The sequence below is a fragment of the Ruegeria atlantica genome (assembly GCF_001458195.1).
GTDB classification, from domain to species: domain Bacteria; phylum Pseudomonadota; class Alphaproteobacteria; order Rhodobacterales; family Rhodobacteraceae; genus Ruegeria; species Ruegeria atlantica.
In genome coordinates this window covers 57,672-114,897 of record NZ_CYPU01000018.1, presented here as the reverse complement: position 1 = coordinate 114,897, position 57,226 = coordinate 57,672, and the positions used below count along the sequence as shown (strand labels likewise).

At 56.2% G+C, this 57,226-nt stretch carries 53 protein-coding genes, 2 pseudogenes and 1 riboswitch (2 of these 56 only partly in view); of the genes and pseudogenes, 21 read left to right on the top strand and 34 right to left on the bottom strand.

Translation table 11 applies throughout. The annotated features are described in order from the left end of the window. Positions 1 to 410, bottom strand: the 5' portion of a protein-coding gene (locus tag RUA4292_RS05405; RefSeq protein WP_058276675.1) for a MarR family winged helix-turn-helix transcriptional regulator. 16 nt of this gene lie to the left of the window's left edge; the window shows 410 of its 426 coding nt (coding positions 1-410); the start codon lies at positions 408 to 410; its stop codon lies beyond the left edge, outside the window. A gap of 344 nt (positions 411 to 754) precedes the next feature. Next, a pseudogene (locus RUA4292_RS05395) lies at positions 755 to 1,665 on the bottom strand (LysR family transcriptional regulator). A gap of 336 nt (positions 1,666 to 2,001) precedes the next feature. Here RUA4292_RS05395 and RUA4292_RS05390 point away from each other — a divergent pair. The 3 genes from RUA4292_RS05390 to RUA4292_RS05380 all read left to right on the top strand — a co-directional run bounded on the left by RUA4292_RS05390 (position 2,002) and on the right by RUA4292_RS05380 (position 5,170). Then, entirely contained in the window at positions 2,002 to 3,153 is a 1,152-nt protein-coding gene (locus RUA4292_RS05390) for an aromatic ring-hydroxylating oxygenase subunit alpha (RefSeq protein WP_058276705.1), read from the top strand. Continuing rightward, positions 3,150 to 4,025, top strand: coding sequence for an ABC transporter six-transmembrane domain-containing protein (locus RUA4292_RS05385; protein ID WP_058276673.1), 876 nt, complete (start codon positions 3,150 to 3,152; stop codon positions 4,023 to 4,025). Before RUA4292_RS05390 ends, RUA4292_RS05385 begins: the two co-directional genes overlap by 4 nt. An 83-nt stretch (positions 4,026 to 4,108) precedes the next feature. Next, the gene (locus RUA4292_RS05380; protein WP_058276672.1) at positions 4,109 to 5,170 is read left to right on the top strand and encodes a ferredoxin--NADP reductase; all 1,062 of its coding nucleotides are present in this window, start codon (positions 4,109 to 4,111) and stop codon (positions 5,168 to 5,170) included. A 26-nt stretch (positions 5,171 to 5,196) separates the two neighbouring features. On the opposite strand, the gene RUA4292_RS05375 is transcribed toward RUA4292_RS05380, so the two are convergent. Further along, a complete protein-coding gene (locus RUA4292_RS05375; RefSeq protein ID WP_058276671.1) occupies positions 5,197 to 5,787 on the bottom strand; it encodes a TetR/AcrR family transcriptional regulator in 591 nt (196 codons plus the stop codon). A 198-nt stretch (positions 5,788 to 5,985) separates the two neighbouring features. Then, entirely contained in the window at positions 5,986 to 6,567 is a 582-nt protein-coding gene (locus RUA4292_RS05370; RefSeq protein WP_267885446.1) for a DUF1501 domain-containing protein, read from the bottom strand. An 11-nt stretch (positions 6,568 to 6,578) separates the two neighbouring features. Here RUA4292_RS05370 and RUA4292_RS05365 point away from each other — a divergent pair, with 11 nt between their 5' ends. Continuing rightward, on the top strand, positions 6,579 to 6,827 hold the full coding sequence (locus RUA4292_RS05365; RefSeq protein WP_058276669.1) for a hypothetical protein: 249 nt from the start codon (positions 6,579 to 6,581) through the stop codon (positions 6,825 to 6,827). Positions 6,828 to 7,201: 374 nt separating this feature from the next. Here the strand turns inward: RUA4292_RS05365 and RUA4292_RS05360 are convergent, their stop codons facing one another. The 13 genes from RUA4292_RS05360 to RUA4292_RS05300 form a co-directional block, all read right to left on the bottom strand. Continuing rightward, a complete protein-coding gene (locus RUA4292_RS05360) occupies positions 7,202 to 9,589 on the bottom strand; it encodes a fatty acid cis/trans isomerase (protein WP_082637007.1) in 2,388 nt (795 codons plus the stop codon). A 193-nt stretch (positions 9,590 to 9,782) separates the two neighbouring features. Beyond that, positions 9,783 to 10,040: a hypothetical protein gene (locus RUA4292_RS05355; RefSeq protein WP_058276668.1), complete on the bottom strand. Its 258-nt coding sequence runs from the start codon at positions 10,038 to 10,040 to the stop codon at positions 9,783 to 9,785. A gap of 13 nt (positions 10,041 to 10,053) precedes the next feature. After that, entirely contained in the window at positions 10,054 to 10,755 is a 702-nt protein-coding gene (locus tag RUA4292_RS05350; protein ID WP_058272027.1) for a NapC/NirT family cytochrome c, read from the bottom strand. A 29-nt stretch (positions 10,756 to 10,784) separates the two neighbouring features. Next, positions 10,785 to 11,222, bottom strand: coding sequence for a nitrate reductase cytochrome c-type subunit (locus RUA4292_RS05345; protein ID WP_058276667.1), 438 nt, complete (start codon positions 11,220 to 11,222; stop codon positions 10,785 to 10,787). Between the two features lie 12 nt (positions 11,223 to 11,234). Continuing rightward, the gene (gene napH, locus RUA4292_RS05340) at positions 11,235 to 12,152 is read right to left on the bottom strand and encodes a quinol dehydrogenase ferredoxin subunit NapH (RefSeq protein ID WP_082637006.1); all 918 of its coding nucleotides are present in this window, start codon (positions 12,150 to 12,152) and stop codon (positions 11,235 to 11,237) included. Continuing rightward, positions 12,149 to 12,967: a ferredoxin-type protein NapG gene (gene napG, locus RUA4292_RS05335; RefSeq protein ID WP_058276665.1), complete on the bottom strand. Its 819-nt coding sequence runs from the start codon at positions 12,965 to 12,967 to the stop codon at positions 12,149 to 12,151. The genes napH and napG overlap by 4 nt, the downstream gene beginning before the upstream one ends. A gap of 27 nt (positions 12,968 to 12,994) precedes the next feature. Further along, entirely contained in the window at positions 12,995 to 15,487 is a 2,493-nt protein-coding gene (gene napA, locus RUA4292_RS05330; RefSeq protein ID WP_058276664.1) for a nitrate reductase catalytic subunit NapA, read from the bottom strand. Next, the gene (locus RUA4292_RS05325) at positions 15,484 to 15,777 is read right to left on the bottom strand and encodes a chaperone NapD (protein ID WP_058276663.1); all 294 of its coding nucleotides are present in this window, start codon (positions 15,775 to 15,777) and stop codon (positions 15,484 to 15,486) included. Before RUA4292_RS05325 ends, napA begins: the two co-directional genes overlap by 4 nt. After that, entirely contained in the window at positions 15,774 to 16,289 is a 516-nt protein-coding gene (locus tag RUA4292_RS25750) for a ferredoxin-type protein NapF (protein WP_058276662.1), read from the bottom strand. The genes RUA4292_RS05325 and RUA4292_RS25750 overlap by 4 nt, the downstream gene beginning before the upstream one ends. 149 nt (positions 16,290 to 16,438) lie before the next feature. After that, positions 16,439 to 17,452, bottom strand: coding sequence for a FecCD family ABC transporter permease (locus RUA4292_RS05315; protein WP_058276661.1), 1,014 nt, complete (start codon positions 17,450 to 17,452; stop codon positions 16,439 to 16,441). A gap of 1 nt (position 17,453) precedes the next feature. After that, positions 17,454 to 18,404 carry an ABC transporter substrate-binding protein gene (locus RUA4292_RS05310; RefSeq protein WP_058276660.1) on the bottom strand — a complete coding sequence of 317 codons (951 nt, stop codon included), beginning with the start codon at positions 18,402 to 18,404 and terminating at the stop codon, positions 17,454 to 17,456. A gap of 9 nt (positions 18,405 to 18,413) precedes the next feature. Beyond that, on the bottom strand, positions 18,414 to 19,199 hold the full coding sequence (locus tag RUA4292_RS05305; protein ID WP_058276659.1) for an ABC transporter ATP-binding protein: 786 nt from the start codon (positions 19,197 to 19,199) through the stop codon (positions 18,414 to 18,416). Next, on the bottom strand, positions 19,196 to 19,552 hold the full coding sequence (locus RUA4292_RS05300) for a DUF1636 family protein (RefSeq protein WP_058276703.1): 357 nt from the start codon (positions 19,550 to 19,552) through the stop codon (positions 19,196 to 19,198). Before RUA4292_RS05300 ends, RUA4292_RS05305 begins: the two co-directional genes overlap by 4 nt. Before the next feature lie 101 nt (positions 19,553 to 19,653). Beyond that, positions 19,654 to 19,861, bottom strand: a riboswitch (cobalamin riboswitch). A 192-nt stretch (positions 19,862 to 20,053) separates the two neighbouring features. Here RUA4292_RS05300 and RUA4292_RS05295 point away from each other — a divergent pair. Both RUA4292_RS05295 and RUA4292_RS05290 read left to right on the top strand, forming a co-directional pair. Continuing rightward, positions 20,054 to 21,448, top strand: a complete 1,395-nt coding sequence (locus RUA4292_RS05295) for a bifunctional enoyl-CoA hydratase/phosphate acetyltransferase (RefSeq protein WP_058276658.1) — start codon at positions 20,054 to 20,056, stop codon at positions 21,446 to 21,448. Beyond that, complete coding sequence (locus tag RUA4292_RS05290) at positions 21,426 to 22,610, top strand: acetate/propionate family kinase (protein WP_233493356.1); 1,185 nt, start codon at positions 21,426 to 21,428, stop codon at positions 22,608 to 22,610. Before RUA4292_RS05295 ends, RUA4292_RS05290 begins: the two co-directional genes overlap by 23 nt. A gap of 6 nt (positions 22,611 to 22,616) precedes the next feature. Here RUA4292_RS05290 and RUA4292_RS05285 read toward each other — a convergent pair whose 3' ends face one another. The 7 genes and pseudogenes from RUA4292_RS05285 to RUA4292_RS05260 form a co-directional block, all read right to left on the bottom strand. Beyond that, positions 22,617 to 23,087 carry a phage holin family protein gene (locus RUA4292_RS05285; protein WP_058276656.1) on the bottom strand — a complete coding sequence of 157 codons (471 nt, stop codon included), beginning with the start codon at positions 23,085 to 23,087 and terminating at the stop codon, positions 22,617 to 22,619. A 10-nt stretch (positions 23,088 to 23,097) separates the two neighbouring features. Further along, entirely contained in the window at positions 23,098 to 23,373 is a 276-nt protein-coding gene (locus tag RUA4292_RS05280; RefSeq protein ID WP_058276655.1) for a hypothetical protein, read from the bottom strand. A 164-nt stretch (positions 23,374 to 23,537) separates the two neighbouring features. Beyond that, positions 23,538 to 24,203, bottom strand: coding sequence for a D-lyxose/D-mannose family sugar isomerase (locus tag RUA4292_RS05275; RefSeq protein WP_058276654.1), 666 nt, complete (start codon positions 24,201 to 24,203; stop codon positions 23,538 to 23,540). A 17-nt stretch (positions 24,204 to 24,220) separates the two neighbouring features. Next, complete coding sequence (locus RUA4292_RS05270) at positions 24,221 to 25,147, bottom strand: carbohydrate kinase family protein (RefSeq protein WP_058276653.1); 927 nt, start codon at positions 25,145 to 25,147, stop codon at positions 24,221 to 24,223. Positions 25,148 to 25,184: 37 nt separating this feature from the next. Next, positions 25,185 to 26,165 (bottom strand): glucokinase, encoded by a 981-nt coding sequence (locus RUA4292_RS25165; RefSeq protein ID WP_233493358.1) that lies wholly within the window; start codon positions 26,163 to 26,165, stop codon positions 25,185 to 25,187. Positions 26,166 to 26,207: 42 nt separating this feature from the next. After that, positions 26,208 to 27,509, bottom strand: a pseudogene (locus tag RUA4292_RS25160) (GH1 family beta-glucosidase); the annotation flags it as partial. Between the two features lie 3 nt (positions 27,510 to 27,512). Then, complete coding sequence (locus tag RUA4292_RS05260; RefSeq protein WP_058276651.1) at positions 27,513 to 28,544, bottom strand: LacI family DNA-binding transcriptional regulator; 1,032 nt, start codon at positions 28,542 to 28,544, stop codon at positions 27,513 to 27,515. A gap of 216 nt (positions 28,545 to 28,760) precedes the next feature. Between RUA4292_RS05260 and RUA4292_RS05255 the strand changes: the two genes are divergently transcribed. The 9 genes from RUA4292_RS05255 (at position 28,761) to RUA4292_RS05215 (ending at position 40,024) form a co-directional block, all read left to right on the top strand. Then, positions 28,761 to 30,029, top strand: coding sequence for an ABC transporter substrate-binding protein (locus RUA4292_RS05255; protein ID WP_058276650.1), 1,269 nt, complete (start codon positions 28,761 to 28,763; stop codon positions 30,027 to 30,029). Positions 30,030 to 30,095: 66 nt separating this feature from the next. After that, entirely contained in the window at positions 30,096 to 31,103 is a 1,008-nt protein-coding gene (locus RUA4292_RS05250) for a carbohydrate ABC transporter permease (protein ID WP_058276649.1), read from the top strand. 4 nt (positions 31,104 to 31,107) lie between these two features. Then, a complete protein-coding gene (locus tag RUA4292_RS05245; RefSeq protein ID WP_058276648.1) occupies positions 31,108 to 32,256 on the top strand; it encodes a carbohydrate ABC transporter permease in 1,149 nt (382 codons plus the stop codon). 9 nt (positions 32,257 to 32,265) lie between these two features. Further along, positions 32,266 to 33,921, top strand: a complete 1,656-nt coding sequence (locus RUA4292_RS05240; protein WP_058276647.1) for an alpha-glucosidase — start codon at positions 32,266 to 32,268, stop codon at positions 33,919 to 33,921. Between the two features lie 3 nt (positions 33,922 to 33,924). Next, positions 33,925 to 35,007: an ABC transporter ATP-binding protein gene (locus RUA4292_RS05235; protein WP_058276646.1), complete on the top strand. Its 1,083-nt coding sequence runs from the start codon at positions 33,925 to 33,927 to the stop codon at positions 35,005 to 35,007. Positions 35,008 to 35,475: 468 nt separating this feature from the next. Further along, positions 35,476 to 36,600, top strand: coding sequence for an extracellular solute-binding protein (locus tag RUA4292_RS05230; RefSeq protein WP_058276645.1), 1,125 nt, complete (start codon positions 35,476 to 35,478; stop codon positions 36,598 to 36,600). Between the two features lie 118 nt (positions 36,601 to 36,718). Then, positions 36,719 to 37,831, top strand: a complete 1,113-nt coding sequence (locus tag RUA4292_RS05225; RefSeq protein WP_058276644.1) for an ABC transporter ATP-binding protein — start codon at positions 36,719 to 36,721, stop codon at positions 37,829 to 37,831. Between the two features lie 10 nt (positions 37,832 to 37,841). Beyond that, on the top strand, positions 37,842 to 38,762 hold the full coding sequence (locus RUA4292_RS05220; protein ID WP_058276643.1) for an ABC transporter permease: 921 nt from the start codon (positions 37,842 to 37,844) through the stop codon (positions 38,760 to 38,762). Next, the gene (locus RUA4292_RS05215) at positions 38,759 to 40,024 is read left to right on the top strand and encodes an ABC transporter permease (protein ID WP_058276642.1); all 1,266 of its coding nucleotides are present in this window, start codon (positions 38,759 to 38,761) and stop codon (positions 40,022 to 40,024) included. Before RUA4292_RS05220 ends, RUA4292_RS05215 begins: the two co-directional genes overlap by 4 nt. Before the next feature lie 40 nt (positions 40,025 to 40,064). Here the strand turns inward: RUA4292_RS05215 and RUA4292_RS05210 are convergent, their stop codons facing one another. The 10 genes from RUA4292_RS05210 to RUA4292_RS05165 form a co-directional block, all read right to left on the bottom strand. After that, complete coding sequence (locus RUA4292_RS05210; RefSeq protein WP_058276641.1) at positions 40,065 to 41,978, bottom strand: beta-galactosidase; 1,914 nt, start codon at positions 41,976 to 41,978, stop codon at positions 40,065 to 40,067. Next, on the bottom strand, positions 41,975 to 42,835 hold the full coding sequence (locus RUA4292_RS05205) for an SMP-30/gluconolactonase/LRE family protein (protein WP_058276640.1): 861 nt from the start codon (positions 42,833 to 42,835) through the stop codon (positions 41,975 to 41,977). Before RUA4292_RS05205 ends, RUA4292_RS05210 begins: the two co-directional genes overlap by 4 nt. Next, the gene (locus tag RUA4292_RS05200) at positions 42,832 to 43,437 is read right to left on the bottom strand and encodes a 2-dehydro-3-deoxy-6-phosphogalactonate aldolase (protein WP_058276639.1); all 606 of its coding nucleotides are present in this window, start codon (positions 43,435 to 43,437) and stop codon (positions 42,832 to 42,834) included. Before RUA4292_RS05200 ends, RUA4292_RS05205 begins: the two co-directional genes overlap by 4 nt. After that, positions 43,434 to 44,327 carry a 2-dehydro-3-deoxygalactonokinase gene (locus RUA4292_RS05195; RefSeq protein ID WP_058276638.1) on the bottom strand — a complete coding sequence of 298 codons (894 nt, stop codon included), beginning with the start codon at positions 44,325 to 44,327 and terminating at the stop codon, positions 43,434 to 43,436. Before RUA4292_RS05195 ends, RUA4292_RS05200 begins: the two co-directional genes overlap by 4 nt. A gap of 4 nt (positions 44,328 to 44,331) precedes the next feature. Then, positions 44,332 to 45,099 (bottom strand): SDR family NAD(P)-dependent oxidoreductase, encoded by a 768-nt coding sequence (locus tag RUA4292_RS05190; protein ID WP_058276637.1) that lies wholly within the window; start codon positions 45,097 to 45,099, stop codon positions 44,332 to 44,334. Beyond that, entirely contained in the window at positions 45,099 to 46,808 is a 1,710-nt protein-coding gene (locus RUA4292_RS05185; RefSeq protein ID WP_058276636.1) for an IlvD/Edd family dehydratase, read from the bottom strand. The genes RUA4292_RS05190 and RUA4292_RS05185 overlap by 1 nt, the downstream gene beginning before the upstream one ends. Positions 46,809 to 46,834: 26 nt before the next feature. Beyond that, positions 46,835 to 48,175, bottom strand: coding sequence for an alpha-glucosidase/alpha-galactosidase (locus RUA4292_RS05180; protein WP_058276635.1), 1,341 nt, complete (start codon positions 48,173 to 48,175; stop codon positions 46,835 to 46,837). Between the two features lie 22 nt (positions 48,176 to 48,197). Further along, a complete protein-coding gene (locus RUA4292_RS05175) occupies positions 48,198 to 49,046 on the bottom strand; it encodes a carbohydrate ABC transporter permease (RefSeq protein ID WP_058271994.1) in 849 nt (282 codons plus the stop codon). 1 nt (position 49,047) lies between these two features. Then, positions 49,048 to 49,971 (bottom strand): carbohydrate ABC transporter permease, encoded by a 924-nt coding sequence (locus RUA4292_RS05170; RefSeq protein ID WP_058271993.1) that lies wholly within the window; start codon positions 49,969 to 49,971, stop codon positions 49,048 to 49,050. A 96-nt stretch (positions 49,972 to 50,067) separates the two neighbouring features. Then, complete coding sequence (locus RUA4292_RS05165; protein ID WP_058276634.1) at positions 50,068 to 51,327, bottom strand: ABC transporter substrate-binding protein; 1,260 nt, start codon at positions 51,325 to 51,327, stop codon at positions 50,068 to 50,070. Positions 51,328 to 51,477: 150 nt separating this feature from the next. Between RUA4292_RS05165 and RUA4292_RS05160 the strand changes: the two genes are divergently transcribed. From RUA4292_RS05160 to RUA4292_RS05135, 6 genes are all read left to right on the top strand, one after another. After that, complete coding sequence (locus RUA4292_RS05160; protein ID WP_058276633.1) at positions 51,478 to 52,284, top strand: IclR family transcriptional regulator; 807 nt, start codon at positions 51,478 to 51,480, stop codon at positions 52,282 to 52,284. Further along, positions 52,281 to 53,339 (top strand): ABC transporter ATP-binding protein, encoded by a 1,059-nt coding sequence (locus RUA4292_RS05155; protein ID WP_058276632.1) that lies wholly within the window; start codon positions 52,281 to 52,283, stop codon positions 53,337 to 53,339. The genes RUA4292_RS05160 and RUA4292_RS05155 overlap by 4 nt, the downstream gene beginning before the upstream one ends. A gap of 135 nt (positions 53,340 to 53,474) precedes the next feature. After that, complete coding sequence (locus RUA4292_RS05150) at positions 53,475 to 54,434, top strand: dihydrodipicolinate synthase family protein (protein ID WP_058276631.1); 960 nt, start codon at positions 53,475 to 53,477, stop codon at positions 54,432 to 54,434. Next, complete coding sequence (locus RUA4292_RS05145; protein WP_058276630.1) at positions 54,425 to 55,357, top strand: 4-hydroxyproline epimerase; 933 nt, start codon at positions 54,425 to 54,427, stop codon at positions 55,355 to 55,357. Before RUA4292_RS05150 ends, RUA4292_RS05145 begins: the two co-directional genes overlap by 10 nt. Continuing rightward, a complete protein-coding gene (locus tag RUA4292_RS05140) occupies positions 55,354 to 56,592 on the top strand; it encodes an NAD(P)/FAD-dependent oxidoreductase (RefSeq protein WP_058276629.1) in 1,239 nt (412 codons plus the stop codon). Before RUA4292_RS05145 ends, RUA4292_RS05140 begins: the two co-directional genes overlap by 4 nt. A gap of 9 nt (positions 56,593 to 56,601) precedes the next feature. Next, positions 56,602 to 57,226: the 5' portion of a trans-3-hydroxy-L-proline dehydratase gene (locus RUA4292_RS05135; protein ID WP_058276628.1), read on the top strand. The gene runs 401 nt beyond the window's last position; the window shows 625 of its 1,026 coding nt (coding positions 1-625); the start codon lies at positions 56,602 to 56,604; its stop codon lies off the right edge, out of view.

Genomic DNA, 57,226 nt, shown 5'->3' with positions numbered 1-57,226 from the left:
AAAATCCGAATCAGGTTGCGCTGTTCGGCGGCTGTCAGTGGCTTAAGCGTTGCGTTGGTGATCTGCTGACCAACATCCTTCATGCGCGCGACCATGGTCTCGCCTTCGGGGGATAGCGAAATCAGCGTGCGTCGCTTGTCGCCCGGATCGGGTTCGACAACCGCAAATCCTTTTTTACGCAGACGATCAACGACTCCTTTTATCGTCGCAACATCCATCGCCGCCAGCCGCCCCAACCGGTTTTGAGAGCACTTGCCCAAATCGGCAATGCGAATCAGTGCCGCAAACTGGGTGGGCGTCAGACCGTCCAGTGTGTGTAACTGGAAAATCGACGCATGGCGCTGATTGGCCAGCCGCAAAAGATAGCCGACTTGCTCGTCAAGCGCATAGCTTTCAATCGATTCTGTCATGACGGCACCTGCCTGATTCAATTGTTCGTACTATAATAATCAAAGCTATGTCCTTCCCGCAAGACCAAGGTATTAGACGGCAAGATAGGTGTCTGAAATTTTTGGGTTTTCGTCGAGGCCAGCAAAGCAGCGTTCAAACCGGATTTCGCTTTTTTTGTGATTTTCGCCCTGTCTGACACGATGCGCGCAAAGTGCAGGTTCTGTTCACTGGTCAACGATCTTCCTGTCCCTTGATTCACTGGCCGCATTTGATGCGCTGTCAAATTGGCGTACCGATTTGAAGCGGGCGGCGTCATTGCTGACGGAAACTTTGTGATTGCCAAGTCGGATCGCATTCGACGCCGTCAGCGGGGCAGGCCCTCTTCGGTTTGGGCCTGCGTGGACAACCAGTGACGAAAGCTGCGCAGCGACGGGTCGTCCGACTTGGTTTTTGGCCAAACAAGATAGTAGGCGCCCGTCATCTCAACCTCGTCCGGGAAGGCTGCGATCAGTTTGCCTGTCGCGAGGTCCTGTTCGATCAAATAGTTGGGCAACAAAGCAACGCCAAGACCGTGAACCGCCGCCTGATTGATCGTTGTGTATTGATCGTAAATCGTTACGTGCAATGCGTCGGGATGGCTGGTCCCCATATGACTGAACCATTCTTGCCAAGCGTGGGGCCGGGTATGGATGCGCAGCAATGGTAGTTTCAGCGGATCTCGCGGTGATAAAGGCGCGCCTTTGGGCAGCAGGGATGGCGCGCAAACTGGCAATACACTTTCCACTCGCACCAGCAGCCGATCCGTGCCGGGCCAATCGGGTTCACCAAAATGCAGCGCCGCGTCGAAGGGTTCAGAGGTGAAGCTGAACGGACGCAGACGGGTCGACATGTTGATGGTTATTTCCGGGTGCATGCGGGCAAATTCCGGCAATCTGGGCACCAGCCACCGCATTCCGAACGTAGGCAAAATCGCAAGGTTCAGGGTGCCGCCTATAGGAGCCACGTGCAGCTTTAACGAGGCCTGAGCGATCTGGTTCAGACCTTGCCGGACCTCGGATACATATTCCTGCGCAACAGGGGTCAGCAGCAGGCGTTTGCGATCCCGCGGATCAGATCGACACCTAGCTGGGCTTCCAATGTTTGCAATTGCCGGCTGACGGCGCTTTGGGTGAGGGCAAGCTCATCAGCGACCGCAGAAGCCGAGCCTAAGCGATCCAGCGCTTCAAGGGCGCGGAGTGATGAGATTGAGGGGAAGAGGCGGCGTTGCGTTACCATCTATTCGGTCTGCTCATGAATTTCCCCGTTTTCTTGCAGTTATATGCGCTTTGCTCAAAAATCTTGTTGGTCGTCCGCCTCAAAGATTATCAGCACGGTATAACTTTGTAACTGCCACACCTGAGCGCAACAAACGCACCTGCCCCTAAGTTGTCCGGCCTAATGCCCGATTTGCAGAAAGGTTGCATAATTTAGATTGTCACAATTGACAGCATCTGATTGTATGCCTATCTCGCTTCGAAGCATCGTAAGATCCAGCATGTGTTTAACACGGTTGCTGAGGTCAAAATGCTCAGCTTGCCAACCGTGAAGACGACGGCCCGAGGAGGGGACAGCATGCCGCAAATGTACCATGAACTGCCCGTAGAAGCGTATACGTCGCAGGACTGGTTCGATCGCGAGCAACGCGAGATATTTTCGAAGACGTGGCGGTTTGCTGGCTTCATGGGGGACTTGCCCGAGCCGGGCCACTACCTTTCGGTTCAGGCAGGACTGAACAACCTGTTTATCGTCATGGGTAGGGATCGCAGGCTGCGGGCCTTCCACAACATCTGCAGACATCGGGGCACCCAATTGATCCGCGCCGTGGGAAAGACCCAAAAAGCGCTGACCTGCCCCTATCATGACTGGACCTATGATCTTGAGGGCAACCTGATCTCGGTCCCGGATGAGCATCGCGAATATAAGTCCGTCGACAAATCCTGCCTTGGCCTGAAGCCTGCTTCGGTCGATATCTGGAAAGGTATGTTGTTTGTGCATCCCGACCCGAACGCAGGGTCGATCATGAAATGGTTCGGCGACGTGGACGATAAGGTCGGACCACACGTGCCAGAAGAGCTGGTGGAACACGAGGACACCTCTAACACCTATGAAATCAAGGCCAATTGGAAGATCGTCGTCGAGAATTACATCGACGTCTACCATCTGAGTCACCTGCATTCGAACACGTTGCAGATGTATGACCACGCCAATGCGCAATATGGTTGGTACGGGCCGCACTACATCTTTTGGGAGCCGCCGGTCGAAGAGTTCGCCAAAGATCAGAACAAAAAGCTTCAGATGCCGCGGGTCGTTCCCGAAGATCAGAATGGTGCATGGGTGCCGATGCTATTTCCAGGGGTCGGAATTGGCGCGTCAGAGGACGTGTGGAACGTCTTTATCATCACCCCGCTTGCTCCGGACAGGACGCGGATTCTGAACCGGACGCGTGTTGCCAATGCCTCGGGTTGGGAGTTTTCGAAACAGGCCACCCGGTCGGCGTCTTTCTGGAACAATTTTGGTATCAAAGGCAAATATGACGGTGATGATGCGTATGATGAAAACGATCCGATGGCCTCGGGCGATTTCACGCAAGAGGACATCTATGCCTGTGAACAGCAACAGAAATCCCTGACATCGCCCTATTTTGAGGTCGGTCCAGCCGCCGTTGGGGAAAGCCCCGTGGTTCAACACCAAAGGGTCGTTCGCGATTGGTTGCAAGAAGAATGATCAACTCCGACGACCGGTTGTCGATTGCGACCTTGCTGCGGGTTTTCCGCACAAAGATCGCAACGACCTGGGGTCTGACCCTGGTTGAAACGGGGTTGTTTACTCTCCTTCCCCTGTTGATCGGCTATTCGATCGACGGTCTGTCGAATGGGGACTACACGTCGTTCATCTATTTCGGTGTTGCGATGGCAGCGCTGCTGGTTGTGTCGACGTTGCGCCGAATTTACGACACCCGGGCCTATGGCACGATCCGCGTCGAATTGGGTAAGGCGCAGGCCAAACGGGATGCGGGACGCGAGGTCTCGGTGCTAAATGCGCAGGTGCTGATGGCCCGCGAACTGGTTGATTTTCTGGAGAATGAGGCCCCTGAATCGATGGGTGCGGTCGTCCAGGTTCTGGTCTCGGTCGGTATTCTGATGTCCTTTCACGGGGCACTTGCCACCGCCGCAGGGGCCGCTGCGGTGATTATCCTGATCATCTTCACCCTGTTTTCGCGTCGCTTCTTCCGCCTGAATGGGCTGTTGAACCACCAGTCAGAAAGACAGGTGACTGCGTTGCAAAGCATGGATTTGAAAAAGATCGACCAACACTTGTTTCGATTGCGCACGCATGAGGTTCGGTTGTCGGATTCCGAGGCGCTTGTCTACGCTGCGATTTTTGCTGTCTTGCTCAGCATGCTGGCCTTCAACCTGTGGTTTGCAGCGACGCAAAGCGGGGCGACGGCAGGGCAGATCTTCTCGGTTGTCACCTATTCGTTCGCGTTTGTGCAATCGGTTGTGGTTTTACCGATGGTCCTGCAAAGCCTCGCGCGCTTGTCTGAGATCACCAAACGGATCAACGCGGCGGCATCGAAACTGGGCGCCAATGCCTAATCCGTTCAATTCAAACACCCGGCCCGTATCGGGTATCATCACACATCCTGCCCATTCGCATGGCACGAATTTCGGAGGCTCAAATGACCAGAGATTTTCACCCGCTTGAGGTGCTTGAAACGCGCAACGAGATCGGCGGGCAGGCCAAATCCGTCATGTTCGACGTGCCGCCACATCTGGCCCAAGACTTTGCCTGGCGTGCCGGTCAGCACCTGACCCTTCGCTTTTGGATTAAAGGTGAAGAGGTGCGCAGAAGTTATTCGATCTCGTCTTCGCCCGTCTCAGGGGATCCGCTGCGTATCACCGTCAAACGGGTGAAAAAGGGGCTCGTCAGCAACCATATCAACGATACGGTTCAAAAGGGTGATGTGATCGACGTCATGCCGCCATTTGGCAGTTTTTGTCTGGATACAGACCCGGAGGAACGGCGCACACACTACTTATTTGGGGCTGGCAGTGGCATCACCCCGTTGCATTCCATGCTTCAGTCCGTGCTTTTGGCCGAACCTTGGTCGGTTGCACATCTGGCTTATGGTAATGCGAACGCAGACAGTATCCTGTTCAAAGATGAGTTTGCCGCATACCAGCAGGCTTTTTCTGAACGCCTGACGGTGCATCACCTTTTGTCCAAACCCTCAATGTGGTCCAGTTTCGCTTATTGGCGCCGGGGTGTCATCGACAAGGATGCGATCGAGGCGCTGATCACAGAAAATCCGCCTTATGCCCAGAATGCCCAGTACTACATCTGTGGTCCCGGCGGGATGAACAAAGCGGTTCGAGACGCGCTTATGTCTTTGGATATACCTGCCAATCGGATTCACATGGAAAGCTACGGCGGCGTGCAAGAGACCGATGACAGTATCAAGGGCGTTGATGCTGTTGTGGACATAACGCTGAACGGTCAGCGACAATCGGTTCAGATGGCATCCGGTCAGACGATCTTACAAGCTGTTCAACAGGCGGGGTTGGAGCCGCCATATTCCTGCCAGTCTGGGGTCTGCGGCGCGTGCCGGTGTCAGGTGAAAAAGGGCGCAGTTCATATGCGGGCGCGAACCGCTTTGGATGATAATGAGATCGCGAAAGGTGCGGTCCTGTCTTGCCAGGCGGTTGCCACGACGGACAAGCTTGCGGTTAGTTATGACTAACCCGGCCGTTGGCCTGGCCGTCGCCGTCAGGTTTTTTCTTCCAATGTTTCAGCCAGTTTCAGCGCGGCGAAGTAGGACGAATAACCCCATGTTTTTGGCGGTTTAAGCGGAACGAAAGCATCCGTGGTGATAAAAAGGTTTATGATTCCGTGTGCGACGATCTCGCAGGCTTGTTTGTCGGCTTTTGGGTGTGAGGCAAGAACAATATCTATCGCGACCTTGTAAAAAGCCTCCATCGATTCCAGCAACGGTTTGCGAAGCTCCGGGTAGATCTCAATCGAGTTGACGAGTGCCTGGTAACAAATGTTTATCCGGGGATCCATCTCACCGTCAGAGTTGAACAGGGCCTCGATCAGATTGCGGACATCGGGATGTTCGTCCAGCGCAACGCGCAATGTTTCGGTCTGTTTGCTGAACGTTTCGACGACATGCTCACCTAGCGCCAGAACCATGGCTTTGCGGTTGCCAAGGTGATGGCGGATCAGTGGGCGCTTCAGCCCGGCTTGTGCCGCGATATGTTCAAGTGTGGCCCCTTCGACGCCGTAGCGAACGACGCACGACATAAAGGCATCGAGGACTTCTTTTTTACGTTGATCTTGTACCGAGGGGCGACCCATGCGATTACCCTTACACAGAAACGGAATTTTAGAGATATCTTAGTTGAAATTTACTGTCAATACTGACAGTAAATTTAAGTTTAGAGTGTCTACCACTCTTCCGCGCTTTCTGCATTAGTGCCCATCGTTCCAGACGATAATCTAACGCAAGCAGTGTTCAAGCGTCCCGGTGGGGCGAAGTGTTTGAGGGCGGTGGGCCTAGGTGAAAAGCCCAAGCCTTTCTCCGCCCGCCACATCCGCAAATCTGTTAAGATTTGGGAACAGAGTGTTCAATGCCGACGGTTGCACACCAAACCAAAGAGACAGGTCAGCATAAAGTTGATCGGTCGAGGTCGTTGGAATCAAAACGCCGTCGCCCACATCAAGCGCGTTGTCGCTGGCCAGGCCAAGCTCGGGGTAGTCCCCCAGAATCTGCCCGCCTTTGACAGCATTGCCCATAACCAGGGTATTGCCGCCCCAACCATGATCCGTACCGTTGCCATTCGACGTCAGCGTCCGGCCGAAATCTGATCCGGTGAACGTCACGACACGATCCGCCAACCCCATATCGTCAAGCGTTGCCTGAAATGCACGGAGGGCTTCGGACAATATACGCAGCATACGGGCATGGTTCGCCAACAGCTCATCATGATGGTCCCAGCCGATATAGCGCACAAAGAACGTTTGCTGCTCGTGACCCAGCCGCTCTGAGGCGGCAATCGTTTTGGCGACCATGCGCAATTGCTGTGCAAGGTCCGAGGAGGGGAAGGACTGGGTATCTTGATCCCTCGCGTCGCGGATTTGAATGTCTCGTGTTTGAACTGCGCGTTACGGGACAGGTTCAGATATGTCTCGCGGAAGGGATCGCCGTTTTGATCGGCGTTCATCATTCGGGTGAAACTGTCCAAAAGCAGGTCGTTGAGCGGGCTTTTCTCTTCTTTCACATACAGACCGACGCTGCCCTTGTCTGTGATTGCATATGGCAGTTCGATCTTGCCATTCTGGGCGATGTTGTTCCCGGCCAGCTAGGTGTTCATCCCATTTCGGTGCACCGATATTGAGGGCTGCAGTTCATCGGCAAAGAGCCCGAACCGTCCGACGTTCACACGCAGATCTGAACGCAAGGTTTGCCAGAGTTTTGAACAACTCAGCGACATCGCTTACCTTCGTGGCGGGCTTCTTTTGTGCCTTAGAGCACCTATCCTGTAGCAATCAATTGATTGAATGAACCTTTCAAAAAACTTAAGTACTTGACTTACATGTACAGTAAATTGTTCAGCTTGTGGAACTTACTATAAGCGGCTCGGCAGGATCACACTGCGATTGGCCAGGTTCGAGGCCACGATTATTTTTTTCAAGGGTATGTCGGGCGCTGCTTGCTTCGTTGAATTGACAACGTGCGGATTTTCAGGCGCGCATATCTCAACATGCTGACCTATTTACCTTCAGGATCGCTATCGGATCGAGGGTCCTTATACCGGTTCAGGTCCAGCACGCCTGCCTGAACGGGGTCGCTTGCCAGAAACATAGTCATAACCTGATCGCTGGTTTCCCAAAACCCCGGGCTTGTCCTGCGCAGGCCATAAGTGGCTACGAAATCGAGCCATTCGGCCTGCGACCGCACTGATTTGAGATCGGTTACAAAAGACGCCAGTTGGGCTTCCTGAACTCGAAAGTAGAAATTCGTATAGCTTCCGATCACCCCCGGCAGGATGGTCAGCACGTCGGCCTGCGAATTCCTGCGATCCTTTTCTTCAAACAAGAACGCCACATTGTAATGGGCTTTGTCGTGGAGCAGCGAATAGAGAGACGTGGAACCATCTTCGTTGTCCAGCAAAAGCAGGGAAACATCTGAAAGATACCTGACCCAATCGCCGGTTTCATTCGCAATGTCGCGCAAGTTGTTCACAACTTCTGCATTGCCATTCGAGCAGACGGCCCCATTGCATCTGTTGATCATGTCCTCGAGGGCCCAAAGACCGTTGCCGCGATTTAGAAGTTCCAGGAGGAACTCTTGCTTTGGCGTGTCCGTTTTAAAATCTATGCCAGTCGGAAAACTGTCATCGACACGGCGCCGGTGCCAATACGTGTGCAGCTCGGCCAGAGCTCCTTGGTACCAGGTTTTGTGCATCCTTTGCCTGTCGCCGCGAGGCATGAAGTTCAGGAAAGTGTCCTCACTCTCCATCCGCAGCTCGTCCATGTATAACCGGGTTGAAAGCTGGTGTTCGAGCCGACCGAAAACATCAAAGCCGGCGACCAAGTCGTAATAAATACGTTCGAACACCGGATAATCGATAACCCATGCGGTTTCGGGGATGCCGCCGTGGAACCCGGTCATAGCAGAGGCATTATCGAAATGCCGAAACACGGTAATCAGCGCCTGGGGATTGGTGCCCTCGCCATCCCAAATTGCGTCATATCCAAACCCGTTTTTGTGCGCCGCGCTGTTGCGATATCGGGCATCCCTAAACTCAAGGTACTTGATCTGGTTTTCGTGGGACATTCCGTGAAGGTCCCCCAAGAACCCTATATCTGCAGTACTCACTGGCAATTCCAGAAAGGCCGCCCCGTCCGCCAAAAAGCTGGGGTCTGTGACGGACAGATCGGCATCCGGATCAAGGAAACTGACCCAGAACCGATCTTCAATCACGTCAACAGCGGTTTCGCCGTGACAGACCGGTCCGCGGATGAAGCTGCGCACATAAAACAACGCGTCGTCCAAAAGAAACTGATAACGGCTGCGGGCCGGTATGTTGGCAAAGGTGCTGAAGGGGTTGCCGCCTTCGTCTTCTCCGTACGCAGGTAAGTCAGTGACGGACCAGGCCGGATCAAGGAATAGCTGCTTGTATCGCGCCAAACGATCCGGCCCAAAGCTATAGACCAGATGATCTTTGTGCACGATCGTTTCGTCGAATGCCTGCAGGCGATAGTAAAACGGCCTTGGGCCGGGACTATCGAAGGGACGGCGTGTCGCGATGATCTCGATCTTTGTTCCTGGCGGGCTGGCGGACCGCACCAGCTGAAAAAACTGTCTTGGATTGTCGGATGGAAAATGGAGGCGCGCCAGAAACAGATGTTCGTAAACATATCTGCTCATCAATTGATGGCGCAGGTCGGGCGCATTCAGAAAGGCCTCCCATTCTGTGATCTGATCCTGAATGTCCTGAGGGATTTCTGGTGTGGCCGATGACAAGGGCGCACCATTTTTAAGCCATGACATGAGGGTCTGGTATTCTTGCTCACTCAGTGGGGCTGTGGCGTAGGGCATTCCCGCCCTTGGGTTTGCCGTGCTGAAGGCGTCGAATTCCTGCGTTGTAGGGCAGGTCAAGGGGCGATTAATCGACAAACCAAGTTGGGTTGGAACAGGTGCGTTAGCCGTCAAACGGGCTTGCCTGCCGAGTTTAAGGGAGCGCTCTAACACCGACCCGCTCGTGCCGGTCACCTCTGATGACGGAAGAACGGGAAAAAAACCAAGATCCCGCCACCCGGGAATTGTGTGCGCGTCGATGCCAAGCCGTGTTGGTTGCGCATCTTTTAGTCGTTCGGAGTGGTAGACCGCCTCTTTACTGGCGCCGCGCAAAAGGCCGGCAGGGGATGTCAGCTTGAGTTGGCAGGGCGCGTCGTAGCAGCTGTGGCACACCACACAGCGGTGGTTCAGGATATCCTGCACGTTGGCCCAGTCTGCATTTTCCAGCCTATCGTCATTGGTCGCACCGGGCGCTGCTGCATCTGACTGGGCCAAACACTGATCAGCAAGCAAAAATGCAATCGAAGCCGCTAAAACACAGGTGATAAAACACCAATCTTGTAATGTTCGCAGCATAGATGCCCCCGTCTGAATGGTTTGTTTTCATTGACCATCACGCCAAGCCCAAAGGCCTTAACAGGGTTATACTACTGAATTGATATCGTTTGTCGCGTTTCCTGAACTTTTTCGTTGAGGCAACGCTGGGGTGTTTGCCGCAGTTTCACATGCGGCAAAGTAAATGTAATTGGATCTTAGATTGCCAATAGTGTCAGACCGTTGCCCCCTTGATGCGTATGGCCGATCCCACGCTACCAGCGCAAAGGCCAATGCCAATTGCGACCAACAGCTCAAATGTATCGACCGCGGCAAATGAACCATGAGCGAATACGAAGGTTGCCAACACCCCGACAATGCCCCCCATCAATGCGCCCAGCCAAACGCGGCGAGTCATCATTCCCAGGGCCAGCCCAAGGATACCCGGCAGACTAATGACGTTGGCCCCGATTGTTCCCAGAATTTCCAGCATTTCGTGTCCCTTTTCAGTCTGCCCGAGTACTCAGGAATGACTTGATGTCATCGCCGTCAGCTGCGGCCTGTTGTTGCAACGAACCCTGCGCTTTGCTGGCCAAGGTTTCGGTCACTTCCTGATACCGCTCCTGATAGCCGGGTGGCAGGCTATGGGCGATGCCCTGGTGGCAATCGATACAGGTCATGTTTTCATCAATGGCGCGTTGGTGCTCAGAGGCAGCGCGCGTTTCCTGCAACGTGAAATCCATATAGTCGAAGTTGTGGCAATTCCGGCATTCGCGACTGTCGGAGGCCTTCATCTTCTTCCAGACGGCGGTCGCCATGCTCAGACGGTGCTCTTCGTATTTCTCGGGCGTACTGATCGTGCCTGCCAGCTCGTGATAGACGTCCTTGACCGCCATGATCTTGGCTTTGATCTTGTGGTTCCATTCATGCGGCACATGGCAATCGGAACAGATGGCCCGCACACCGGAGTGGTTGTTGTAGTGGATCGTCTCACGATACTCGCCCAGGTTAGTCTCCATCGTATGGCACGAGGTACAGAACTCCTCGGTATTCGTCAGCTCAAGCGTCCAGTGGAACCCGCCCCAGAACAGGATTCCAGCCAGAAAACCCGCAAGGATCAGAAAACCCGAGCTAAAGGCAACCGCCGGGGTCCAGATCCAGTTCCAGATGCGGCCAATCCACCCGCGTTTTTCAGGAGAGTCTGCCATGTTGGTGCTCCTTTCGTTCTTGCGTTGGATTAATTGCCCGAGGACGGTTGAAAGACGTTTTCAACCAATGGCGGTGCGTCTGCTTGTGGCACGTGGCATTGGTTGCAGAAATAACGTGTGCCTGCGATGTGATCCAACTCGTTGCCGTCGCGATCCAGATAGTGTGTCATCGACAATGTCGGGGCATTGCGTTCGCCGGCTTTGGTCCAGTCGTGGCAGGACAAGCACTGATTTGTGCGCGTGTCGATCTGGTATTGCTCGACCGAGTGCGGGATCAGCGGCGGTTGTTGGCGATAGTTGCGCTGCATGCGCCCTTCGACGTTCTTGTGGATCTGTTCCAGAGGGATCAGTTCATCCACATCGGCACCCCGCAAGGATTCTACCTGAGCTGATTGCGCAAGGGCGAATCCGCCCAAGAGCAAAACGGGGATAAGGGCTATAAGGCCTGTTCGGGTTGGCTTGTTCATCTTGGCACTCCCTCAGATAGGTCTGGCTGCGCGCGGATCGGGCGCGGGAACTGGATCGGTAGGTGCGGCGACCTTGTCGTCGAACCGGTGAGTAAATTTGAAGACGTCGACGGCGCACACGTCGATGCAACGACCGCAGGCGGTGCAGTCAGGGGAAAGGATCAGTGGTGTGGAACCCGACTTACCCTTCAGCGCAGGAGATATGACCTGATTTTCTGGGCAAACGGCATAGCAATCCATGCAATCATCGCAGGCTGTTCGGTTCGGGGCGCTGACCCGCAGCAAACCTTTGGCGCCAATCAGGCCGTAGAATGCGCCAACCGGACAGATGTGACCGCACCAACCGTGCCGCGAAACGAACAGGTCGAACACGAAGATGGCAATGATCATGGCCCACACGAACCCCGCGCCGAAAATCAGCCCGCGATGCAGCATGGTGATCGGGTTGACCAGCTCCCATGCGATCACGCCTGTAGCGCCCGAGACGATTAGGACGGTGGCCAATATCCAAAGGCGGGTGCTGCGCTTGGGCTGCCAGCCTTTCGGCAGGTCCAAACGTCTGTGCAACCAGTTGGCTGCGTCGGTGACTGGGTTGATCGGACAAACCCATGAACAATAGACGCGCCCACCAATCAGAGCGTAAGCGGCCAGAACGAGCACTCCTCCAACCAGGGCCGTCAATTCCGGCCAATGTCCAGCGATCACGCTTTGCAACAGGATAAGCGGGTCGGTCAGCGGCAGCACGCCCAGTGTCAAAGATCCCGCAAGCGTGCCTTGAACGATCCAGATGCCGAACCACGGTCCCAGAAGAAACACAGCCAGAAAGAGCAACTGGCTTGCGCGGCGCAGCAGCAGGTATTTGTGGGCGCGCACCCAACCTTTTTCTTCGATGGCCTCCATTCCGGCCGGCATATGTGTGCGTGCACTCATTGTCCGACCCCCGGCAAATCGTATGCTGGTGCGAACCCGCCCGGTGCGGCAAGGTTGTCGGTGCCCGGTCCGGGCAGTCGGTCCGGCAGATCGATGAGGCCTTCAACAAGGGGACCGCCTTTGGCCTCTTTCTCTTCCCAGCCTTTGCGGTAGTGATCGGCACTGCTGCCGCGGGCCAAGCGCGCAGGCAGGACCTTGATCGCAGCCTCGGGCAGAACGCAGCTTTTCTCGCACATGCCGCAGCCTGTGCAGTGGTCCGCATGAACGGTTGGGATGAACATTGCGTGGTGGCCTGAACGTTCGTTATGGGCCATTTCCAGCGTGATTGCCTCATCAATCACGGGGCAGACGCGATAGCAGACATCGCAGCGCAGGCCAAGGAAGTTCAGACAGTTCTCCTGATCGACAAGGACGGCAACACCCATCTCGGCATCATCAATATTGTCGAGGGCCGGATCCAATGCACCGGTGGGGCAGGCGGCCACGCAAGGGATGTCGTCACACATTTCGCAAGGCACATCCCGCGCTGTGAAATAGGGCGTCCCTGTAGCAACCGCATCCACGCCCAGTTCCGCCAGTTTCAATGTGTCATAAGGGCAATCCCGCACGCAAAGCCCGCAGCGAATGCATGCAGACAAAAACGCCTCTTCCGGTAGCGCGCCGGGTGGACGTAATGCTTCGGCCGGCAACGCCCGGGCATCGCGGGCGAGCCAGGCCAACATTGACCCGGCGACCACGCAGCCGCCCGACGCACGGGCCGCATCCTGCAGGAAGCGACGCCGTTGCGGCGAAAGAGGTTTACCTTCAAAGGGCATGGGGACGACCTTTGCCTCGCTTGTCCGTTACGCGCGCTCGACCTTACAGGCGCATTTCTTATAGTCGGTCTCTTTCGACAGCGGGCAAGTTGCGTCCAGTGTCAGCTTGTTGGTCAGCTGGTGTTCGTCGAACCACGGCATGAACACCAATCCACGCGGCACCTTATTGCGGCCACGGGTCTCGACCCGGCTGGTGACCTCGCCCCGGCGAGTGGACAGTACGATTTCCTGCCCGCGACGCAGACCGCGATCCTTGGCGTCCTCCGGGTGCATGTAGACAACGGCTGAAGGAAACGCGCGATGCAGTTCGGGCACGCGGCGGGTCATCGAACCCGAATGCCAGTGTTCAAGCACACGACCGGTGGACAGCCACAGATCGAATTCCTCATCCGGTTCCTCAGCGGCGGGCTCATAGGGGGCAAAGATGATCTTGGCCTTGCCGTCCTCGTAGCCGTAGAACTTAACGTCTGCGCCTTCCGGCACATACGGATCATACCCTTCGCGGAAGCGATAGAGTGTTTCCTTGCCGTCGACGACAGGCCAGCGCATGCCACGGGCCTCGTGATACATCTCGAACGGAGCAAGGTCGTGCGCGTGGCCGCGTCCGAAATCGGCATATTCTTCAAACAGACCTTTCTGAACGTAGAAGCCGAAATGCTCGGCGTCGTCGTTGTGAAATCCTTCCGCCGTTTCCGACAGCGGGAACTGGTCGACCTTACCGTTGGCATAAAGCACGTCAAACATGGTCTTGCCGCGATGCTCGGGCATCTTGGCCAGCAGCTCTTCGCCCCAGACCTCTTCGATGGTAAAGCGTTTCGCGAATTCCATCAGCTGCCACAGGTCCGACTTGGCCTCACCCGGTGCCTGCACTTGCTGGCGCCAGAATTGCGTACGGCGTTCGGCGTTGCCATAGGCGCCTTCTTTCTCAACCCACATGGCCGTGGGAAGGATCAAGTCGGCCGAAACTGCGGTGACAGTTGGGTAAGGATCCGAGACTGTGATGAAGTTTTCCGGGTTACGGTAACCAGGATAGCCTTCTTCGTTGATGTTAGGTGCGGCTTGCATGTTGTTGTTGCACTGGACCCAATAGGCATTCAGTTCGCCGTCCTTCAGTTTGCGGTGCTGCAACACGGCGTGGAAGCCGGGCTTGGGCGGGATAGTGCCTTCGGGGATGTTCCATGCGGTTTCACAGATTTCGCGGTGCTTATCATTCGTAACAACCATGTCCGCCGGCAGACGGTGGGCAAAGGTCCCCACCTCACGCGCCGTACCACAGGCCGAAGGCTGACCCGTCAGCGAGAAGGGTGAGTTTCCGGGTTCGGAAATCTTTCCCACCAGCAAGTGCACGTTATACATCAGCGAATTCACCCAGGACCCACGGGTGTGCTGGTTGAAGCCCATGGTCCACAAGCTCATCACTTTACGGTTCGGGTCGGCATATTGCTGGGCCAGTTTCTCCAGCTTGTCTGCAGGGACACCAGACAGTTCAGAGGTATATTCCAGCGTGTAGGGCGCGACGGCTTCGGCGTATTCTTCAAAGCTGATCGGATCCATCTTGCCCGAGTTCGGATTTTCAGCTTCTTGCTGCAGCGCGTTGGTGTCGCGCAGGCCATAGCCGATATCGGTGGCGGTTTTGGTGATGTTGACGTGATTCTTGACGAAGTCTTCGTTTACCGCGCCATTTTGAATGATGTAGTTGGCGATGTAGTTCAGGATCGCCAGATCGGTCTGCGGTTCAAAAACGATGCCGTTGTCCGCCAGTTCAAACGAGCGATGCTCAAACGTCGACAGTACATGCACTTCGCAACCCGGTTTGGTCAGACGTGTATCGGTGAGGCGCGACCACAGGATCGGGTGCATCTCGGCCATGTTCGAACCCCACAGAACGAACGTGTCCGCGTGCTCGAAATCGTCATAGCATCCCATTGGCTCATCAATGCCGAACGAGCGCATAAAGCCCACAACGGCTGATGCCATACAGTGCCGTGCGTTGGGGTCAATATTGTTGGACCGGAACCCGGCTTTCATCAGTTTGGATGCCGCATAGCCTTCCCAAACCGTCCATTGCCCGGAACCAAACATACCGACACTGGTCGGGCCTTTCTTGGCCAGCGCCTCTTTCCATTTTGCGGCCATGACATCGAACGCTTCGTCCCAGCTTACCGGCTCGAATTCACCGTTTTTGTCGTATTCGCCATTGGTCTTGCGTAGCAAAGGTGTAGTCAGTCGATCCTTGCCGTACATAATCTTGGACAGGAAATAACCCTTGATACAGTTCAGCCCCCGGTTCACCGGCGCGTCGGGGTCGCCTTGCGTCGCAACGACACGACCTTCTTTGGTGCCAACCAGAACAGAGCAGCCTGTACCACAGAACCGGCAAGCCGCCTTGTCCCACCGGATGTCTGGCGCTCCGGCCTGGGCATTGGCTTGACCGGCCGCCAGCGGAATACCAGCGGCTGACGCCGTTGCTGCGGCCGCAGAGGCCTTGAGAAAAGTCCGACGGGATTCAGAATGTGTCATTGCGTGGGCCTCCGGCTGGTGGTTGGGCTTGGGGCATCGGGCTGCGGATGGGCGTCCGCGAGATCCTCGAAATGGTGATAAGTCAGGGTCAAAGAGATGACGCCTGGGATCTGGTGCAGATCCATGATGGTTTCGGATGCAAGACGGGTTGGAGTGTCTTCGACGACGACAACAAATCGGCCATCTTCCGTTTCAGCGTGAATTTCGACACCCGGCGTGCCCTTCATCACGCGCGCTGCTGCGCTCGTGTGATCAGGTGCGACATGGGCGAGACAACCGCAGATGTTCATTGAGTAGCTTCCATTTGTGGTTGAGGTTGGCGTTCCAGCGCAATGGCATCGGCGGGACATAAACTTGGGCAAATCCCGCAGCCGTTGCATGTATCAAGGTCAAGCACCGGCTCTGCGCGGCCGCCGGTCATCAGTTTGAAACGGATCGCGCTTTGTTCGCAATTGTTCTGACAGATGCGGCAACTGATGCCGTTCATAGATAGGCAGGTGTCCGCTGTAAGCGCGGCGCGCCATGGCCAATCTGGCAAACGGTCAATCGATATCGCTTCGGTTGGACAAATCCGGGCGCAGTCACCGCAGAAGGTGCAGGGATTGTCAGTGGGCTGGAAGCGGGGATATCCATCTGTCCCGATGACGATCGCATCTTCGGGGCAAGTATCTGCGCAATCACCACATTTACTGCATGTTTCAACAAAGCACAGCTCAACCGAGCCCGGAGGTCTGGCGATATTGCCGTCCTCTGGTCTGATCTTTGCGCTTAGAAACGCCCGTCGGCTGGTCAGTTGTTGCATTGCATGCGACCTGGCTACACTCGATTCCTGTAATCGAGTGTATCGCATACCGTGATCTGTGGGGGCCTTTTTTGATTTAGGTCATTTGGCCTGTTAAATATTAGTCATTTAGGAAACTTTAATTTTTTTGCCGAAGCGACCCTTTGAGATCATCTGCGAGGGCGCGCGGTTCGGATTAGTAGAAGAAAAACAAAAACCGATCCCAGCGATGTCGTGACAATCCCAACAGGCAGCTCTTGCGGGGCAAGCAACAGACGGCTCAGGATATCCGAGCCTGTAAGCAAAGCTGCCCCAACAATTGCAGCGGTAGGCACAAGCTGGCTGTGCAATGGTCCTGCGATACCGCGCGCGATGTGGGGAACCATCAGGCCGACAAAACCGATCACACCCGCAACGGACACAAACACAGCAGTCGCAAGAGCGGCCACGAAGAACATCCGGAACCGCAAGCCTTGAACGGGCACACCCAGGGTGGCGGCCGTCAAATCACCAGTCAGCAGCGCATCAAGCCAGCGGCTACGGTACATTGCATAGGCCAGGATCAATGCTAAACCTGCGCAGACCAGAGGGAATGTCTCCCACCGGGCAAGACCCAATCCCCCAAGCATCCAAAAGATAACAGAATGCGCCGCACGGCTATCGCCCGCGAAAATCAGATAATTGGTAACAGCTGAAAACAAAAACGAAACCGCAAGCCCCGCGAGGATCAGTTTTTCGGGCGCGCTTGTGCGCAGCCCATGAACCAAAGCCAGCACAATGCCTGATGCGACAAGCCCTCCGAAAAACGCGGCCAGTGGCAGGGTCCAAAATCCCAGCACATCTCCGGTTACTGTAATGACAAAGACAGCTCCCGCCGCAGCGCCAGAGGACAGGCCGAACAGAAACGGGTCCGCCAGATCGTTGCGTGTGGTGGTTTGCAGGACAACGCCGACGATGCCCAGCCCGGCACCGATCACGGCGGCAAACAGCGCGCGTGGTAAGCGCAGGTCAAACACGATGCGGTGGAGCGGAGACATTTCCCCTTCCACCATTCCCGTGCCCAACAAGACACCGGCCAGTGCGTCAGAGGCCGGAATGGATGTGGTCCCGTAGACCGTCGAGGTTAGCAAAAGGGCGGCCAATACAGCCGCCCCCAGCAAGAGTGTAAGGCCAAGTCGGCCCATATCAGTTTAGGCCCGGGTGCATGGCTTTGGCCATTTTCGAAATTGCTTCGATATTTGCCGGTCCGGGTGTCAGTTCCTCGTAGCGCAGACCAATCCAGCGTTCGTTCTTGACCGCGTCCGTCTGAGACATCACGGGATGGTCCTGCAGGAACTTGAAGGTATCTGCGGCGCCATTTCCAGTTTGATAATCAAGTAAAACCAGGAATTCCGGGTTCGAAGCGGCAACAGCTTCCCACGAGGAACGACCCCAGCTGGTGTCCATGTCATGGGTGACGTTCTCGCCGCCAGCGGCAGCAATCATCGCGTCGGGAATGGCAAACTTACCAGCCGTAAACGGGGCATCGGCGGGGCCGTCCAGCAGGAAAACGCGGGGCTTCGGCAGGTCGGCTGTCTGTGTTTGAATCGCGGACAGTTCCTCTTTCCAGCCGGAAACAAGCTTTTCTGCCTTGTCCTCAACGCGCATGACTTTGCCCAAGCGAAGAACGTCGGTGAACAGCAGGTCCATGCTGGCTTCGGGGCGATCCTTATCCAGATGTACGCAGCTTTCCGTCAGGATCATCGTTTTGATGCCAAACGGCGCAAGAGTGTCCGGGGTCACGTCACCGCCCGGCTTCATGCCATAGTACCAGCCCGCAAAGAAAAGGTCGGGTTCGACAGCGACCAGATTTTCCACTGTCGGATACTTGGGTGCAAGTTCCGGGATGTCGCCGCGCAGGGTGTCAAACTCGGGGCTGGTTTTGTACCAGCCGGTGATGCCCGTCAGGCCAACGATCTTGTCCTGCAAACCCAGCGCAAAGGCCATGTCGGTCATGTTCATGTCGTGCACGACCAGCCGCTCGGGTTGAGTTTCAAACACCATCGGCTCGCCGCAATTGTCGACGGTGATCTCGCGCGCTGTCGCGGCACTTGCAATGCCGCCGATCAGTGCAGCGCACCAGAGAGTTTTGTTCATGTTATTTTCCTAGTTTGAGGTAGTGGTTCGTCGGATATCCAGTGCCGGGATCATGCGGCCTTCATGCTGAAAGCTAAGATAATCGACACCAAACGTTTCATGGACCCTTTCGGGTGTCAGCACTTCGTGCACTGGGCCGAAACCGGTCAGGCGTGTGGATTTCATCAACGCGACATGGGTCGCGAATTCCGGGATCATGACCAGATCATGGACGATCATGACCACCGTAATGCCCAGCTCGGCGACCAGCGACAGCATGCGTCCCTTGGCGTCCGGATCCAGATGGTTCGTCGGCTCATCCAAAAACAGCAACGACGGGTTCTGCGCCAGCGCCCTTGCGATATGAGCGCGCTGGCGTTCCCCGCCGGATAACACGGCCATCCGCTTGTCGGCGAGGGCGACGAGTCCGGTCAGTTTCAGGATTCGGTCCAATTCTAAGGCATGCTCAGCCGCAGATCGATCAGCGCGGATTGGGATTTGCCCAAGGGCCACGTAGTCGCGCAGAAACAAACGCCCGTCCGGCGATTCCTGCTGACTGACTACGGCGATCATTCGGGCGCGGTCCATCGCCGAAAGGTGCCGAAGGCTGCGCCCCTTTACCAAAACGTCCCCCAGCACAATCTCTTCGCCGCCGCACAAAAGATTCAGCAACGTTGTTTTGCCCGCACCGTTTGGGCCGGCAATTGCCAGGGTTGCCCCTTCATTCAGTTCGAAATTGACGCTTTGCAGCAGTACGTCGCCGTTCAGGGCGTAAAACTCCAACCCGCGCGCCTCAAGGAAAGCTCCGCAGGTCATGCGCTTGTCTCCAGCTTTAGCCGTGGTAGACGCGCCAGGGTCTTTTCAAGAAGGGCAGGCGGGCGCTGCGATGCGTTGGTCCACCCATCCGCGCTGCGATGGTATTGATGTGCAAATTCGGCCAAAGCATCTACGTCCTCAGCCGATTGGATGTCACCGAAAAGGTACTGCGCTTTGTCTAATGCCTGAAACCCGACAGCTGTGGGCCGACCGCAACCGGCCATGCAGGAAATGCTGCGGATGTCAAAACTGGAAGGAAGCTTGCTTGTAAGCGCAGCGCGCAATGAATCCGCCCGGTCAGGGCCCTCGCAGGTCTCGCAAATCAGCAGGAAATGATCAGGACTGATCGACACGGCCCACTCCGCCTGTTGCCAAGCGCGGACAGAAGGTGCCAATCATGTCATCACGTCTTAGACGTGTCATAAAGCCTCCTTCCAGGACGCCCCGCCCCGGGTTGGTTGAACATCGGATGGTAGGTCTCCTGACTTGCGGGTCGTGGCTTGGCCATCCTTCCCGACCCATTTGGGGTCAGTGGGTATTTGGCGTCGCTCACCGCTTACAGTTGCGGGGGCAGTCACGGAATTGGCCTTTTTACAGAACCGCACCGTATTCCCTTTTCATCCCTTGGCGAACCACAGGGAACCATCGCGGAGATGCTTGCCCGAGTTCCGATTTTGGGTCAAGCGATAATACTCAGCGCCCCACGCACAGAGGTCATTTGTCATTTGCCGACGATCTGACTACGCTGCGTCGCAGAAATGTAGGGACAAAGTTGGATATGTTCTGGTTCCGGAGGGGCCGCACATCCAATGTTTAAAACGACGAACACGCATTCGTAAACAAAGCCGGTCGAGATGAAAATTAAAGAAAACAGAACCTATTCTCAACTGAAGGTAGGCGACAAGGCGCAGGTCACCCGATTGTGCACCGTGGACGACTTGTACGCGTTTGCCTCGGCTTCGGGTGATCACAACCCGCTGAATCTGGCGGCCTATGACGGAGATGGAGATGGACACCCCGAGGCTGTCGCGCCCGCCTTGTGGCCCGCGGGTCTGGTAGCTGCAGTCATTGGAAACATCTTACCGGGGGCCGGTACGCAAACACGTCGGGCGGGCCTGAGTTTTCATGCTCCGGTTATGGCGGGCGAAGAACTGACCGCCTTTGTGGCTGTTACCGAAAAGCGTGAAGACGGCGACCTGACCTGTTCCGCCGAGGTGCGCCGGGTCGGGGATAACGCATTGATCCTGAGCGGTACCGTACAGGTCACGCCACCGTCGCGGCATTTGACCTTCGACTCGGTTGAGGTGCCGGGACTGATCGTTCAGCGCCACCGGCATTTCGACGCTTTGTTGGAAAGGGTACGTCCTTTGGACCCGATGCCCACAGCGATCGTCGCCCCGGAAGAGCCGAATTCGCTAGGCGGGGCATTACTCGCGTTGGAAAACGGCATCATTACTCCGATTTTGGTTGGCGACCCGGACAAAATCACCGCCGCTGCCGCCCAGCTTGGGGCCGATTTGTCCGGAGTTGAAATCATTGAAGCGCGAGACCACGAAGTGGCCGCCCAACGCGCGGTCGGGCTTGTCGTTGAAGGTAAGGCCCGGATGCTGATGAAGGGTCATTTGCACACGGATGTCTTGTTACGCGCCGTTCTGCGCAGGGAAAAAGGTCTGAGAACCGGGCGGCGGCTGTCGCATGTGTTCGTGATGGACGTGCCAGGCATGTCTCGGCCCATCATGGTTACTGATGCGGCGGTGAACATCGCACCGGGTCTCGAAACCAAGGCCGATATTGTTCAGAACGCCATCCATCTTGCGCATTCTATTGGCATCGAGATGCCCAAGGTTGGCGTCCTATCAGCGGTTGAGACCATTAACCCGCATTTACCGTCGTCTGTCGATGCCGCGCTGTTGTCGAAAATGGCCGAGCGTGGACAGATTACCGGCGGGCTGGTCGATGGTCCTTTGGCCATGGACAACGCGGTTGATCTGAACGCGGCGAGGACAAAAGGCATCACCTCACCAGTCGCGGGGGTCGCAGACATTCTGGTTGTTCCGAATATCGAAGCCGGCAACATGGTAGCCAAACAGCTGACATATATCTCTCATGCCGAGGCTGCCGGCGTTGTGATAGGTGCTGCGGCACCGATTATCCTGACATCTCGGGCAGATGATGATGCTTCGCGGCTGGCGTCTTGTGCTGTCGCGGCGCTGCATGCAATTGCGAATGAAAGCAAAATCCATGGCTGAACATGTTTTGGCGCTGAATGCCGGGTCGTCCTCCTTGAAATTCGCGCTTTACGAACTGGTCGAGGACAGACGTCCCAGTATGCGCTGGCGCGGTCAGATCGAGCGGTTGGGGGATGCACCACGCTTGTTGGCCCAATCAGCAGGGGGGCGGTCTGTCGACCGTCAGTTGTCTGGAGCCAAAACACATGACGAGGCCATCAGCGCGTTTCTTGAACTTACCCGCGAATACCTGCCGGACATTCACGTCCGGGCCGTGGGCCACCGCGTCGTTCACGGCGGACCAGTCTATTCGGAACCTGTCGTGGTGGACGAGCACGTCTTTGATACGCTAAGCGGTTTCATTCCCTTCGCGCCCTTGCACCAACCCTACAGCCTTACGGGTATCAAGGCGGCGGCCGCAGCCTTTCCGGGTACCACCCAGATTGCGTGCTTCGATACCGCGTTTCACAGGACACACCCTTGGGTGAATGATACCTTCGCATTGCCTCAAAGATTCTACGAAAAGGGCGTTCGCAGATACGGGTTTCACGGGCTGAGCTATGACTACGTCTCGCAAAAGCTGAAAGAAATTGCGCCGGGTTTGTACGACGGCCGCGTCGTCATTGCGCATCTGGGAAATGGCGCGTCGATGTGTGCGGTGTCGGGCGGTCGGGCCGTAGCCTCGACCATGGGGTTTTCGGCGCTCGACGGTCTGCCCATGGGCACCCGCAGCGGGCAATTGGACCCAGGGGTTGTGCTTTACATGATGCAGCAAGAAGGGATGGAGGCAGACGAAATCGCTGAGCTTCTCTATCTAAAGTCCGGCTTGCTTGGCCTGTCCGGCCTGTCCTCGGACATGCGCACCCTGTTGGCTGCAGATACTCCGGATGCGCGCAAAGCGATTGAGTATTATGTCTTCCGCATCCGCCGTGAACTGGGCGCCTTGTCTGCTGCACTGGAAGGCATCGACGCTTTGGTCTTTACCGGAGGCATCGGTGAAAATGCCGCCCGTATCCGTCAGATGGTTTGCGAAGGGATGCGCTGGATCGGGATTGATATGGATCCGAACCGAAATGCAGACAACGCTACGGTTCTGTCCACTGATTTCAGCCGGGTGCGTATTCTGGCTATTCCCACAAACGAAGAGATGGTGATCGCGCGTGCAGCGGCGAGAATGGCATGATCGCTTCTAATCCGGTTTGTTTTTTCCACGCCGCGCGTATCTGAGCAGAACGCCTAGAACCGTGCTGATAATATCGGGTGACAGCATCCCGATAGGATCGCGCTTTAGGCCGACGATTGTGTTGCGCGCCTCGGCGAAGTTGTCCCGGACTTCGTCCTCGATGTCGTGCAGCGCCATATCCCGCAATTCGACGGCAGCCGAAGTGTCACTTTCGGCGGTCATGGAATTTGCGACCAGTGCGAGGATCACGGCCAGAACAAGGTTCACCCCGGCCACTATGATCGCGGCCAGAGACTTTGACATGGTCTCGGACAGCCAAAAGAACCCGGCGACGTTCAGCATGATTACTGCAAGCCCAACGGCTAACCCGGCAGCAGCGTAAAAGCCTGTGCGTTTCGCCGCGACGGACAGTTGCCTTTGAGCAACAAGACGCTCGGCTCGCAGGATGATCGAAATGTTGCGTGAAATGCGGTTCATGTTCGGGCTCCTACCGGGAACGGCCTAGAAGATAGCCAAGTGTGAAAATCCCAAGGGCGAATAGGATCGGCCTTTTATGTGGAAACTCCTCAAGCTCTGTCATGACTTCTTCTAATTGCGTTGACCACTCATCCAGGCTTTCGACAATTCCGTCCGTCATCGATTTGTGTGGATCAGCTTGTTTGCCGCTGTTCGAATCTGAGATGCCTTCTCGTGCGCTGGATTGTTCGGCCAGTTGACGCCGCAACTCTGCGACTTCGGCTTCTAGCTGTGCTTTGGTTACCATCACTTGGGTCCTTCGATGGTCGCGCAAAAATCAGGCTCGCGACTTTTTCCTTTGTCGAGGGCCATGTTAATTCGATTTTTTGAATTCGGGAAAGGGTGTTATCCCAATGCAGCGATCAGCACCCAGCCCGGATGTGATCAATCCGGGCACACGCTATCCGTTTATCAATAGTCCGATACCAGCAAGAAATCGGGCTTTGTGTTTTCTTCAATCGTTGCAAAGCGCGGAATGGGATCCTCGAATACATTATCGGTCCGGTCATCGTTGACAGTTGACACTTCGCCAATCAGGCAGTCGCCCTGTTCCGCCCAGAATGCGTGCCAGATACCTGGCATCAGGGTTACGCTCTGACCGGGTTTCAGGCGCAGCAACTCACCAGGTTGGATGGTGACAGGGCAGTTGTCACTGGGAACAACCACCGGGTTATCTCGGTCGATACCGCCTTCAGGGTCCGAGGCATAAATCTCCATTACCAGATCGCCGCCGCCCCGGTTGATGATGTCTTCGGCCTTGATGATGTGGCGATGCATCGGGGAGAGTTGCTTGTCCCGAGAAACCAAAAGCTTCTCTGCATAAAGCATGCCGCGACCTTTTTTCAGATCCTGCACATCGCCATTGCGCAGGGTAAATAGGAACAGGCCAAGCTCATCAAATCGGCCTTGACCATAGTCGGTAATATCCCACCCGAGGCCACGGTCACGGATGCCTTGTGCCTGTGCGCTGCGCATTTGTTCCGGCGACCAGTTCGCAAAGGGGGGCAGGACGGCCCCGAACGAGCGAATGAAGGCCTCGGCTTCGGTTTTGATGTCGTTGATATCTGATCTTTTCATCTCGGTCCCTTAGGGGGTCAAAGTTCATGCGCCCAAGGCGGGTTTGCGCCGGCGCGGGAAACGGTGATGGCGGCGACGTCTGCACCTTTGGCCAACGCCGCGCGCAAGACGTCTGGGTCTAACGTCCGAAGATTGGCCTTGGTCAATCGACCTGCACGGTTCAACTCAGCCAGAACGCCAGCGTTGAAAGTGTCACCGGCACCCACCGTATCGACCACCTCGACCGCTTTGACAGGCACCGAAGTTTCGGACCCGTCCGCCAGATATCCCGACGCCCCATCACTGCCGCGCGTTACAATAACCACGGAAGGTCCTGCTTGCAGGAGTAGTGGGACTTTCTCGGCCAGTGTTTCAGGCCCTGGAACGATCCAGTCCAGATCTTCGTCCGAGACTTTCACGATATCAGATTGAGCGATCATACGGTTCAATCGTGTACGAAACCGTGATTGATCCTTGATAAATCCGGGTCGGATGTTTGGGTCCAACATGACTGCCCGGTCTGATCCGTGGCGCTCCAGCAGGGCCGCGTAGGCGTCCGCACAGGGTTCACATGCAAGACTGATCCCACCAAAATACAAGGCGGATACAGCAGGCAGCTGTTTTGGCATGTCTTCGGGCGTCAACATGCGCCCAGCCGAGTTTTCGTCGACAAAGCTGTAGGTGGCATGGCCGTCCACTAGCTGTACAAAGGCCAATGTCGTGGGGCGATCCGATCGGATCACATGGCTTGCTTCCACATGGCTGGCTTGCAGCGCGTCTGCCAGTTGCTGTCCGAACATATCTGTCGATAAGCCTGTCAACAGACCCGCCGGCGCGCCCAGCCGACCCAAAGCAATGGCTGTGTTGAAGACGGCACCACCGGAATGGGGTACGAAACCGCGCGACCCAGAAACGGTTGGCTCGGCGATCATGTCGATCAGGGCTTCACCGCAGCACAGAATCATGCCGTGGTCCTTTCTGTAAAAGGGTCAGGCGGTCAGTTTACCGCGCGAGCGCACTTTTACAGAAATTGTTAGCGCCAACAATGCCAAATTCATCTTGCTCGGACACATACAGGTTCATTGAACGCCGCAAGTCACTGAACCGCCCACCGGCGTTAAAGGCATCCCGGAACGCATCCTTGAACAGCCACCGGTTTTTCTCGGCGACACCGCCCACAAGGAAAACACCGCCCGTCGGCATGTAGGCGACGGCCAGGTCGCCCATGATGGCACCAAGGTGGGTTTTGAACATATGCGCAGTTTTGATCGCAATCGGGTCGGATTCCGCCAGCGCGTCCTGCAGTATATCCTTGGCGCTGCGCCTTAGAGCATCGGACTGTCCAGCAGCCATGCTGGCGGCTTGGTACAGAATGGGAAGGCCGGTTCCGCTGAGGAACATTTCCGCTTCGAGCACTAGGCTGTCATCAAAGAAACATTCGGGCGCGATATGGCGTGCCGCTTTGAAGACTTCGACCTCATCCTCGTGGCGTGGGGACAGTCCGACATGGCCACCTTCGCCCGACGCGGTATGGTATCGCCCTTGGGAATACAGCAATGCGCCGACGCCAAGGCCTGTGCCGGGGCCCACAACCAGCCGGGTTCCGACCGGCGGTGTCTCAGCCCCTTGAAGGACCTCGACATGGTCACCGGTGATTTCGGCGACCGACCAGGCGGCCGCGGTGAAGTCATTGATAACAAAGGTGTGTTGCGCGCCTGTTACCTTGCCGATGTCGCTTTCGGACAAATCAAGATGCGCATTTGTCAGGCGGATTGTCCCGTCTTTGACCGGACCTGCTCCGGCCGCGACGACGGCGCGTGGGTCGGTGCCAATCTCGTCACGCAGGCTGTGGAACGCATCTAGAAGCTCTTGCAACGACCCGGTTGGGTATTTGCGAAGGTCCGTCAGTTGTCCGTTCGAGATGACACCCAGTCGTGTGTTTGTGCCACCGATGTCCGCGACAAGATTCCAGTGCTCGTGCATTGTTCCGGCAGGCTGAGCAATCGGCAGAGAAACAGGCCCACCGGACAAGGCCGATTTCAGCGCGTTGTAAGAGGCTTTTGGCGTCCGCTCGAGCGTATTGAAATCTACATCAACCAACCCGAACCGCTTTTCATAGCCAAAGGACCACTCGTAGTTATCCAACAGGGACCAGATGAAATAGCCCCTGACTGGAACGCCGTCGTCCAGCGCGTTTTGAACGGCACCAAGGTGTTTGTTGAGGTAATCAATGCGGTCGTCATCTTGCTTGCGTTCCGGGCTCGCCATGCCGTTTTCGGTGACATAAATCGGCAAGTCGCCGGTATAATCGCGCACCGTACGGGTCAGAAAGCGCGTCAGGGCATCGGGTTCAATCTCCCACCCCATCTGTGTTTTGGGAAGCGGGCCGGGTACTTCTTCCAGGCTTGGCCATGCGGTATCGGCAGGCGCGATCAGTTTGCGGGTATAGTAGTTCAGACCGCACCAATCGACGGGTGCACCAATGGTGTCAAAGTCGTCTTGCCAGCCGGATGGAAGATGAGGTTCCAACCCGTCTAGAACGTTTTGCGGATAGGCTTTTTTGAACACACCACCTAGGAAAAAACGGTTGTATATCCCGTCATAAAGGTCCGCAGCCTTGCCCGCATCAGGGCTGTCATCAGCGGGCTCGGCCCATTCCAGATTGAACACAGCGCCCAGGTTTGACATGCCCAGACCACGCATCGACTCGATGGCGCGGCCATGAGCCAGCAGAACATGGTGCATCGCGCGAGCCGTGGCGCGGATGTCGCGCATTCCAGGCGCGTGATGCCCTTCAAAATGGCTCAGCCAACTGACACACCATGGCTCATTGATTGGGGCGACGCTGTACATACGGTCGCCGATGCGGCCCATGATGACCTCAGTGAAATCGGCAAACCAGCTTGCGATATCCCGGTTGCGCCAGCCGCCCAGATCAGCAAGCGGAGAAGGCAATTCCCAATGATAAAGGGTCGCACAGGGCCGAATGCCGCGTTCCAACAAGGCGTCGGCAAGTCGGTCGTAATAATCCAGACCTGCCTGATTTACCGGGCCACGCCCTTCAGGCAAAACGCGCGCCCAGCTTGTCGAGAACCGGTAGCAATCAAAACCCGCGTCCCGCACCAGATCGCAATCCTGTGGAAAACGGTTCAGGTGGTCACAGGCCAGATCTCCATTCTCGTTTCGCACCACGTTTCCGGGTGAAGCGGCAAAGCTATCCCAATGGGTTTTCCCCGCGCCACCCTGTGCGTGGCCTTCTATTTGATAAGCCGAGGTTGCGACACCAAAGAGAAAATCTTTGGGGAAGTCCGAGCGTGTATATTTCATTTTTCAGAACCTGTTTGGGGCGGGGCCGGTTGAGCCGCCAACTACCAGTTCGGCCTCCAGCAATCTAGTTTTCACCGGGTCTTCCGGAGATTTGATGCGTTCGATCAGCATTTCAGCCGCCATTTCTCCGGCCCTACGTACAGACGATCTTGTAGCGGTGAAAATCGGTACGTCCTGACCATTCTTGAGGTAAGATAAGTCGTCGTCATGGGCGATGACCGAGACATCCTTGCCCATCTTCAACCCCGCTTCGTTGAGCGCGCGACGCACTCCGATAGCGGAAATCATAGAGGCTGTCAGGATGGCCGTAGGAGGGTCATCCAGACGAAGCATGTCGCGGGTTTCATGGTGGCCATAAACCTCGGTCATCTCGGCGCTGCGCATCAATTCCGGGTCGGGGGACAGACCTGCCTCATGCAGGGCTTCAAGATATCCGTCGCGGCGACGTTGAGCGAAATCCATATCCTCAAGCCCGTTGATCAGGGCAATGCGACGATGCCCAAGGTCGATCAGAAACCGGGTGGCGCGCAGGAACGAGCTTTTGTTGTTCACGTCGATCCAGTCATAGGGCACGTCCACCCCGGTTGATCTGCCATGAACGATAAAGGGCACGCCCATTCTGGTTAGGACCTCGATCCGGTGTTCGTTGACCTTGGGGCCTTGCAATACAATACCATCGACCGCGCCACGCTGGAAAAGACTGCGATAGGCTTCCTCGATCGAGGTGTCATCTGCATTGGTGAACATCATGTCATATCCATGATCCGAATACTTGCGTGCAGCACCGGCGACAAAATCACCAAAAATCGGGTTCACCATTTCATGCTGGGATGAGGAGGGAATCACGTGCCCAATCACCATCGAGCGCCCTGTTGCCAACCCCTTGGCCCGGCTGTTCGGCCAATAGCCATGCTTGGCAGCGGCGGCTTGAACGCGCAGGCGCGTATCCTCGTTCACCTCGGGGTAACCATTCAGCGCGCGGCTGACAGTGGTTTGAGATAAACCAAGGATTTCTGAGAGCTGCTTTAGATTCATCTTCGCCTCAAAGCGCCTTCAAATTTGATCATTTTCAGATTTGCGGGCGCTTCCCACCCGACTGCCACATCTTGCTGACACTGCCCTGAATATTAATTATATAGGCAACAGTAAACAGATTATTGACAAAAATTGAATGTTAGCGGATAAAGTGCGTCATTCAAAGCGCTTTGAAAATGAGTCTTAAAGGCGCGAGCAAAGTTGGGAGGAAACTTCATGAAACACTCGCTTTATGCAGGCGCGGCCACGTTCGCCCTGATGGCGGGCGCGGCGTATGCCGACAAGGTCACCGTGTTTGGCCCGTGGCTGGGGCCTGATCAGGAAAATGTCGAAAAGGTTTTGGACGGCTTTGCCGCAGCGACCGGGCATGAGTACAGCTATGTCGGCTCGGACAGCTTTGAGCAGCAGATCAGAATTGATGCCGAAGCCGGATCGGCGCCCAACGTAGCAGTGTTTCCCCAACCCGGTCTGGCATCAGATATGGCCAAGGCGGGATTCCTGACGCCCCTGAGTGAAGGAACTGCGGATTGGATTCGCGACAACTATGCGGCCGGTCAGTCGTGGGTGGATCTGGGAACCTATCAGGGCCCGGACGGGCAGGACCATCTGTATGGGTTTTTCTACAAGGTCGACGTGAAATCGCTGGTTTGGTTTGTGCCGGAGAACTTCGAAGACGCCGGCTATGAAATCCCGACCACAATGGAAGAACTGAAGGCGCTGACCGATCAGATCGTTGCAGATGGTGAAACGCCATGGTGCATCGGGCTGGGGTCCGGCGGAGCGACCGGTTGGCCAGCGACTGACTGGGTTGAAGACATGATGCTGCGCACGTTGCCGCCCGAAGATTATGACGCCTGGGTCGCCAACGAATTGAAATTTAACGATCCTAAGGTTGTCGCTGCGATTGAAGAATTCGGAGCGTTTGCGCGCAACGATGATTACGTGGCCGGCGGAGCCGGTGCGGTTGCAACAACTGACTTCCGCGACAGCCCGAAGGGTATGTTCAGCTCGCCTCCGCAGTGTTACATGCACCGTCAGGCCTCGTTCATTCCCGCCTTCTTCCCCGAAGGTACGGTTGTGGGCGAGGATGCTGACTTCTTCTACTTCCCGGCCTATGAAGGCAAAGACCTCGGCAGCCCGGTCCTTGGGGCCGGCACAGTTTGGGCCATTACCAATGACAGCCCGGGCGCGCATGCGCTGATGAAATACCTGGAAACGCCGGAGGCGCATGAAGCCTGGATGGCTCTGACCGGGTTCCTGACGCCGCACAAAGGCGTCGATACCTCGGTCTTCTCAGACCCAACGCTGAAGAAGATGAATGACATTCTTCTGGGGGCCACCACCTTCCGGTTTGACGGTTCCGACCTGATGCCGGGCGGCGTGGGTGCAGGCACCTTCTGGACTGGAATGGTCGACTATACGGGCGGAACACCTGCCCAGGACGTCGCCGACGAAATCCAGTCCTCGTGGGACGCGCTGGACTAAAGCGTCTGAGATTGGGCAACCCGCTCTGTCGGGTTGCCCGAACCTATCGTCGCAAGGGAGAGCGGCATGCACCCGGCATTTCAAGGCCTGCTGACCATCGCCATCGGCGTGTCAGGTTGCGTGGGCTATTTCTATCTATCCAATCAGTTTCTGGACAGAGTTCTTTTCCCGCCTCGGGGGCCAAATGCTGGCCGCAATATCAACCGCGCGAACATGATCCGGCCTTGGTTGTTTCTGTTCCCGGCGCTGGCTGCTTTGGGCTTGTATCTGGCCTATCCGGTTGTCGAAACCCTGCGGCTGTCACTGACTGATCGTGTCCCGGGCGGCGGCTACAATTGGGTCGGGCTGGACAACTATATCCAGATGGCCAAGGAGCCCAAGTTTTGGGAAGCGATGCGCAACAACATGTTCTGGCTGATCATTGTGCCTGCAATGTCGACGGCCTTTGGCCTGTTGGTGGCACAGCTGACTGACCGCATTCGTTGGGGCAATCTCGCCAAGTCGCTGATCTTTATGCCAATGGCGATCTCGTTCGTGGGGGCATCGGTTATCTGGAAGTTGGTCTATGACACTCGTCCGGCTGAACAAGATCAGATTGGCATGCTCAATGCGCTCTATATTTTCTTTGGCGGGACCGAGCCGCAGACGTGGCTGACGATACCGTTCTGGAACAGCTTTTTTCTGATGGTTGTCCTCATCTGGATCCAAACCGGTTTTGCCATGGTTATCCTATCGGCCGCCCTGCGCGGAATCCCCGAGGAAACGATTGAGGCCGCAATTCTGGATGGGGCTAATCCGTTTCAGATATTTTTCCGGATCAAAGTGCCGCAGATCAAAACCACTATCCTTGTCGTCTGGACCACGATTACGATCACCGTCCTCAAGGTCTTTGACATCGTTTTTGCAATGACCAATGGCCAGTGGGAAACGCAGGTCTTGGCCAACTACATGTATGACAAGCTGTTCCGCGCCAACGACTGGGGCGTCGGGTCGGCTTCGGCCATGGTGATCATGCTCTTAGTGGCTCCAATCCTTGTCTGGAATGTGCGCAACGCGCGGAAAGAGATGGAGTAGGGTCATGAGCGATATTGCAGGAACCAAACCCGCCCTTCGCTGGGTCGTCCATGCCTCGGTCCTCTTTCTGGTGGTGCTGTGGGTCGTGCCAACTCTGGGCCTTTTGATCTCGTCTTTTCGGACAGCGGATCAAATCGCAACCAGCGGTTGGTGGCGGTCGCTGTTTCCGTCCGAGCAGAACCTAACACTGCGTAGCGCTGCCCCGGAAACCCAAGTTTTGGAAAACGGGATCTACGTGATCGAAGGCAATCTGTTTGATGAAGGAACTAAAGCGACAATCTCAAAATGGGGGATCAGCTCTCGCGCGATTGATGCCTTTGCCCCCGGCGAAACAGCTGAGCTACGAAAGGGCGGCACAATCACCTTAGATGCCGCAGGGAATTACCGCATGGAGAACCCGGACGAGTTCACCGGCAGCCGTGGATCGCGTGTTTTTGTAACTGCAGAATTGCCGCCTGAGTTTACCTTAGACAATTATCACAAGGTTCTTCTGGCAGAAGACAGCACCGACAGTATGGGGCGGGCGTTTTTCAACACGTTGACCGTAACAATCCCGGCGACGATCATTCCAATCCTCGTTGCGGCTTTTGCGGCCTATGCCTTGGCTTGGATGGATTTCCCCGGGCGCGCTTTGATTATTGCGGCTGTCGTTGGTCTGTTGGTTGTCCCGCTGCAATTGGCCCTGATCCCGTTGCTGAAATTCCACCTGAATATTGGGATTGGCAAAGGATATCTGGGGGTTTGGATGGCGCATACCGGGTTCGGGTTGCCGCTGGCGATTTATCTTTTGCGTAACTACATGGCCGGTCTGCCCCGCGATCTGATCGAAAACGCGCGGGTCGATGGCGCGACCGAGTTTCAGATTTTTACCAAATTGATCTTGCCGCTCAGCTTTCCAGCGCTGGCGTCTTTCGCGATCTTCCAGTTTCTCTGGACGTGGAATGACTTGCTAGTCGCCAAAGTGTTCCTGATAGACGCGTCCGGACAGACCACCGTCATGACCAACCGCATCGTCGAGCTTTTGGGCACGCGCGGTGGGAATTGGGAAATCCTTGCCACAGCGGCCTTTGTTTCGATCATCGTCCCGCTGATTGTTTTCTTCGCAATGCAAAAATATCTGGTCCGCGGTCTGTTGGCCGGGTCCGTCAAGTAGAGGCGTCTGATGAACGTGCAGAATACCGTGAAACTCGAAACAGCAACCAAAGCAGCCGCCGAATGGTGGCGGGGCGGGGTGATCTACCAGATCTATCCACGCAGTTTTCAGGACAGCAACGGCGATGGTATCGGAGATCTCAGGGGTATCACCCAAAGGCTTGGTTACATCGCTTCGCTTGGCGTCGATGCCGTCTGGATCTCGCCATTCTTCAAATCGCCGATGAAGGACTTTGGATACGATGTCAGCGACTATCGTGATGTTGATCCGATGTTTGGCAGCATGGAGGACTTTAAGTATCTCCTGAATCAGGCGCATTCAGTTGGGCTGAAGGTGATGATCGATCTCGTGCTGTCGCACACGTCGGATCAGCACCTATGGTTCAAGGAGAGCCGATCCAATCGCGAAAATGCCAAGTCCGACTGGTATGTTTGGGCTGATCCCAAGCCCGACGGCACTCCGCCAAACAACTGGCTGTCGATTTTTGGTGGGTCCGCATGGCAGTGGGATTCCCGGCGCTTGCAGTACTATCTGCACAATTTCCTGACGTCGCAGCCGGATCTGAACTTCCATTGCCCGGACGTGCAGGATGCATTTCTGGATGTTGCACGGTTCTGGCTGGACTTGGGTGTGGATGGTTTCCGTCTGGACACGATCAACTTCTATTTCCACGACAAACAACTGCGCGACAACCCTGGCCTGCCGATGGATCAGCGCAATGCCTCGATCGCGCCGATGGTGAACCCCTATAACCATCAGGATCACCTCTATTCCAAAAGCCAGCCGGAAAACATCGCCTTCCTCGAACGGTTGCGTGTACTAACGGACGAATACGAAGGCCGTGCTTGTTTGGGTGAGGTTGGCGACGCTCAGCGCGGTCTTGAGATCATGGGTGCATACACCAGCGGCGATAAGCGCATGCATATGTGTTATGCTTTTGAGTTTCTCGAAAAACGCGCTTTGACCGCCGCATACGCCAAGCAGGTGTTTGATCAGTTGGAAGAAAAGGCTGGCGATGCATGGCCTTGCTGGGCGTTCTCAAACCACGATGTGCAGCGCCACGCGTCGCGGTGGGCGCTGGACGATGCTGCCATCCGTCAGCACGCCGTTTTGATGATGAGCCTGCGTGGGTCAGCGTGCTTGTATCAAGGAGAAGAGCTTGGTCTGCCCGAGGCGGACGTTCCATTTGAACATCTGCAGGACCCTTACGGCATAGAGTTCTGGCCGGAGTTCAAGGGCCGTGATGGCTGCCGCACTCCGATGGTTTGGGCTGCGCAGGACGAACAGTCCGGGTTCAGTACTGGAGCCCCCTGGTTGCCCGTCAGCCAAACGCAGGCCGAGCGTGCGGTTGACCGGCTAGAGCAAGAGCCAAATTCGACGTTGCAACATTATCGCCGTGCCATTGCGCTGCGCCACGCGCATTCCGCATTGATGTCTGGCCAACAGCGCGAGATGGCGCAGTCCGGTCCGATCCTGACCTTCCTGCGTGAAGACGGTGCCGAGCAGATCTTCTGTGCTTTCAATCTGGGATCTGACAGCGCGGAAATCACACTGCCCGACGATAACTGGCAGGCAATCGGGCAAGAGTTGGGCGGCGTCGGAGGGGCGGGGACCATCACCCTCGACGCGGCTCAATTCTGTTTGATGATGCGCGAAAAGGAGTAAGCCATGTCGGAACTCAATCTCACGGATGTGGCAAAGACCTATGGCAACGTCGATGTGCTCAAAAACATCAACCTGGACATCGAACGCGGTGAACTGATCGTTTTTGTCGGGCCCTCTGGCTGTGGAAAATCTACGTTGCTGCGCATGATTGCGGGATTAGAGAAGATTTCGGGCGGAACGCTTGAGATCGAAGGTCAGGTGATGAACGACGTACCGCCCGCGCAACGGGGCATTGCGATGGTTTTCCAAAGCTATGCCCTGTATCCGCACATGACAGTGCGCGAGAATATGGCTTTTGCATTGAAGATCGCCAAAATGCCATCGGACGAGGTCGACGCAGCAGTTGACCGCGCAGCTCGTATCCTACAGTTGGAACCGTTTCTGGACCGACTTCCTAAGGCCCTTTCCGGTGGTCAGCGGCAACGGGTTGCAATCGGCCGGGCGATCGTGCGCGACCCAAAAGTTTATCTGTTTGATGAGCCTCTTTCCAATCTTGATGCGGCGCTGCGCGTCGCGACCCGCATCGAAATCGCACGCCTGAAAGAGGCGATGCCGGACAGCACGATGGTCTACGTCACCCACGATCAGGTCGAGGCGATGACATTGGCCACCCGGATTGTCGTCCTGGCCAACAAGGGGATCGCGCAGGTTGGCACCCCTCTCGAACTGTATGAAACGCCTGACAATGAGTTTGTCGCGCAATTTATTGGCTCACCTGCAATGAACCTTTTGCCGGGGGTCATCACGCAGGCTGGTGAGCGCACCGTCGTAAAACTGGATGGTGGTGGGACCGCGGTGACCAGCATCCCAACCGATGCAGCTGACGAGGGTAAACAGGTAAATATCGGAGTGCGTCCCGAAGACTTTCACCCCGTTGAAAGCAATCCGATTATGGAAGGGATTGTGGACTTTACCGAAGCACTTGGCGAGGTCACGCTGTTGTATTTTGCCGCCAAAGACGGGGAGGATCCCACAATCGCAAAACTGCCGGGGGTCCAAAAAAACATGCGGGGCCAAACCGTTGCAGTTTCGGCAGATCCGGGCAAGGTTCACTTGTTTCACCAGGGCTTGTCCATGAGGAAATGACCGCGAGCCGCGCATGATGATCGAAAGGTGCGGCACAGTACGCGAATGCCGCTTACTGCACAGTTTGGAACGTTGTCTGTGCCCCGCAGTGGTAAGTCCCGAGGTCTGTGTGCGTTACCAAATGCATGCAGTTTATGACTGTTTTTGACGTGAGTTCTTTCGGTCGGGCATGGCAAATACCTCTTTTCCTCTTTTGAATTACGGCCCAAAGCCTAGTCCCGAGCCCGACGGGCAGCCGTGTTAATTTCTTACGAAACATTGCCAAAACAGGCTACTCCGGTCTCAATATGTGACTGCATATGTGACTGCGATCCCAGGGGTAACTAGCCATATTTGCTAGATTAAATCGCAATCTGGACATACGAAATTGCCAATCCGTCACTTTTGGCCTGACAATGCCCCCGCAAAGTTCTAGCGTGGCAACTATAATAACAAAACAACACAGTCCAATAACGGGAGAACTAAAATATGGCTGAACGGAAAACCGTTTCCAGACGCTCGGTCCTGAAAGGCGCGGGCGCAGCAGCACTGGCAGCACCGCTTTACAGCAAAAGCGCGCTGGCATCTTCGGGTGAAATCAACATTCTGATGTGGTCGGACTATCTGCCGCCCGCATTCCTGCAAGAGTTTGAAACTCTGACCGGAATCAAGGTGAACTATACCGGTATCGGGTCGAACGAAGAAATTATCAACAAGATGAAGGCCACCAAGGGCCAAGGCTTTGACATCGTATCGCCGACGAACAACCGCTCGCTGCAGTGGGGGCCGCTGGAACTGTTGCAGCCCTTCGACATGAACAAGGTTCCGATTGATCTGGTGAACCCTGCGATGGCGCAGATCGGCACCGACGCTTGGAACTTTGGTGACAGCGGAGTGCACTGGCTGCCGCATATCTGGGGTACAGAAGGTATTGCCTACCGCACCGACCTGTGGCTGCCCGAAGGAGACGCCCCGTCCTATGGGGACGTCTGGTCCGAAGCAAACGCAGGCAAGACCATGGGCCGCGCGCATTCGATGATGCTGGGTGCGGGTCTGTATATGGAAGCCTCTGGTGAGATGGAGCCTGGCTCTGTCTGGGCCGCGTACGGCGACGAAGACACCATGCGCAAGGTCTGGGGTCAGATCACCGACTGGTGCGTCGAGCGGAAGAACCGGATCAAGCTGATCTGGAACGACGCTGACACCCAGAAAAACGGCCTGTTGAACGAAGGCGTTATTGTCGGCCAGACTTGGGATGGTCCGCCGCTGGCGCTGAAATCAGCTGGTGAGCCGGTGCACTATCAGGCTCCGGTCGAAGGTGCGATGGCATGGGTCGACGGTTTGTCGATGCCGACCGGTGCGCAGAACATTGACCAGGTTTATGCCTTCATCGATTTTGCCTATCAGGCCAAGCCTGCTGGTGTCGCCATCGATAGCCACGGCTACAACTCGCCAGTTCTGGGTGCCGACCAATATGCGGGCGACACCTACAAGAAGAACTTCGCCGAGGCCTATCCGGGCGACTCACTGGCAAACCTGAACCCATGGCCTGCTGAGGCTCCGTGGTATGCCGAAACTCGGACCGAGTTCGTCAACAAGTTCAAAAGCGCCTGATTGCTTTGACAAGGTGCCCTCCGCCACTGTGCGGAGGGCTATCAACCCGCATGCCACAATGGCGTGACGGACGCTATTTCGGTGCGGTCATGGACCGTACCTGACGGAGATACCAAAAATGAGTGCAGGGGTCGGTGTAGATCTTGAGAACCTGTGGATCCGTTTCGGTGATTTTGTCGCCGTGAGGGATGCAAACGTGAATATCAACGGGGGCGACTTCTTTTCGTTTCTCGGTCCCTCGGGATGCGGCAAAACAACGATCCTGCGGGCAGTTTCGGGCTTTCTTGAACCAAGCGAAGGCAAAGTTCTGATCGGCGGCAAAGATATGCGGGGCATCGGCCCGAACAAACGCCCGACCGCCCTGATTTTTCAGAACCTCGCGTTGTTCCCGCTGATGAAAGTGTGGGAAAATATCACCTTCTCATTGGAGATCAGCGGCGCAAGCGCAAAAGAACGCCGAAAGCGTGCCGATGAGCTGCTGGACATGATCGCACTGCCAGACCAGGGTGACAAGCTGCCAAGCGAGTTGTCCGGTGGTCAGCGCCAACGGGTTGCCATCGCCCGCGCGCTATGTGCGGAACCGGACGTGCTGCTGCTGGATGAACCGTTGTCCGCGCTGGACCTCAAACTGCGCCAGCATATGCGCACCGAGCTGCGAGAGATTCAAAAGCGTGTCGGCATCACTTTCATCTATATCACCCACGACCAGGGCGAAGCCCTGACCATGTCAGACAATATCGCTGTCATGCGGGCTGGCGTGATCGATCAAATCGCCGATGGCAAGACTATCTATAATGACCCCAACACTGCATTCGCGGCCTCTTTCGTAGGTGAAAACAACGTATTCCGCGGCAAAATTAAACAGATTATGGGGAACGAAGCGCTGATTTCAACGAACCGGTCTGGTGAATTGGTTGCACGCATCTCGACCGCCAACCAAGGAAAGCTTGCAGTGGGTGATGACGCCATGATGTTCATTCGCCCCGAAGCTTTTGCGATCGCCGCCGATGGTGTGTCAGGCGATCACTTTGTCACCGCGCGGGTGAACCACGAAGAATTCGAAGGTAACGTCTTCAACATCTTCACCGAAGGTGACGGCGGTAAAGAGATCAAGGTGTCCTTGCCAAACCTCGGCCAATCCTTCGATGACCACACAGGCCAAAACATCACGTTGGAATATGAGACCCGCAATGCGGTTCTAGTTCCGGCGGGTGAATTGGCCGCGGAATAAGGGGCCGACTATGCCAGGCTTCCTGAAAGAATTCTTTAGCCGAAACGGCATCGGCATGGGCGCCGCAATATTGGGTCTTGTCCTATTCTGGACTATTGGCCTGATCATTCTGCCCCAGCTGTCGATGCTGGATTTTTCCTTCCGTCCGAACCTGCCACCGCCCGAGATTGGCGGGCCCAAGGACGTCTATACGCTGGAGAACTACAAGTACCTGATCTATGGCCCCGAAGGCGGTAGTCAGTCCTATAATGCAGTCGACCTGAGGGTCTTTTTTCGCACACTGCTGGCCGCAGTCTGTGTGACGATCTTCAACCTGATCCTCTGCTATCCGATTGCCTATTATCTGGGCCAGTCCAAAGGCAACCACATTCGCATCTTCGCGATCATGCTGATCATCCCATACTGGATCAACGAGATTTTGCGCGCCTTTGCCCTGCGGATCATCTTTGGTGAGACCGGTGTTTTGAATACCCTGTTCGTGGGGCTGGGCATCTGGGATACGCCGTTTGACTTTATTCGCAATGACATCGCGCTCTATGCCGGTCTGGGTTATGCCTACATCCTTCTGATGATCTTCCCAATGTACAACGTGATCGAAAGTCTGGATAAAAACCAGATCGAGGCCGCGCGCGATCTTGGTGCGCCATGGTGGCGAATTCACTGGCGTGTGGTCATTCCTTACGCCAAACCGGGCATCAGCTCGGGCTGTACCATGGTGTTCATGCTAAGCGCCGGTGCGCTGGCCGCGCCGCAAATCCTGGGCGGACCGTCCAGCCTGTGGTTCACGCAGCTGATCTACCAGCAATTCAATGACAACAATGACTGGCCGCAGGGTGCCGCCTACGCCATCGTTCTTCTGGTGACCTGTATCCTGTTCGTGCTGGCGATGATGCGCCTGTTCAAGGTAAACATGGGGGATATCGGGAAATGAACAATTCCTTCCTTCGTGTAAGCATCTGGGTCTATCTGGTCATCTTTTTCCTGTACCTGCTGGGCCCGCTGGTAATCATGTCGGTCACGGCCTTCAATTCCTCGGCCTTCCCACGGATGACGCCGTGGGAGTGTCTGACCTTCCAGTGGTTCGGCGAGCTGTTTCAGGATCAGCGTATCCTGAACGGCATCAAGAACTCGCTGATCATTGGCGCCGGAACGGTTATTCTATCGGTGGCGATGGGTCTGGCCGGTGCGCTGATGCTGACCCAGATCTGGCCTAAGTTGCGCGCGACCTACTATACGATCATAATCGCTCCGATCCTGATCCCGGGTGTTGTTCTGGGCATCTCGACTTTGGTGTTCTGGGATCGGATCAACCGGATGCTGGGACTGGGTGCAGATAGCTTCCTGTCTAACGGTATCTTCCTGACGGTAATCGGCCAATCCACCTTTATTGCAAGCTATTGCATGTTGGTTCTGGTGGCGCGCCTGCAGCGTTACGATGTGGCATTGACCGAAGCGGCGTTGGACCTTGGTGCAACGCATGCTCAGGCTTTCCGCAAGATCCTGTTGCCCTTCATGCGTCCTGCGATCGCGTCGGCTGCAGTGCTGGCGTTCCTCGCCTCGTTCGAGAACTACAACACGACCACTTTCACCTTTGGTGAATACCCGACGCTGACGATCGAACTGGCCCAAAAAGTGCGGTATGGTATCACGCCCGCCATTTCGGCTCTGGCCTTCATCATCGTGGCACTGACAGTATTCTTTGCCTTGTTGAACGAAGCCAAGCTGAAGCGTCAGGAGCTGGTGGCCGCAGCCCGCAAGAGCGCCACAGTTGAGGAGCTGGCCGGCAAGATTAAGCTGCCCAGTTTCTTTGCTGGCAACATGGCGGCTGTCCTACTGGTTGTGTTTGCGGTTGCGACGATCACTGTCGTTGGCACCGCAACGGCCTACAACCCCGGCCAATGCATCGCCAATGTGAAAGAGCAGAAACGCGTGGAAGCGGAACAACGCATTCAAGAGCTGCGCAAGCAGCGCGAAGAACAGCGTAAGAAGCGCGAGGCCGAAGAAGTCGAACAAGGTGGTGCGCAGCAATCCACACCGAAACCATCCAACAACAGTGGTTTTGGCAATGTCTTCGCACCGAATACTCTGGGTGGGGACGCCGAGGAGGAGAGTTCAGACACTGAAACTCCCCCTTCAAACAACGGTGGCTTTGGGGGCGTGTTCGACCCCAACAGCCTGCAGACTGACCAGTAGGTTTTGATGCTAAATCCAAAACGTGCGCCCGGAGAGGTTATTACTCTTCGGGCGCGTCTTTCTGCGTGACAGCAACGTCACAGGCGTCAACGACGTCACCGTTCCATGCGACCGGTTGCGCATTGTAATTTATTAGGAAAACATGCGTGGCCGTCTCGCGACGGCGCAACCCTTTGGGCATCGGATATAGGGTAACCTCGGTTTTGCGCGCGGCCATTTCAACGACTCGGTCCCACAATGTGTCATCCGGGAAACCTGCCAGATACCAAAGGCGATTTTCACCCAAAAGCGCAGGGGTGCCATCTGCAAATGTCAGCAAATTGGGGGCAGTCCCCGAAACCCTGTCGATCCAATGTTGCGCCGCGCCGCCGCCTTCAACGCCACGGCGGATGTTAGGCGGCAGTGTCTCAACTAGGTCGACGTCGCATTTCAGACCGTTCAGACCGGGTCGTGCCCGGGGAATCTGGAAATCATGTGTGATCGCCCCGCTGCGTGGACCCAGGATGAGCAGATCACTGGCCTCCACCAATTGACGCTCCAAATTGTCGCTCACGGTGGCTATCCCCGGAGCAAGGATGAACTTGTAACCAACACGCGGAATGTTGGTTGAGGACACGAAGTCCACAGGCAAGCCCGCCCGCCGCAAGGCGCGATACGCCGAGAAAACCAGACGGAAATAGTCAAATCCCGCGCCCTGAGGCTGTGTCGACCAAGCCCAATCCGAGGCGTAGTCGAACAGGATGGCCACCTGGGCCTGTGTTTGCACAACGTTGCCTATTTCTGACAACGCGTCCGAAGTCAGCTTTGCCTCGGTCAGGGCCGGGGCAGGGCGGTTGTTGGGTGTCAGCAACCCCGCATGCATTTGCTCTTGTGCAAACGGGGCCTGCCGCCAGCGGAAATAGCTGACGACCTCTGCCCCGTGCGCCACTGCCTCAAGCGACCAAAGCTTAACCATTCCGGGTAGTGGTGCCGGATTGTATGGTGCCCAATTCACCGGGCCGGGTTGCTGCTCCATCACCCACCAACGGCCACGGCCGACCGCGCGATACAGGTCATGGTGAAATGCCTGCATGTCCGGGTCGCCCTGCTGAAGAAAGGCGGTTTTGTGCGCTTCATCCGCCTCAAGCCGGTCGGAGAGGAAGCCAATTGGATAGCTGTCCCATGTGGCGATATCCAGATCTTCGCCAACCTTGAAATGGTCGAAATCCAGCACTCGGCCCATATAATTGTGCAACAAAGGCGCATCGGTCAAAGCGCGCAGTATATCTGCCTGGGCTTTGTTATACGCAACGACCTGATCCGAACTGAAACGCCGGAACGCCAGAACATGCGCCGGGTTGGGTTCGGTCACTGTCAGATTGGGTAAATCAATCTGGTCGAAATCGCGATACTCCATCGCCCAGAATATGTTGCCCCATGCCTCGTTTAGCGCTTCAATGCTGCCGTATTGATCCTTTAGCCAAAGCCGAAAGGCATGCAGAGCGGCGAGGCCATAGCTGACTGTCGTATCGTGACAGCCATATTCATTGTCGATTTGCCAGGCCGCAATATGCGGGTTTCGTCCATAGCGCTCGCCCATGATCCGGGCGATGCGGGCGGATTCCTGGACATAACCCGGATGGCTAAAACAATAATGCCTGCGTGAGCCGAATTTTCGTGTATTCCCCTGCACATCCACTGCCAGCATGTCTGGGTGTTTCTCAAGCATCCACCGCGGAGGCGTCGCAGTAGGCGTCCCCAGCACAACCTTGAGCCCAGCCGCCCCAAGCGTTTCGATTGCACGGTCCAGCCAATCCAACTTCAGATCGCCTGGAACCGGCTCCATTCGGCTCCAGGCAAACTCACCGATCCGGACCCAGCTTATGCCAGTTTCAACCATTCGAGCCGCGTCTTCGGCCCACATGGCCTCAGGCCAATGTTCCGGGTAATAGCAAACACCAAGTTCTGGTTTCATAGAAGGACTCTGTGTTCTGCCTGGCCTGTGCCCGCGCCCAATGCGCCAAAGGTCATGCCATTGGTTGGTTGTGTTTCAACAGTGTCTGCGTCCAACCCCTGACGGGCAGTGGTGCAAAACAGCGTTGTCAGATCGTCGCCGCCAAAGGCGGGACAAGATGTATGTTCGGCCTGAAACGAAACGGCATGCCGAAACCGCCCGTTCGGGTCATAGCAAGCGACACGGTTTGCCCCCCATTGGGCGATCCAGATATTGCCTTCTGCGTCAACCACTGCTCCATCGGGGTAAAGGTCATCAGCGCGCAAGTCGAGAAACACCGTGCTATTGCCTTCGGGCCACCCCGTCTCAGGCTCCAGCGAGCAGCGCCTAACCTGTTGTGTGACTGTATCGGTGTAATAGACGCGGGACTTGTCTGGGGCAAAACAGATCGCGTTCGAGATTGTGACCTCGGGCACAAGCAGGCGTAGTTCGCCCTGCCAGTACCGATAGATCGCGCCCGCCTCTTGTTCGACGTTTTTTCCCATCGTCCCGATCCAGAACCCGCCCCACGGGTCTGCGCGCCCGTCATTGGAGCGGGTGACCGGGTTGTCCGCCTCAAGCGAGACGATCAGGTCTTTTTGACCACTGTCCAAACCAAACCGCCACAGGCCGGTTTCTGAGGCCATCACGATCGTATCCCGGTCCACCCAACCTGCCGCAGAGACATGTTCCGAAAACTGCCAGCTGTGTTGCTCAACCCCGCTCTGCGTCATCAAACGTTTGTTGATGATGTCAAACCAGAACAGTTGCTTGCGTTCAGGATGCCACAGGGGTCCTTCGCCAAGCTCACAAGGGCGATCATCAAAAACAAAGCTCATCCAGCCGCCTCGTCATAGGCAGCGACGATCCGCTTGGCCTGACCGGCAATTTCCGCGACGGACATCCCCGGTTTGAACAGGGCCGATCCGATGCCAAACCCGTCTGCCCCAGCCTTGATCCATTCGGCGAAGTTCTCAGGTCCAGCGCCACCAACGGCATAGACCAAAGTACCCGATGGCAATACAGGTCGCAGTGCAGCCAAACCACTTGGTCCGGCGGTGACACCCGGGAACAATTTCAATCCCGTCGCGCCAGCCTTAAGCGCGGCAAACGCCTCGGTCGGGGTATAGACGCCCGGCCAGCTTTGCATGTTAAGCGCGACAGAACGCACAATGACCTCGGCGTCATAATTCGGGGAAACGATCAGCTTACCGCCAACTTGCGAAACGGCCTCTGCCTGCTCGGGGGTCAGAACCGTGCCAGCGCCGATCAATGCTTGATCGCCGAATGAGCTGGCCAACGAATCAATGCTGTTCAGCGGGTCAGGCGAATTCAACGGCACCTCGATCTTGTTGATACCAGATTCGATCAGGGCATGACCTACATTGGCGGCTTCTGCCGGTTGCAAGCCACGCAAAATGGCGATGATGGGGCGGCTCATGCGGTTTGCCTCGTTAGTTTGCGGGCCTGTGCCAGACCTGCCAATGTGCATTGAGTTGCGTTAGCTGTGTCCACGAAAGCGCCCTGCAGTTGCAGCGCACGTGCGTAGATTTGGGACATCCCTTCAGCGCCGATGATTGCCAGCTGCTGCCCCAACCAGTAGGGGCGTGTTGCGCCCAACTCGGCCCCGATCAAAAGCCCGGATAACTTGGCTCGGGCTGTCCCCTTGTCCTGATTGTGCAACAAATCCGCCGCTCGCAGTCCGAACAGGCGCGCAGCCAATTGTTCGGGTTTGGACAACGCGTCTGCCGTAGCTTCTGCGAAGGCGTCGACGTCCCAGCCGTCACCGACCGAATGCTTGAGCACTGATTGCTCGGAGAGCAGTTCAAACATCTCACCTGTCATGAACGTTCGAAAGCTCACGACTTCTCCTGCGCTGATCTGAACCCATTTTGAATGCGTCCCGGGCAGGCAGATAACCCCGTCCCAGTTCGGGCGGGTTGCCAGAAAGCCAGATATTTGAGTTTCCTCACCGCGCATAACGTCTGGCGGTGCGTTCTGTTTGAGACCAGGCACCACAAATGCGCGTATCCGCGCATCGGTTCCCGGTACTCGTATAGGTGCATCCGGCAGCGGCGCTGACGGGACGGCCGAGTAGGGTGCTTCGACCCAACCTTGCCGCGCACCGACCATGCCGCAGGCCACAACGTCGACAGGTTCAGGACCCAGCCAGTCGGCGATCAGGTCAAGCAAGGCAGATTGAAACGCGTCTCTGCTCAGACGGGCCATTCCCCGATCAGACTGGGATTGCGCCAGTACGGTGTCGCCCTGCATGGCCCAGGCCCGCAGTTGGGATGTTCCCCAGTCGACGGCTATCCACTCTGCATTCATGGCCTTACCCCGTTACTACAACGCCGCCATCGACGGCCATGCACTGTCCGGTCATCGCGCGGCTGGCATCCGAGGCCAGGAACAATGTCGGTGCGATCATGTCTTCGGGCGTCAGGTGTTCTTTCAGGCACTGGCGCTCCAAATGCGCTGCCAGGTCATCCGGCGTCGCCCACATATCAAGTTGCTTTTGCGTCAAAACCCATCCGGGAGCCAGCGCATTGATACGGATTTTTTTGGGCCCCAACTCGCGCGCCAATGATCGCGTCATCCCGGTGATACCGGCATTCGACGTCGTGTAGATCGGGTACCCCGCATTCCCCATCATGTAGCTGATCGAGCTGAAGTTGACGATTGAACCGCCTTTGCCAGCCATTTGGCGTGAGGCTTCCTGACAGGCGAAGTAGTAGGCCTTGAGGTTCACCTCAATCATCCAGTCCCAGAACTCGGCGGTGGTTTCCTCAAGCGAGTGACGCTTGTCGTTAGCGGCGTTGTTGACCAACACATCCAAAGGTCCATGTGCCTTGGCAGCCTTTTGCATAGTGGCGTGCAGCAATTCGGTATCCGTCATGTCGCCCTGCATGAACAGCGGCGCGCGGCCATGTTTGTCTCGCATTTCCTCAACGAATGCGCTGGCGTCCGAGCGGCCGATAAAGGCAACGTTTGCGCCCTGGGCCAAAAAACCGTCTGTCAGTGCGGCCCCTACACCAGAGCCGCCGCCGGTAATGTAGACCGAGGCGCCGTTTAGATCGTGAAAAGTGGCTGGATAGTCCATCAGTGGCTCTCTCTGGTCACAAGGCGGGTGTCTTTGCCGACGAGGAAGTCTAGGTCCGCGCCCTGATCGGCTTGCAGCACGTGGTCGACATAGAGTTTCGCATAACCGCGCGTGTAGTGCGGATCATCCGGTTGCCACGCGGTGCGGCGGGATTCCAGTTCCTTTTCATCGACCAGCAGCTCCAATTCGTCCTTGCTGGCAGACACGCGGATACGATCCCCGGTTTTGACAAGGGCCAAGGTGCCTCCGGCTTGCGCCTCGGGACTGACGTGCAGGATCACCGTTCCATATGCGGTACCGGACATGCGGGCGTCGGATATTCGGATCATGTCGCGGACGCCTTCCTTCACCAGTTTGGCCGGGATCGGCATGTTGCCGACCTCGGGCATGCCGGGATAGCCCTTTGGGCCGCAGCCCTTCAGGACCAGAATGGTTTTAGACGTTACTGGTAGATCATCCCTGTCAATATTGGCTTTCAAGTCCTCGATGCTCTCAAAAACGTAGGCTTCGGCTTCTGTTTCCAGTAGTGCATCCGTCGCGGCCGAGGGTTTTACAATGGCCCCGTTGGGCGCGAGGTTGCCGCGCAGCACGCGCAATCCCGCGGCGGGTTTCACCGGATCGTCGATGGGGCGGATGACGTCGGGGTTAAAGCATTCTGCCCCCTCAAAATACGCCGAGATATCTTTGTTCAGAACGGTTTTTGCAGGGCGCAGGAAGGGTTTCAACTCGTTCAGAACCACGGGCACACCGCCTGCGTAACAGAAATCCTCCATCAGGTATTTCCCTGAGGGCATGCAGTTCACCAGCAGCGGGATTTCCGACCCGATTTCAAAGTCTTTCAGCGTCAGGTCTACGCCCACGCGGCCCGCCAGCGCGAGTAAATGCACCACTGCATTGGTTGAGCCGCCAACGGCTGCATTGGCCAGAATGGCATTTTCGAACGCTTCCTTGGTCAGGATGTCCGACGGCTTAAGATCTTCGTCCACCATCTCGACAATCCGTTTGCCGGTCAGGTGCGCTAGAGCCATCCGGCGGGCATCAACTGCGGGTAGGGCGGCGTTGGTCGGGAGGGACATGCCCATCGCTTCGACCAGCGACGCCATGGTCGAGGCGGTGCCCATGGTCATGCAGACCCCGGCGCTGCGTGACATACCGGATTCGGCGTTCATGAAGTCCTTCAGTGTCATCTCACCAGCGCGTACAGCTTCTGAGAATTTCCAAACATCCGTGCCCGAACCAATGTCTTTTCCCTGGTACTTCCCGTTCAACATCGGGCCAGAGCTGACCACGATAGAGGGCAGATCTACCGAAGCGGCCCCCATCAGCTGCCCCGGCGTGGTCTTATCGCAACCACCCAGCAGAACCACACCGTCGATGCCATAGGCGCGGATGGATTCCTCGACATCCATCGCCAGCAGGTTGCGGAACAGCATGGCGGTGGGCTTCATCTGGGTTTCGCCCAGTGACATCACCGGGAATTCGACCGGAAACCCTCCGGCCTCCCACACGCCGCGTTTGACACCTTCAGCCAGATCACGCAGGCCCGAGTTGCAGGGCGTGAGTTCCGACCAGGTGTTGCAGATACCGATGATCGGGCGACCATCGAACGCGTGATCGGGAAAACCCTGGTTTTTCATCCACGACCGGTGGATGAAGCCATCCTTGTCCAGCTTGCCATACCAATGCTGAGAGCGGCGTTTCTTTGTCATTGTTTTTCAGCCTTCTTAAATTGGGATCAGGCCGCCTTGGCGGGTTTGCACCAATCTGGCAACCAATCGGCATGTGCCACCAACAGGTCACTAACCAAGTTGCGGATCTGACGCAGGTCCAGTTCAGCGGCCGTATGCGGGTCCATCATGGCGGCGTGGTAAATGTATTCTGGGTTCTGCTCAACCAATGCCCGCACAGTCAGTTCCTGGACGTTGATCTGGCTGCGCATCAGCGCGATCAGCTGGGGCGGAATACCTGTTACGACCGAAGGTTGGACGCCGTTAGTGTCCACAAGGCAAGGTGTTTCGACAGCCGCGCCAATGGGGAGTTGAGGGATCTGTCCAGTATTGGGCAGGTTCCCATACGCCACGTAGGGCGTATCAGTCACGATCGCATTCATTAGGTCGGCGGCGAACTCATGGCTTCGGATCACTTCAATATCACGCCCGTCGGTCAGGGTCTTAGCCTGTTCTTTCCAACTGGCGATCTGTTCTTCGCAACGGGTTGGGTATTCATCCAGCGGGATGCCGAACTGCTCAATCAGGTCCTGGCGGCCATCTTTGATGAACCATGGAACGTACTCCGCCAAGTGTTCTGAACTTTCCGTGCAGAAATAGCCCAGATGTTCCATCACCTCATATCGCACCTTGTTGGGGCAACGCGGCATCAAAAGCGGTGGTTTGGGAATTTGCCCGCCGGCATACCTTTGCCGCAACGCCGGGTAGAGGTCGCGCCCTTCATGTTCCAGCCTCAGGAAAAAGGCCACGTGGTTAACGCCTGCCACCTTGTAGCGGAACTCGTCCTTGGGCAGGTCCAGATCGTGAGCAAGTTCTTCAACGGTGTTTTGGACAGAGTGACACAGGCCGACATGTTTCAGCGCCGGGAAACGTTCTGCCAGCGCCCATGTGTTGATCGCCATCGGGTTCACGTATTGCAGCAGCGTTGCGTTTGGGCAGAGCTGCATCATGTCTTGTGCAACGTCCCACAACACAGGAACCGTGCGCAGGCCTCGCATGATGCCGCCGACGCCCAGGGTGTCAGCGATGGTCTGGCGCAGGCCGTATTGTTTGGGGATCTCGAAATCCGTCACCGTGCAGGGTTTGTAGCCGCCGACCTGGAAGGCGGTGATAACGAAATCGGCACCTTCAAGCGCGGCGCGCCGGTCGGTATGTGTAGAGACAGATGCCCCTGTTCCGACAGAGCGGATCATCGCCTTGGCGACGGCCTCGCTTTCGGCAAGGCGCACGGGATCGATGTCCATCAACGCAAAGTGGCTGTCGGCCAGTGCAGGTGTCAGCAGGGCGTCGCCCACGATGTTCTGCATGAAGATCGTGGAACCCGCCCCGATAAAGGTGATCTTGGTCATGTGGCAAACCTTTGGTTTGACGTTATTTTACGGCACCGAGGGTCAGGCCCGCGATGAAGTGTTTCTGCATGAGGAAGAACATGGCCACCGGCGGCAGAGCCGCGACGATGGAGCCGGCACTCATTAATTGATAGGCCGCCCGAAATTGGGCGTTAAAACTGGTTATACCTGCTGTCACGGGTTGGCTTTCCGCACCCTGGGTCAAGACGACAGCCCAGAAGTAGTCGTTCCAGATGAAGGTAAAAATCAACACACTGAGGGCCGCGATCGCCGGTTTCATCAGCGGCAAGACCACGTACCAGAAAATGCGCCATTCACTGATGCCCTCAACGCGAGCTGCCTCAATCAGTTCGAAGGGCAGGGCGCGGATAAAGTTGCGCATGAACAACGTGCAAAAGCCCGTCTGAAAGGCGATATGGAACAAGACGAGGCCGGTTTTGGTGTTGTAGAGACCCAACTCCAACGTCAGGTCGCGCACCGGAACCATTAGAATCTGGAACGGGACGAAGTTGCCCGCAACAAACATGAAAAAGATCCAGATGTTTGAGCGGAATTTATAGATCCCCAGTGCAAACCCGGTCATGCAACTCAGCGCAACGGCACCGATCACTGTTGGAATGGTGATCATGAACGAGTTCAGCAAATAGCGTGGCATGTCCGAGTTGAAGAATACCTGCCCATAGTTGTAGGCACCCTCAAAGCTGGACGGCATCCCCCAGTAGTTTGCGTTGGTAAAGTCGGCTGCCGGCTTGACCGAGAACAGTGCCACCGCCAGCAGGGGGCCGAGCCACAGCAGCAGTGCCAGGGGCAGCATCGCCTGGTAGGTGATCTGAGCCCCGCGGGGTTGTTTTTCGATGGGTTTGGGAAACATCTTAATGCCCCCTTTCTTCGCGGTACATCGACCACAGGAAATAAGCGATGAAGCACAGCATGATCAGGAACAGGATCACAGCGATGGCGGCGCCATATCCCATGCGGAAGCCGTATTCTGACAGCGCGACTTCGAACATGTAATAGGCAAGCACACGGGACGAGCCGAACGGGCCACCCTGGGTCATGATCGAGATCAGATCGAAAGACCGAAGCGCGCCGATGATGGTGACAACGAAAGCAATGAAGGTGGCGGGGCGTAGTTGAGGCAGGATGATATGCCACAGCATCCGCCCGCCTTTTGCACCGTCCAGACGTCCGGCCTCGATCTGTTCAGGATCCACAGCGTTCAGGCCTGTGAGATACAGGATCATGCAATAGGCCGTTTGCGGCCAGAGACCGGCAAAGATGATGCCGTAGGTGACGAAACGCTCATCCCCCAGAACATTCAGCGGGCCGAAGCCGAAAAAGCCCAGGAATTCGTTCAACAGGCCGAAAGTAGGGTCATAGAACCACGTGAAAACGAGTCCAACCACGACCTGAGAGATTACAAAGGGGAAGAAGAACAGCGACTTATAGAGTCGAATGCCCCAGACGGTTTGATTCAGGAACAGAGCAATGAACAGACCAGCTGGGATTGCCAGCAGGTACATGATCAACCAGATCAGGTTGTTCTTCAGCGATATGTAAAACGCGTCGCGGTCGGCCAATTCCCAATACAGGTCTTCGTAGTTGCGAAAACCCACATATTCCGCTGCGCCAAGCCCATCCCATTCGTACAAGGACAAGTTGAACGATTGGAACACTGGAATGATCACATAGACCATGAAGAACAGCAGACCCGGGGCCAAAAATAGCCAGGGCGCTATGCGCTGTTGATTTCTGTGGAACCAGCTTTCTTGTTCAGGGACATCGACGGCTGACATGCGCTCACTCGGTTTTGGATCAAAGAAGTAAGTCGGGTATGCACCCGCCTTACGCACGAAGTGGTGCAGGCCGGGCAAAAGCCCGGCCCGACCGGTTTAGTTTTCGTAGATACGCTGACGTGCGCGTTCCAGTTTGGACAGGATACGGTCAGCATTGTCCGGCTTGACCATGAATTCCTGGAACCCTTCCATCGACACCTTCGCCATTTCCGCAGGTGCGTCACGATCCCAGAACTGGGCGACGCCACCGGGGCTGTTGGCGGACAGCATCTTAAAGCCTTGCTGCAGGAACTTGTCTTCATCAACAGACGATTGAGCGTTCACAGGCAGCTGGCCCAGGTTCGCGCCGTTGTTGATCTGAGTTTGCTCATCCGCGGAAACGGCAAAGCGCAGGAACTCACGCGCGGCTTCTTTATTCGATGCGTTGGCCGGGATGTGGAAGGTATCAGTTGGCGCATCTTCCGCCAATTCTACATCCGGGTTGATAGAAACGAACTGATAGAAGTCCAATTGGTCGTCGGTCAGTCCCGCTTCGCGCAGCGGCGCAACAGCAAAGTTACCCATCAGGTACGCGGCGGCTTCGCCGTTCACCATGAAGGGCAGGGCCTCTTGCCAGCTGTACGTCTGATGGTTGTCGACGAACGCGCCCATGTCGATCAGCTGTTTCCAGTTGGCGAAGGTCTGCTTGACCCGGTCGTCTTCCCAGCTGATTTCGCCATTGGCAAGCTGGTTGTGGAAGTCAAACCCGTTGGTGCGCATGTTCAAGTAGTCGAACCAGCCGCCAGCGGTCCATAGGAACTTGGTGCCGATCGTATAGCAGGCGCGACCGGAATCTACGATCTTCTGACAGTTCGCCAGCTCTTCTTCCCAAGTCGTTGGCTCGGTCAGGCCCAGCTCGTCAAAGATGTCTTTGCGATAGTAAACACCCCACTGATAGTAGGTGTAGGGTACACCCCACTGCTTGCCGTCGATGGTCATCGCACCTTTGGTCGATGCCAGATTTTCGGCGATCTCAGGTTCGGCCCACAAGTCCGATACATCTTCGAACAGGCCTGCCTCGACGTAGGGCTTCATGCGGTTTGCCGCATACCACGTCGCCACGTCCGGCGTATCCGCAGTCAGGAAGTTGCGGATCTGGGTCTTGTACGCCTCGCGGTCGATTACTGTTGTTTCGATCTCCAGTCCCGGATGCTGTTCCGCAAAACGGTCGATCATTGCCTCCATCGTCGCGCGCGGCGCCGGGTTGGAGGTATCGAGAAAGATTCTCAGCTCACCGGTCAGTTCGGCGGCGACAGGTGCGGCAAGTGCGACACTGGCTGCCAAAGCGGCGGCAGTGCGCTTGTATATGGAATGCATGGTTTCCTCCCTTAGCTTCCATTTTATACTTTTTCAGTTCCAAATAATGAAACTGTGTTTTATATATTGAAAACTACACATCAACTCGGTTAGTCTTGTCAAGACCCTCGTGCCGATTGCGATGGGTTAATTGGAGGAGAACAGGCATCCGTGGCTGGTGACGGAACAATAGGAAAAGCATGTGATGTGCTGGATCAGGTGGCTGCGTTCGCGCGCCCGGTTCGATTCGCAGAGCTGTTGGAAAGCAGCAATTTCCCAAAGGCGACCCTGTATCGGTTCCTGCAAACGCTGACCAATCAGGGAATGCTTTCGTATGATCTGGACCGACAGACATACACGCCTGGGTTGCGATTGGTTCGGCTGGCTCATGCAGCGTGGACACAAAGCTCGCTCGCGCCAATTGCGCGACCTTTTCTGGATGCATTGAGCCGGGAAACCGGGGAAACGGTGCATTTGGCACAGCTAGATTCAAATCAGGTGCTGTACGTGGATAAACGCAATGCGGCCCAGCCGATTGAGATGTATTCGCAGGCTGGCAAGGTCGGCCCGGCCTATTGCACCGGCGTCGGTAAGGCCATGATGGCGTTTTTGGATGAGGCCGCGCTGAACCGCGCAGTGTCCCAGCAAAGCTACCACCGCTTTACCGACAAGACACTGACCTCGGAGGCGGCGTTGCGTGCCGATCTCGACCTGATCCGCAACCGTGGCTATGCCGTCGATGACGAAGAGCATGAGCCCGGCATCATCTGCATTGCCTGTCCTATTCTCACCTCGGGCGGGCGGATGTTGGGGGCGATTTCCGTGACCGGATCGACCGAACGGATGAATTTCGACCAATTGGAAACCTGGGTTCCCCGTGTTCGCCGTGTGGCCGAACAAATCGGAGCCGAAGCACAGGCCTGGCGATTCCCTGAGACCCGTCCCAGTGCCGACACAGACAGGATGCAAGCAACATGACAGGTGTGACTCTGAACCAGGCGATCAAGCGGTATGGCGAGACGCAGGTTATTCACGGCATTGATCTGGAGATCGAAGATGGAGAGTTCTGTGTCTTCGTCGGACCTTCGGGCTGTGGCAAATCCACTTTGCTGCGGATGATCGCGGGCCTTGAGGAAACAACCGAAGGGCAAATCCATATTGGTGCCCGCGAAGTGACCCATATGGATCCGGCCAAGCGTGGCGTGGCCATGGTGTTCCAGACCTACGCCCTTTATCCACACATGACTGTGGCTGAGAATATGGGTTTTGGTTTGCGCATGAATGGCGTGGAAAAGTCCGAGATCAACAAGAAAGTGCAAGACGCTTCGACCATCCTCAAGTTGGATCAATACCTTAAGCGCAAACCCAAAGCCCTGTCTGGCGGTCAACGCCAGCGGGTCGCCATCGGGCGTGCCATCGTGCGGGGGCCCGAGGTGTTTTTGTTCGACGAGCCGCTGTCCAACCTCGATGCTGAATTGCGGGTCGAAATGCGGGTTGAAATTGCGCGGCTGCACAATGAAATTGGCGCGACCATGATTTATGTGACCCACGATCAGGTCGAGGCGATGACTATGGCCGACAAGATCGTTGTGCTGCGTGACGGTCGGATCGAACAGGTCGGCGCGCCGATGGATTTGTATCGCGACCCAGACAATCGGTTTGTGGCGGGATTTATCGGGTCACCAGCCATGAATTTCCTTGATTGCGACATCGTCGATGGAAAGGTTTCGCACCCGGCTCTCAGCGAGCCGCTGGATGTGCCTGTAAACGTACCGGCAGGGATGAGTAAAGTGACCCTTGGCATACGTCCGGAACACATCACAGTGGATCGGGCAGGCGATACTTGCACGGTTGATCTGACCGAAGCGCTTGGCGGTGTCAGCTATACGTATCTGCTGACGCCCAATGGCGATAAGCTGATTGTCGAGGAACGAGAAGATCAGCGCAGCAAACAGGGTGAACGCATCGGGCTGTCAGTGCGACCGGAACGCGCGATGCTGTTCGATCCCGAAACAGGTCACCGCCTTCGCTGAAAAATCCATTTTGTAATTTGAGCGCGCCCGATCATCGATCCGGCGCGTTTTCAATTTTTCTGGATTTTGTATCCAATATCCGTTATGGCGATTCTAAAAGCGTGTGTAACCGCCCAGCCATCGAGGAATTTACCAATGTCGACCAATGTGTTTACCGGCACGATGCCCGCTCTGATGACACCATGCAAACCCGACCGGACGCCTGACTTTGATGCGTTGGTGCACAAAGGAAAGCAGATGATCGACGCGGGTATGTCCGCGGTGGTCTACTGCGGTTCAATGGGTGATTGGCCCTTGTTGACCGATGCACAGCGGATGGAAGGTGTCGAGCGTTTGGTCGACGCGGGTTTGCCAGTTGTGGTCGGGACCGGAGCCATCAACACCAAATCCGCCGTGGCCCATGCCGCCCATGCACAAAAGGTAGGTGCCGTTGGCCTGATGGTCATTCCGCGCGTTCTGTCCCGCGGCAGTTCATCTGCCGCGCAGAGGAACCACTTCAAAGCGATCTTGTCAGCCGCCCCCGATGTTCCGGCGATCATCTACAACAGTCCGTATTATGGCTTTGCTACGCGGGCTGACCTGTTCTTTTCTCTGCGCACAGAACATTCAAATCTGATTGGCTTCAAGGAATTCGGCGGCAAAGACGACCTACGATATGCAGCCGAGAACATTACCTGTCAGGATGATCAGGTAACCCTGATGGTGGGTGTTGATACCGAGGTCTTCCACGGTTTCGTAAACTGCGGCGCAACCGGGTCGATCACCGGGATTGGCACAGCCTTGCCGCGCGAAGCGCTGTTGCTGGCTGCTTTGTCCAAAAAAGCGGCGCAAGGCCATGCTGAGGCCCGCCGGCGCGCGCTGGAACTGACCGAAGCGATTCAGGTGCTTTCCAGCTTTGACGAAGGCCCGGATCTGGTGCTGTATTACAAGCACTTGTTGGTCCTGAACGGGGAACAGGAATACCGATTGCACTTTAACGAAACGGATGAGTTGACGGATGCACAACGTAACTATTGCGAACAGCAATATGATCTGTTCCAGACTTGGTATGCCGATTGGTCGAAACAGGGTGGGGTGATCGCTGAATGCACGTGATCGACAGTCACACAGGCGGCGAACCGACGCGTGTCATACTGGATGGCGCGCCCGATCTAGGCTCTGGGCCGTTGGCGGAACGAGCACAGCGGCTGGCGACAGAGCATGAGGCGTTCTATCGCTCTGTCATGTTAGAGCCGCGCGGCCAGCCAGCCATGGTCGCTGCGTTACTGGTCGAGCCGGTTGATCCGACATGCGTGACTGGTGTGATCTATTTCGATGTCGATGCCGTTTTGGGCATGTGTGGGCACGGAACCATCGGTCTGGCGGTCACATTGGCTCATCTGGGACGAATCGACGTGGGCCAACACCGGATCGAAACGCCTGCCGGGGTGGTGACGGTCAAGTTGCACGATGCAAACACCGCAACCGTGATCAACATTGAAAGCCGCAGAATTCATCAGGCCGTTACACTGGATGTCGCGGGCTATGGCCATGTCACAGGCGACGTTGCATATGGCGGCAACTGGTTCTTCATCGTTGATCCCAGCCCGATCCCGGTCGAGTCTGCCAATATTCGCCAACTGACGGATATGACGGTCGCCATCCGAGAGGCTTCGATCACGCGCGGGGTTGGCGGCGAAAAAGGCGAACCAATTGACCACGTTATCTTTCAAGATGATTCACCAGATCCGTCAGTTCACAGTCGCAATTTCGTTCTGTGCCCCGATGACAATTATGACCGCTCACCGTGCGGAACGGGCAGCTCGGCCCGACTGGCCTGTCTGGCGGCGGACGGGCGCTTAGCGCCGAGTCAGGAGATCATCCAGCAAAGCGTGATTGGCAGTTCCTATCGGCTGTCCTACCAGCCCGGGCTAAACGGGGGTGTTATCCCCTCGATCACCGGACAAGCATTCGTCATGGCCGAAGCGACGTTGTTGTTCAACGATAACGATCCTTTCAGAGCCGGGATCGAAACATGACCTTACAAGTCGTTGTCAGCGGCGCCGGAGTAATTGGGATTACGACCGCGCTCGAACTGCAACGACGGGGCCATTCCGTGCTTGTCTTGGATCGCAAGGGCATCGCGGCTGAAACATCAGCCGGTAACGCGGGGGCGTTTGCCTTTTCTGAGGTCGAACCACTGGCCACGCCCGGCATCATGCGCAAAGCACCGAAGTGGATGTTGGATCCGTTTGGCCCACTATCTATCCCGCCGGCCTACGCCTTGAAAATTGCGCCGTGGATGTACCGGTTTTGGCGCGCCAGCCGACCGGACCGCTATGAAAACTTGCTTGGTGCACAAGCCAGTTTGATGGCGTTTTCCAAAACTGCGCTTGATCAACTGATATCTACCGTCGATGGCGAGCACTTGCTGCAACGCGATGGGCAGATGCAGTTGTATGAAAGCGAGGCTGAATATCGCGCCAGTTTGCCGACATGGAAATTGCGGCGCGAACACGGGATCGAATTTGAACTGCTTGAAAGCCCGGCCGCAATTGCCGAGATGCAGTCGGGACTCAGCCCTCGGTTCACCCATGCCGGATTTACGCCGAACTGGCTGAACACTGTTGATCCAAAACGATGGGTCGAACACCTTGCTGAGGTTTTTCAGGGTCGCGGCGGTCGGATTGAACGGAAAGATATCCGAACCCTGTCACCGCAGGAAAATGGTGTGCGGGTCGCATGCGCGGACGGAACAATCGAAGCGAGCAAGGTGGTGGTTGCCGCAGGTGCTTGGTCTCATCACATCGTGCAAACATTGGGCGATCGCATTCCACTGGAAACCGAGCGTGGATACAATACGACTTTGCCGGAAGGCGCATTTGATTTGCGTATGCACCTAACATTCTCGCGCCACGGCTTTGTTGCCAGCAAAATAAATGGTGGCGTGCGTGTAGGGGGGGCCGTCGAACTGGGCGGGTTAACCTTACCGCCAAACTACAAGCGCGCCGATATTTTGTTGGAAAAGGCGGCGGCGTTCCTGCCTGGACTAAAAACCGAAAGTGGCACGCAATGGATGGGGTATCGTCCATCGTTGCCGGACAGCATTCCGGTGATCGGCCCGTCTCGTAAATCGGCGGATGTCGTTTACGCATTCGGGCACGGGCATTTGGGCCTGACCCAATCTGCGGGAACTGCGGAACTCGTCGGGGCGCTGGTCGATGGGCAAGACCCACCAATATCATTATCGCCTTACGCCGCCACCCGATTTTAAGGAGGGGATATGCGCAGCATTAAGACCATTCATGTCGTGTCGGCCCATGCCGAAGGCGAGGTCGGCGACGTCATCGTTGGCGGCGTCTCGCCGCCGCCCGGTGACACGATCTGGGAACAACGGACGCATATTGCCAACAATCAAACGTTACGAAATTTCCTACTGAACGAACCGCGAGGCGGTGTGTTTCGTCATGTCAATCTTCTGGTTCCGCCCAAACATCCGGATGCCGATGCCGCCTTTATCATTATGGAGCCCGAGGACACTCCACCCATGTCTGGTTCAAACTCGATCTGTGTTGCCACGGTATTGCTGGATAGCGGGATCATCTCGATGCAAGAACCCGAGACAATTCTGACGCTTGAAGCGCCCGGAGGCCTGGTTCGCGTGCGCGCTGAATGCCGGGACGGCAAGGCAGAACGGATCCACGTGCAGAACCTCCCCAGTTTTGCGGGCAAGCTCTCTGTCCCGTTAGAGGTTCCGGGTTTGGGCACGCTGACTGTTGATACGGCTTTTGGAGGCGACAGTTTCGTGGTTGTAGATGCCGCTAAGCTGGGGTTTGACATAACCCAAGACGAAGCGCGTGAAATCGCCCGGACCGGCGTTACAATTACGAATGCCGCCAATGCCCAAT

Bases quoted from the DNA above. Each gene is read 5' to 3' on its own strand.
- RUA4292_RS05390 (WP_058276705.1), top strand. From the start codon at position 2,002: ATGCCGCAAATGTACCATGAACTGCCCGTAGAAGCGTATACGTCGCAG.
- RUA4292_RS05385 (WP_058276673.1), top strand. From the start codon at position 3,150: ATGATCAACTCCGACGACCGGTTGTCGATTGCGACCTTGCTGCGGGTT.
- RUA4292_RS05380 (WP_058276672.1), top strand. From the start codon at position 4,109: ATGACCAGAGATTTTCACCCGCTTGAGGTGCTTGAAACGCGCAACGAG.
- RUA4292_RS05375 (WP_058276671.1), bottom strand. From the start codon at position 5,787: ATGGGTCGCCCCTCGGTACAAGATCAACGTAAAAAAGAAGTCCTCGAT.
- RUA4292_RS05360 (WP_082637007.1), bottom strand. From the start codon at position 9,589: ATGCTGCGAACATTACAAGATTGGTGTTTTATCACCTGTGTTTTAGCG.
- RUA4292_RS05355 (WP_058276668.1), bottom strand. From the start codon at position 10,040: ATGCTGGAAATTCTGGGAACAATCGGGGCCAACGTCATTAGTCTGCCG.
- RUA4292_RS05350 (WP_058272027.1), bottom strand. From the start codon at position 10,755: ATGGCAGACTCTCCTGAAAAACGCGGGTGGATTGGCCGCATCTGGAAC.
- RUA4292_RS05345 (WP_058276667.1), bottom strand. From the start codon at position 11,222: ATGAACAAGCCAACCCGAACAGGCCTTATAGCCCTTATCCCCGTTTTG.
- napH (WP_082637006.1), bottom strand. From the start codon at position 12,152: ATGAGTGCACGCACACATATGCCGGCCGGAATGGAGGCCATCGAAGAA.
- napG (WP_058276665.1), bottom strand. From the start codon at position 12,967: ATGCCCTTTGAAGGTAAACCTCTTTCGCCGCAACGGCGTCGCTTCCTG.
- napA (WP_058276664.1), bottom strand. From the start codon at position 15,487: ATGACACATTCTGAATCCCGTCGGACTTTTCTCAAGGCCTCTGCGGCC.
- RUA4292_RS05325 (WP_058276663.1), bottom strand. From the start codon at position 15,777: ATGAACATCTGCGGTTGTCTCGCCCATGTCGCACCTGATCACACGAGC.
- RUA4292_RS25750 (WP_058276662.1), bottom strand. From the start codon at position 16,289: ATGCAACAACTGACCAGCCGACGGGCGTTTCTAAGCGCAAAGATCAGA.
- RUA4292_RS05315 (WP_058276661.1), bottom strand. From the start codon at position 17,452: ATGGGCCGACTTGGCCTTACACTCTTGCTGGGGGCGGCTGTATTGGCC.
- RUA4292_RS05310 (WP_058276660.1), bottom strand. From the start codon at position 18,404: ATGAACAAAACTCTCTGGTGCGCTGCACTGATCGGCGGCATTGCAAGT.
- RUA4292_RS05305 (WP_058276659.1), bottom strand. From the start codon at position 19,199: ATGACCTGCGGAGCTTTCCTTGAGGCGCGCGGGTTGGAGTTTTACGCC.
- RUA4292_RS05295 (WP_058276658.1), top strand. From the start codon at position 20,054: ATGAAAATTAAAGAAAACAGAACCTATTCTCAACTGAAGGTAGGCGAC.
- RUA4292_RS05290 (WP_233493356.1), top strand. From the start codon at position 21,426: ATGAAAGCAAAATCCATGGCTGAACATGTTTTGGCGCTGAATGCCGGG.
- RUA4292_RS05285 (WP_058276656.1), bottom strand. From the start codon at position 23,087: ATGAACCGCATTTCACGCAACATTTCGATCATCCTGCGAGCCGAGCGT.
- RUA4292_RS05280 (WP_058276655.1), bottom strand. From the start codon at position 23,373: ATGGTAACCAAAGCACAGCTAGAAGCCGAAGTCGCAGAGTTGCGGCGT.
- RUA4292_RS05275 (WP_058276654.1), bottom strand. From the start codon at position 24,203: ATGAAAAGATCAGATATCAACGACATCAAAACCGAAGCCGAGGCCTTC.
- RUA4292_RS05270 (WP_058276653.1), bottom strand. From the start codon at position 25,147: ATGATTCTGTGCTGCGGTGAAGCCCTGATCGACATGATCGCCGAGCCA.
- RUA4292_RS25165 (WP_233493358.1), bottom strand. From the start codon at position 26,165: ATGCACGAGCACTGGAATCTTGTCGCGGACATCGGTGGCACAAACACA.
- RUA4292_RS05260 (WP_058276651.1), bottom strand. From the start codon at position 28,544: ATGAATCTAAAGCAGCTCTCAGAAATCCTTGGTTTATCTCAAACCACT.
- RUA4292_RS05255 (WP_058276650.1), top strand. From the start codon at position 28,761: ATGAAACACTCGCTTTATGCAGGCGCGGCCACGTTCGCCCTGATGGCG.
- RUA4292_RS05250 (WP_058276649.1), top strand. From the start codon at position 30,096: ATGCACCCGGCATTTCAAGGCCTGCTGACCATCGCCATCGGCGTGTCA.
- RUA4292_RS05245 (WP_058276648.1), top strand. From the start codon at position 31,108: ATGAGCGATATTGCAGGAACCAAACCCGCCCTTCGCTGGGTCGTCCAT.
- RUA4292_RS05240 (WP_058276647.1), top strand. From the start codon at position 32,266: ATGAACGTGCAGAATACCGTGAAACTCGAAACAGCAACCAAAGCAGCC.
- RUA4292_RS05235 (WP_058276646.1), top strand. From the start codon at position 33,925: ATGTCGGAACTCAATCTCACGGATGTGGCAAAGACCTATGGCAACGTC.
- RUA4292_RS05230 (WP_058276645.1), top strand. From the start codon at position 35,476: ATGGCTGAACGGAAAACCGTTTCCAGACGCTCGGTCCTGAAAGGCGCG.
- RUA4292_RS05225 (WP_058276644.1), top strand. From the start codon at position 36,719: ATGAGTGCAGGGGTCGGTGTAGATCTTGAGAACCTGTGGATCCGTTTC.
- RUA4292_RS05220 (WP_058276643.1), top strand. From the start codon at position 37,842: ATGCCAGGCTTCCTGAAAGAATTCTTTAGCCGAAACGGCATCGGCATG.
- RUA4292_RS05215 (WP_058276642.1), top strand. From the start codon at position 38,759: ATGAACAATTCCTTCCTTCGTGTAAGCATCTGGGTCTATCTGGTCATC.
- RUA4292_RS05210 (WP_058276641.1), bottom strand. From the start codon at position 41,978: ATGAAACCAGAACTTGGTGTTTGCTATTACCCGGAACATTGGCCTGAG.
- RUA4292_RS05205 (WP_058276640.1), bottom strand. From the start codon at position 42,835: ATGAGCTTTGTTTTTGATGATCGCCCTTGTGAGCTTGGCGAAGGACCC.
- RUA4292_RS05200 (WP_058276639.1), bottom strand. From the start codon at position 43,437: ATGAGCCGCCCCATCATCGCCATTTTGCGTGGCTTGCAACCGGCAGAA.
- RUA4292_RS05195 (WP_058276638.1), bottom strand. From the start codon at position 44,327: ATGAATGCAGAGTGGATAGCCGTCGACTGGGGAACATCCCAACTGCGG.
- RUA4292_RS05190 (WP_058276637.1), bottom strand. From the start codon at position 45,099: ATGGACTATCCAGCCACTTTTCACGATCTAAACGGCGCCTCGGTCTAC.
- RUA4292_RS05185 (WP_058276636.1), bottom strand. From the start codon at position 46,808: ATGACAAAGAAACGCCGCTCTCAGCATTGGTATGGCAAGCTGGACAAG.
- RUA4292_RS05180 (WP_058276635.1), bottom strand. From the start codon at position 48,175: ATGACCAAGATCACCTTTATCGGGGCGGGTTCCACGATCTTCATGCAG.
- RUA4292_RS05175 (WP_058271994.1), bottom strand. From the start codon at position 49,046: ATGTTTCCCAAACCCATCGAAAAACAACCCCGCGGGGCTCAGATCACC.
- RUA4292_RS05170 (WP_058271993.1), bottom strand. From the start codon at position 49,971: ATGTCAGCCGTCGATGTCCCTGAACAAGAAAGCTGGTTCCACAGAAAT.
- RUA4292_RS05165 (WP_058276634.1), bottom strand. From the start codon at position 51,327: ATGCATTCCATATACAAGCGCACTGCCGCCGCTTTGGCAGCCAGTGTC.
- RUA4292_RS05155 (WP_058276632.1), top strand. From the start codon at position 52,281: ATGACAGGTGTGACTCTGAACCAGGCGATCAAGCGGTATGGCGAGACG.
- RUA4292_RS05150 (WP_058276631.1), top strand. From the start codon at position 53,475: ATGTCGACCAATGTGTTTACCGGCACGATGCCCGCTCTGATGACACCA.
- RUA4292_RS05145 (WP_058276630.1), top strand. From the start codon at position 54,425: ATGCACGTGATCGACAGTCACACAGGCGGCGAACCGACGCGTGTCATA.
- RUA4292_RS05140 (WP_058276629.1), top strand. From the start codon at position 55,354: ATGACCTTACAAGTCGTTGTCAGCGGCGCCGGAGTAATTGGGATTACG.